This window comes from Aquimarina discodermiae (assembly GCF_040786235.1).
Lineage (GTDB): Bacteria > Bacteroidota > Bacteroidia > Flavobacteriales > Flavobacteriaceae > Aquimarina.
On record NZ_JBFMKP010000035.1, the window covers coordinates 1 to 50,406 of the forward strand.

Genomic DNA, 50,406 nt, shown 5'->3' on the forward strand with positions numbered 1-50,406 from the left:
AAAAATCAAAAATGATACAAATAGAATGGCTACAGTGGCTACTATTGCTTTTGCTTCAAATACAGTATGGAACGAATTTAAAAATATAGCGCTAAATCATATCCTTTTTAGAACTTAGCCATATTAAATTTTTAACTAGAGCGCTTTTGTGAACATATGAACTGGAATATATGTTTAAAAAACAAAATATGCTTGAGTACCGAAAAGTGAAATTCTAACAGTCTATTATTACTGTAATATTTATCTTCTTCAGATATCAATAATAACAAACTCAATTTAGGATATAAAGTAGTAAAAATAAATGGTGTTTTTTGAGAATAAATATAGATTATTAGCGTATCGAATCAATTTGATTTTATAAAGTGATTACCCAACTACTAATAATTCTAGAATCAATTTGATTTTTAGAGAATCTTAGTTTATTACAACAAAGCTGTATTTTTATTTAAGATATTCTTACATTAGTCTCTGAAAATACTAAGTTTATTTTATACCATTAAAATCATGAAAAAATCAATCCTACTTTTATTTGTTATTCTTTTTGGAAGCTGTGCAGAATTACAACAAGTTGTCAATAACTTGCCACAAACTACTGGTGGTTTTGGGATCAGTAATATTGATATTTCTAATGGTCTTAGAGAAGCTTTGGACAATGGAATTGATAAGCAAGTAACAAAACTTACTCAAAAAGATGGCTTCTATAAAAATCAACTTGTTAAAATTCTATTGCCTCAAGAATTGCAAAAAGTAGATAAAACCTTAAGGGATGTAGGACTGGGGAGCTTGGCAGACGAAGGATTAAAGGTACTTAATAGAGCTGCAGAAGATGCAGTAAAAGAAGCTACTCCTATTTTTGTTAGTGCTGTAAAACAAATGACATTTGCAGATGCCAAACAAATTTTATTAGGTAGTGACAATGCTGCTACGCAATATCTTACGAATAAAACTCAAAGTCAACTTTATCAAAAATTCAACCCTGTAATTAGTCGATCTTTTTCTAAAGTAGGTGCAGATAAAATTTGGACAAATATTATCACAAAGTATAATTCGATACCACTTACCAAAAACGTAAACCCTGATCTTACAGATTATGTTACAGGTCAAGCTCTTAAAGGAGTATATGCTATGATTGCAGTAGAAGAAAAAGACATAAGAACCAAATTAAGTTCTAGAACGACAGATTTGTTAAAAAGAGTATTTGCTCTTCAGGACTAATTAATATCCCCTAGGAATCAACTGAAAGTAAGACAATTACTACAAATTTTTTATCGCAACTTTAAGCGACGTTAACTCATCGTTAAGAATGCTCATATCTTTTAAGTACTATCTTTGTACCAGAAAACAAAGTAAAAGTAAAATAAAGGAATGTTTAACTGGTTAAAAAATAAAACCGAATTACAAAAATTACAATACAATTATTGTAAATTAATGAAAAGTGCTTATAAGTTAGCACTTACCAATAAAGAAAAAAGTGATCAACTTCACGAACAAGCTGATAAAATCTTAATTCAGATAAAAAAAATTGAAGGGCATACTCCTTGTCGATAGATAATTAGCATACAATTTATCACTTATTATTACTTCTACCTCTTTTAACTTTCAAGTTATATGGCACTATACTTAATCAGTGGTAAATTGTATTTTTCTTCCCACTTATGAGGTATTATTAATATGAATTCGATATAAGAAAATTTACGTCGGTCAGAGTAATTTAGGATAGAACATTATATCAAAGGCATGTAAATTTTCTAGCAAAAACCTTGTCATCTCGGACTTGTCGAAAGGTCAATACAATTTTTCTCCATGTCATCTCTAGCGTAGTCGAGAGATCACTATGAAAAACCACTCATTTTAATAACGGCTTTTTAAAACTAAATCATTAGGTCGAATTTACGCATTATTAATGAAGAGATCTAAAGTAGGTAAACGCTTCTACCATACGCGATCCATACCAAGAGAAATATTCTCCATCCACCAAGATCACATCTGCCTTAGGATAAAAAACTTTAACTTCTTCTATATGTCTTTCTGAAAAAGGGAACGGCTCTGAAGAAAGCATAATCACATCCAAATCATCCACCTTACTCATTTCATTTTTTTTGATTTCGGGATAACGAGTTTTATCCTCAAAGGCATTTATAAAACCATTTATTTTTAGCATCTCGTTTATAAATGTATGATTCCCTACCGACATCCAGGGATCTTTCCAAATAAAGTAGGCAACCTTTTTTGGTTTCTTTTTCGAAACAAATTTCTCAAATAACTCCTTTTCAATTTTTATTCTGGAAATTAGATCTAAAGCCTCTTCTTCTTTTGAAAAAATAGTTCCGTATTGCTTAATCATTTGCAAAGCATCTGATATTGAAATAATATCAGAAACATGCACTGGAAAACCTTCCTCAAGAAGGGTAATAATTTCTTTTGTATTTTCTTCTTTATTACAAAGAATGATATCAGGGTTCAGCTTTTTAATGGTTTCATGTTTGATCTTTTTTGTGCCTCCTACGATTGTCTTTTGCTTTTTTATAGAAGTTGGATGTACACAAAATTTTGTAATCCCTACGATACGATCAATTAATCCTAAAGAAACTAGTAATTCGGTTTGAGAAGGTACCAAAGAAATGATACGTTCTGGTCGTTTTGGTAATTTTATTTTTCTATTTAGTTGGTCAATGTACATCATTTCACGATGTATTGTTATTTAAGGTTGTTGATTTCTTAAAATATTCATAAATAACTAATTAACAGATTTTTACATTATGGTTTTAGGGAATATTTCCTTATATTAAGAATATTATTAATCCTTAAAACCAGACTATGGGGGCAACTTTACTTAACTTCGTCATTTTTGGCATCATGGCATTTTTTATTTTCTTTATTGTATATGGACTATTAGGATATGCAAAAGAAGTATTTAGAGCCAATAGACGATAATTGATGTTTACAAAGGAACAAAAATAGCCAAAGTATTTTTGTTCCTTTTTTTTGTTTTTACAACTGATATCTTTTCAAGATATACTATAGTTTTTTATCCAGAATCACTTGCATTTGTTGCTGAAGCTCTAATGCTTTATTGGATGCGGCCGAGGCATAATCGGCACCATTCGATGCATATATAATTCCTCGTGAGGAGTTAATTAACAACCCTATCTGTTCATTCAATCCGTATTTACACACTTCTTCTAAATTTCCTCCCTGTGCTCCTACTCCAGGAACAAGCAAGAAACTATCTGGGACGATTTTTCGAATTTCAGAAAAATAGTCAGCTTTGGTAGCTCCAACAACATACATTAGGTTTTCTGAATTACGATAAGATTTAGATACTGTTAATACTTCTTTATATAATGAGGTATCCTCTATATTTTTGGTCTGAAAATCAAAAGCTCCCTCATTAGAGGTTAGTGCTAATAGTATGGTATGTTTATTTTCAAATGCAAGAAACGGTTCTACAGAATCTTTACCCATATAAGGAGCTACGGTAACCGAATCAAATTTCATATCTTCAAAAAAAGCTTTGGCATACATTGTACTGGTATTACCAATATCTCCTCTTTTGGCATCTGCAATTGTAAAAACTTCTGGATACTTGCTATTTAAGTAGGTAATTGTCTTTTCTAGGGATTTCCAACCTTTAATACCATACGCTTCATAAAATGCAGTGTTGGGTTTATAGGCTACTGCCAAGTGATGTGTTGCATCGATAATGGCTTTATTAAATTCAAAAATCGGATCATCACTATCCAACAATTGTTTTGGTATCTTATTTATATCGACATCTAAACCGATACATAAAAATGATTTTTTCTTGTGTATTTGTGCAACAAGCTCTTGAGTTGTCATATTGTATTTATCGAATTGCTATACTATTTATTCTTTCCCATCTACATAATTCTGAAGATATGCAAACCTTGGAGTTAACTTACCATTTTTTGTCATTCTTGCTCTTTTTAGAACACCGCTTTTGTCACTATCAAAAAATGCTGGAATTACATGTTCTAAAAACATATCCCCAAATCCATTAGTGGCATCTTTTGGCAATTCACAAGGCAAATTATCAACTGCCATCACCACGATAGCATCTGGGTCTTTAAAATCGATTTCTGTTTCTGTTGTTGGATGATACCCATAAACAGGATTTGCAATGGTCGAAGATCTTATGGTAGTCGCTACCGGTCCATCGATATCACATGATATATCTGCCACCAGTTTAATATTAAAATCTTCAGATTTTGCGTCTTCTCTTGTAAAAATATAGGGGGCTCCGTCTCCATAAAAATGACCAGAAATATACATATCACTAACCTTTGCAAACCTCATAAAATCTCCCTCATATGCTGTTGGGTTATTAAAAAAGTCAAATTGATCCAATGTTTGTCCATCTTTCCTTTTATTATAATCCAAAACATCGATTTGCACATAAACAGGTTCATCAAAAGTTTTATTCAAATAATCTGCTACAGAAACTTCTTTGATTTTCATAGCATCGAGAATTTCTTTGGCTCCATTACCAACTTTTCCTGTACCGGTAAGTACAATCTTCATATTGGGTAATGGACACTTTGATAATTCTAATTCCAACGCTTTTTGATCCTCTAATGTTTCGGCCATAGGAAGGGAAAATGTCTCATATTTAAGCCCCCATGCTCTAAATCCATTATATGCCCCAACAATTCCGGCATATTTACCAAAACCAATAAGTCTAAACCCTTTGTCATTAACAATGGTTTCATGATCATAAAATTCTATGTTCTTTTCTAACATAGCCTTAAGCAACTTTCTATTATATGGTTGTTTTTTGATGGTATGAGAAAAGAAGAAATATTTTTTACCAGGAATCAGTGCTTCAAGAGGCACTTCTTTAACTCCCAATAAAACATCACAATCAGACATGTCATCAGAAACCGTAAATCCAGCTTCACTATATACCTTATCCTTAAAGGCTCTAATATCAGAGCTTTCTACAGTAAATGAAGCATTAGGAAATTTAGATAGTACCGTTTTAAGTCCTTTTGGTGAAAACACTGCACGACGATCTGGCGGGTTTTTTCGCTCTTTGATGACACCGAATTTAGTCATAAGAATTGGTATATTTTTTGTTTAATTAAAATAGCGGGTAAAGATATGACAATTATAGTTATATTTGCCGACCTTATAATTTTTAATCAATTTATGAAAAGTAGTTTATGATTCTTCATAAATGATAATCAAATTAAGGAAAAACACTATTGGGGTCGACTGGTTTTGACAGCGAGATTAATAGAGTGGTAAGCACGTCGAGCGCTGGGATATAGCTCGTAAATATCATATTTCAACTTTTTTAAACGGCGAGAATAACTACGCCCTAGCTGCATAATCCGAATCGTAGTAGGATAGTGCCTCGGTTCGCAAGGCGAACAAGCAGGATACCTCTCAAGAGCCTTGGTTTACGGCGATTGGTTATGAGGTATCGTAAAAGTAAACCTAGAGATTATAGGATCTTGATATAATTTCGAAATTTAATCGAGAATAAGCGATACGTTGGCGGTTTTTGGTCTTTCATATCGACGAAAATTAAACAAAAACTAAACGTGTAGAAAGCTGTTGTATTACTTGTTTGGACGAGGGTTCGAATCCCTCCGACTCCACAAATTTTTAAAAGCCTATAAATCAAAAAATATAGGCTTTTTTATTTTTAAAAATTATCATAACTTATTACTTTTCAAAAGAATACAAGTTTAAACTTCTTAAAACATCGCTACAATTAATTTTTAACAATAAGATTAATAGGTTTTCTTCAACTGCTCTAAAAGCATTTTATCCTCTCGCCAATACTTTAATAATTTTTCGTATTCTTTTTGTGTTTTGGTTATTTTTAAAGTATAAGGTCTTCCTTTTGTTATGGTTTGAGTTTTTAAATCAATCGTTACACTTTTAATTACATTTTCTACTTCCTGTCTTAGTTGTTGATTTGCTCTATATTCATAAACAGAATCTATAGGAGAACTTAAAAAAGGAGATAACATTTCCCAAACTCTAGAATTATGTTTTGAGTTAGGAACTTTTCTAGTCCAATTAATAGGAGGTTCCGGTTTTTCTTTGGTTTTATGTAATAATTCTTGCAGGCAAACCTCTTTGATGCTATAAAATAATGGAGTTTTGTTTTTTGAATTTAATAAAGCCTTTATTATAACCTTATTAAGATATTTTCTGGGTAAAGATTTAGTGATTTTCTTTGTTGTAATTTCGATCCAGGTAATATCTTTACTCTTAAAAGTACTCAGTTGCAAAATATCTTGTATCAGACGAATTGCAACTTCAATTCGTCCAATAGCATTATCTTTATAGTGCAAATAAGAATCTGTTATATTATGGATATCATCAGCACTAATATAGTTTGGAATATATTCTATTTGTTTTTTGAGTGCAGGACTAAATTCTCCTTTCTCTTCTGTCATCTTTCTCAAAATATGTATAAGATGCTCTATTTTATATAAGTTATTAGAATTTTTCACCGCTACAAAGACTTCTTTAAACAAAGTAAAGCTATACTGTTTTAGTAAAGAACACCAGCTTTCTGTGTTGATATTATCAAATATCTTACTTAGATTATTATTTAATTTATTTACTATTATTTTATCATCGATAAAACATATGGCTGTGGCAAGAATACTAAAATCTAAAGTATCACGTCGTCCAATATCAAAATTAGGTTCAGAAAACCCTAGTAGGAGTTCTCTTATGGCATGGATATATTCAGAATTAGGAACATGACTTTTCTTTATATAATAACCCAACCACTCCAATTTGTTTTCAACAGGTCTATTTTTAAGGATTGAAATATGTTTGCTTTTAGGCCATAAAACAATAGCTCCATAATGATACCAATATTCGATGGTCATTCCTGCATTGCCAGTAAAGCCTTCTTCTTCTTTTTCTGTTGGTTCTCCTTCCCCCAGATTGAGGTCAGCAATTACATCTTTCTTTTCTATACTTAAATTTCCCAACCCTGGATTGTTCCCATTCCAATGTTCTACATAAGTATATTCTTCATACACTTCCCCCATCGTTCCATCTCCTTCGGGTTCGTGATTATATCTGCGATAACTGTCGTAATAATCATAATCAGCTTCTAATTGACCATTTTGATAATACGTTACCAATGCCAATTGTGCATAATATCCGGCTTTTTCGGCGGCATGTAACAATGCTTCAGCTCTTGGTTTATCGTGGTTCTTTAAATTTGTTAACGAAAAATTGGCAGGTGTATATTCATGACCTAACAAAATGGCTTTTGGTAGCTCTTTAAATTCTTCCTTAGAGGAATGTAAGATATCCGATATTTTATTTTGTTGTAAACTAAACTTAGGACTTTTTATTTGTAAATTGGAATTAGTGTTTACTAAATTATACACAAGGCAGATTCTATAGCCTGATGTAACAGGTTTAATTTCGTGTTCGCAATCTGCAAAAAAAGCAGTGTAGGGCAATTTATAAGTAGTATAAGCTTCTGAAAAGTCGACTATTTGAGTCCTGTTGTCAAAGCTTACTTTCAATTCGCCTCCGATATGTTTGCTAGGCAATCCAATCACTAAGGTACCAAACATTCCCTTTTCTTTTTCAGAATCTTTATGAGGCAAGAAGAAACTGCCAGATTCATAGATTAGAAGCTTGTATAAATTAGTTTGTACAACATTTTGTTTTTCAAAACCAAGCCCTTTTTTTGCCTGATTTACTATTGTATTCAAAAAAGGAAACCATTCTGGATTATTAAAAGAAATGGAATCAGCATCTATTTCCCATACATTACGTACCGAATCATCATAGATAGTTTTACTACCTTTTCCAAAAGGAGCTTTATGAGATACATTGATTATTGATTCAATCTGGTTGACTTCTAAAGGGAAACTGACTTCTCCAAATCCATCTATTCGAAGACCGGGTACCATCAGATTCTTTGTTCCAGAAACTACAAACGTACCATTACCTTTAATGTCCTGTAATAAGCTTATTATATTTTCTAAATACTCTTGCATATCACAAACGTACTAGTTTTTATAAAATTATAATCACATATAATTGTAAGAATTCACTGAGTTGTTTTTTAATATTCTTATATCTAAACACATATAAAACAAGTTTAAAAATAAATTTTATATGTAAACACATATAATTTATTACATTTGTATAAATTATATTTAAAAACATATAATTATGAATTTAGCAACCTTTGTCAAAGTACGAAGAAAGTCAGTACACTTAACTCAGGAAGAATTTGCTGAACGTGCAGGTGTAGCTTTAACAGTAATAAGGAAAATTGAACAAGGTAAAACCAATTTGAACATGGAAAAGGTAAATCTTGTCTTAAAAATGTTTGGGCATGAGTTAGTTCCTGTTCCTAGTTCATCATTGAAAAAAAACATGGATTATGAGAAAAGCTAACATCTTTTACAATGATATATTGTCTGGTGTACTGACGGAAACGGATGATGGTGAATACCTCTTCCAATACGATCAGGAATATATAAAAGAATATTCAGATCAATTTATAACGTTTACCATGCCTGTGAGACAAGAAGTGTATCTAGATAAAAGATTATTTCCTTTTTTTGAAGGCTTAATACCAGAAGGATGGTTACTGGATATAGCCTCAAGAAATTGGAAGATAAACAGAAATGACAGAATGGGACTTTTGTTAGCTTGTTGCCAAAATTGCATCGGAGCAGTAAGTGTACAATCTATTAATTTAAGTAATGATGAATAAGTGCTTGTACTGTTATCAGGAATTGAAAGACACTAATGATTTTCATGAGGATTGTGCCATGGCATTTTTCAGAACAAAAGAAATACCTATACTTGATTACACCTTAGATCAAATGTCTCTATTGGCTAAGAATGTGGTGGAAAAAAGTATATCAGTACCTGGAGTACAGGCAAAACTATCTATGTCTTTAGTAAGCGAATTTACAAATGATCATCATAACAGACTTACTGTGGTCGGAGCATTGGGCGGAGATTATATTTTTAAGCCCCCCAACACCAATTACCCAGAGATGCCCGAAAATGAACATGTGACTATGCGAATAGCAGAAGCATTTGGTATAAATGTAGTGCCATCTACTTTAATTCGGTTAAAATCTGGTGAGTTATCATATCTAACCAAACGTATTGACAGAAAATTAGATGGAACAAAAATTCATATGCTTGATATGTTTCAAATCACAGAAGCATTTGATAAATACAGAAGCTCTATGGAGCGCATTGGTAAGGCTTTAGGTATGCATACTAGTAACACTTTATTAGATAAATTGTATTTTTTTGAAATCACATTTTTTTCTTTTTTGACTGGGAATAATGACATGCATTTAAAGAATTTTTCAATGATTAAAACTGCTATTGGCTGGTCTTTGACTCCTGCCTATGATTTATTAAATGTAACTATCGTCAATCCTGAAGATAGAGAAGAGTTGGCGCTAACTATCGCTGGTAAAAAGAAAAAATTCACCAAAAGTCATTTTGAAGAATTCGGGAAAGGTCTTGGACTGACACCTAAGCAGATTAACGGCGTATTTAAACGCTTCGAAAGAAGTAAAAAAAAAGCAGTCAATTGGATTGAAAATTCATTTTTGTCAGATAATATGAAATCACAATATTTGAAGGTTTTGGAAGAGCGTTATAACAGAATTTATGTAAATATATAATCGTGTTTATTGGTTTATAAATACTTTGATTTCGAAATAATCAACTCTACATCCTCAACCAAAAAGTTCGAACTCTTTCTCTTTAAGCCCACAAATTTTTAAAAGCCTATAAATCAAAAAAATATAGGCTTTTTTTATTTTCAAAAACCTACATAACCTTTTAATTTTCAACACTATACAGACCCTATCTTTTTAGAAGGTATATTTTTCCCCTCTAAAAGAAATTTTTCAATTTAAAGAATCTCAGTATTTTGGTCTAAAATAGATACAAAATACTGATAGGAACTTATGGCACAACAATTCGGTAAAACTTGGTGGGGGGAACAATTTTTAAAAGCTTTATCACAAATTGATTATTCCAACCGTTTACCACGAGGAAAAACCTATGCTCGAAAAGGCACGGTAAAGAATATTAAGATTACTAACAATATTATTGAAGCAAAAGTTAAAGGTAGTAGAGCTATACCCTATAATGTTAAGATTACTATTCCAGCGTTTAACTCTTCAGAGAAAAAGAAACTTATGGATGCAATTGTTAGTGATCCATTGTCGTTATCTCATTTATTAAATCGACAATTACCAGAAGAATTAAATGAAATTGCAAAACAAAATAGAATACAAGTTTTTCCCAGTCAATGGTCAGATTTTGAAATGCAATGTTCTTGCCCAGATTGGGCAGTGCCTTGTAAACATTTGGCAGCAGTTATTTATGTTTTCTCAGTAGAGATTGATCGAAATCCTTTTTTACTATTTCAATTACATGATTTTGATATTCTTGATGAGTTGGCAAAAGAAGGAATGCAATTAGATGGAAGTGTAAAAGTTTTAAATTTTAAAAAATTACTTCTCGATAAATCGGTTTCTATTGAATTTCCTAACAACTCTGATGAAGCTGTTTTTGACTTATCTAAAATTATTCCCCAAGCAGAAAATGTATTGTCTCTATTAGAAGACAAAGCTCTTTTTTATACAAAATCATTTATCCCAATACTTAAAAGGCATTATAAACTCGCTAGCTATTTTGTAAAAGACTTGTTTATAAAAGAAATCTTCGAATTAGAACCCAAAGCATTTGAAAAAATTGACAACATCGAAATTCAAATCGATAAAAAAGAAATAAGTTTCCAAGAGATAAAGTTCTTTTCTGGAGGAGAACCAATTGATACTTCAACTTTTAATAAAGACTTAACCTCATTAATTCATTTTTTAGAAAGAATTCCTAAAAAACATGAGAATCGACTTTCTCTTGATTTAAAATGTTTATACCGAGCTTATCATTTAAGTATTCATTTAATGCTCAATGGTGCTTATGTTCCTCAAATTTTAGAATTGGAAGAGGCACATTATAAAGTTCGTTGGATACCTACTACAGCTAGTGAGGAAGTAAATTATTTAGTTGAATCTTTAGAGAAAAATATTTCACAGAGGTTTGTTACTATAGATACTGGTTCTAAAAAGCAGCAGTATTTGACACCAAGAGATCAAATCATTTGTTTGTTGTCTACTTTTCTAACACATTATATGCTTAAAAAAGATTCATTTATTACTGGCACACAAACGCTTCTGGATTTTAAAATTGAAGAACTTTTTTTTAGAAATAAAAAGCAATCGTTTACCGACTTCGAAGAGCAACAGATTCCTGATTCTATAAACCAATATTTACAGCGATTACACATTAGTAGCCAGGTGTATGCTCCATTGATCAAAATAGAAGATAATCCTTCAGAAAATATTTTTGAAATACAATTATGGGTAGAAAATAAACAAAATGCTGTTCAAAGACCTGTTTCCTTAGAAGCCTTTATTAAAGAAAAAAAGTATACATCCTATAAAGCTTCTGTTTTTCAATCCTTATCGAGTTTATCGAAAGATTTTGTAGACATAAAACCATTGATTTCTTCTTTAGGTAAAGAACAACTCTTTTTGGATGGCAATGATTTTGCTACGGTTTTGCTCCAGGTATTACCTAGTATCAAATTACTAGGAATCCGAATACTATTACCCAATTCTTTAAAGCAATTAACGAAGCCCCAGGTTTCCATGAAATTAGACAGTAATGGTCCAAATGCAGACAGCAAAACCTATTTAAACCTGAATGAAATGTTAGATTTTCAATGGCAGGTAGCTATAGGAAATCAAACAGTATCTATTGCTGAATTTAAAAAGTTGGTTAAAAACACCTCTGGAGTGGTTAATATTAAGGGAGAATATGTGCTTATCGACCCCAAGCAAATCCAAACCTTATTAAACAATTTAGAAAAAGACAGAGAACTTTCTCATATTGAGATATTACAATCAGCGTTAACTGAAGAATACCAAGAAGCTAAAATATCCCTTTCGAACTCGGCTCGTGAGATTATAGAAAGCCTGCTAAGAAGTGAAGATAAACCAAGTCCAAAAAATTTAAAAGCTACTTTACGACCTTATCAAGAAAGAGGGTTTCAATGGTTATACAATAATAGTAAAGTAGGTTTTGGAAGTATTATTGCTGATGATATGGGGCTCGGTAAGACCCTTCAGGTAATTACCTTATTACTTCAATTTAAAGCCGAAGGAAGGTTAGATAAAAAGAAAGGACTAATTGTTGTACCAACTACACTTTTGACCAACTGGAAGAAAGAAATAGAAAAGTTTGCTCCAGACTTAAATACCCATATTTATCATGGTTCAAAACGTACTTTTGATAAAGAGGGTTTTGATCTTTTTATAACAACCTATGGCTTATTGCGTTCTGATCTATCAAAATTTCAAAAAATAAAATGGGAGACATTAGTTATCGATGAAGCTCAAGCTATCAAAAATGCAGGAACAGAACAAGCCAAGGCCATAAAGAAAATTAAAGCCACTGTAAAAATTGCGATGAGTGGTACACCTGTAGAAAACCGCTTAAATGAGTATTGGAGTTTATTTGATTTTGCAAACAAAGGGTACTTAGGGTCTATGAAATATTTTACGCAACATTTTTCTTCTCCTATTGAACGAAAGAATGATCAGCTAGCATTACATCGTTTCAAAAAAATTACAGATCCTTTTATATTACGTCGCTTAAAAACGGACAAATCTATTATTTCTGATCTCCCTGAAAAGATAGAGCAAGATTGCTTTATTACTTTAAGAAAGCAACAGACTGCATTATATCAAAATGTTGTGGACGAAATGATGAAAGCTCTAAATGGAGTTGAGGAAAAATCTATTGAACGAAAAGGATTAGTTCTTAAAATGATTACAGCTTTAAAGCAAGTTTGCAACCATCCATCTCAATTTTTGAAGAAAGAAGATTATCGTCCACAATTATCAGGAAAATCGGAACGGCTACTAGAGTTATTGAGTTCTATCTATGAGAATAATGAGAAAGTGTTGATATTCACCCAATATAAAGAAATGGGGCAGATCCTTTCTGAAATATTGTCCAAAGCTTTCGGAACAAAACCTTTATTTTTACATGGAGGGGTTTCTCGTAAAAAAAGAGATGAAATGGTAGAAGGTTTTCAAGAGAAAAAACATATCAAAACTTTTATTCTCTCTATAAAAGCAGGAGGGACTGGGTTGAACTTAACTGCTGCTAATCATGTAATCCATTATGACCTCTGGTGGAATCCTGCCGTTGAAGCCCAAGCTACTGATCGAGCTTTCCGTATCGGTCAACAAAAAAATGTATTAGTGCATCGTCTGATTTCTAAAGGAACTTTCGAAGAAAAAATCAATCAAATGTTACAAGACAAAAAAAAATTAGCTAATATGGCGGTTTCTACAGGTGAAAAATGGATTGGTGATTTGTCTAATAATGAATTGAAGGAATTAGTTTCTTAACTTTTTTCTTTTACAGTATACCGAGATGGCTTAAATCACTTACAAACGACTATATTAATTTATTGTATTAGCAGGTTTTTAATTTTGAGAACCAGCATCATATCCTCCAGCAAAAAGTTCGAACTCTTTCTCTTTAAGCCCACAAAAAACTCCCAAATCACTAATGATTCTGGGAGTTTTAATTTTCAGTCGACAATTTGGTCGACAATTTTTATTCAAAACTCAAGATCTTGTAATGTCGTAACATTTATTATTTAATCAATTTTAACTGTTTTGCAATGTCCTGCATCATTTTTGTCAAAGGTCTTTTTAACAAATCTTTTTGATTGGGATAGTTTCTAAGTAGGAAATGATAATATTCCTCTTCATTCTTGAATAAACCTTTAATACTTAGGTGTCCCTTTACTAATTCATTGGTATAAATAACAGCAAATCGTAAAAGATCTTCAGCTACATCGTTATGTCTATTATAAACCGATTCTATATGATATAACTCATTATGAACATTAACAATACCTAAAGGATCATTATGTTTATTGGAAAATTCGATTTCAAGATTCTGATTTTTAATATTTTTTATTGTTAACACCGAAGGAGTAGGCACATATTTCAATTTAAAATTTGCTAAATCCGCAAGATTCATTACATAAGGATGGTAATGTTTATCTAAACTAAGTCGTTTGGAACTCTTAGTAATATTACAATTAGCACAAGAAGGGATTAAATTATATAGTGAAATTGATAAGTAGGGATATTGACTTTTAGGAAAAAAATGATCAAACTGAAATTTAGCGATTTGATCTCCAAATTTTTTATTTGTTAAAATAGTATTTTGAGCATTGCAATAAGGGCAAGTTTTAATGTTTAGCTGTCTGGCTAACCAGATTCCTCTATCAACATTTGATCTAAACCTCCCTGAATAACCAAAAACATACATTAATTCTTCACCAAAAGAGGTGGTTCCATCATCATCATTATATATCTCAGCACTCCAATTATTATTATCAAAATGATCAATATAATTTTGTAGTTTTTTAGGTTTTGATTTTATGATATCAGGAAAATTATCATATAAATAATTTAAAATATCAATTTGAATAGCATTTGCTGTGAAACGTCTACTTTGACCTGTATTAATAAAATCTTGAAGCAAAGATTCAGGTTTAGTGTATTTCCGAAATTTACCTAGGTAGTCATTTTCTAAATCTGCTATTCTTTTATATTTAGATGGTGAATCTATTGGGAATATTTCATCAACTTTTATCATTACCGGATTTTTTAATTCTTTCTAATTCACTTTCTAACCATTTTTCATATAAATCCAAATTCTCAATTAAGTCGGTTTTAGTCATATAATAGCCATTATGCATATCCATTAGTCTATCTCTAATTAACTTATCATCAATTAGATTAATAAAATCTAATTCATTAGATTTATTTACTTCTTTAGTATTAGAATAGTTTTTATTGCTATATTTTTGAATTAGAAATTCTATTTTTTGCTTTACAAATTCACCGACAAAGCCATTTTCTAAAAAGAAACTTGAACCTAACAGTTCATGAATATTTGCTCCAAATGTTTTTTCTTCATCCTTTGAATTTCTTGGATAACCCTCATCTAAACGCAAAACATTATCATGGGGTATATCAGAAAGTATAAATGGTGAATGAGTTGAAAATAAAATATTAACCCCCTTAATAAATTCAATTTTCAAATTACCGATCCCATTTAAGATCTCATATACAAACCTTCTCTGGAACTCAGGATGGTAATAGAGTTCAATTTCATCAAACACCAAATTGATATTATTATATTTAATCTTATTTCTTTCAGAAAGAAAAACTGAATTTAAATTTATCATATGATAAAATACAGACTGTAAGGAATGTATAAAATGTTGTTCGCCTGAACTTAAGTTATTAAACTTAGAAGTGGAACTATCTTTATCATAATTCTTAATAAATAAGTTAGGTCTAAAACAAGCTGCTGGTATTAATTCAATTATTTCAAAACTCGGAAACTCTTGCTTAATTCGTTTAATCCTTCCAATAAAGCTATTTGTGTCTATCCTGAAGAAATGTTTTTTGATTTTATCAGGCTCTTTTTGATAGTCATCTGATTCTTCAATCCAATTAAAATCTTCCCCATTTCTTAGAGTATTAAATCTTATAGAATTAAGAATTTGTCTTAGTTTTAAAGTAATATGACTTTTATCCTTTCTTAAGCTTATCAGTCCTTTAAATATTTGAAGAAAACTTGGTATTATCGTATTGATATCACGCGTATCAAGCAAAAGATATTCTTCGTAGTTCGAATATATTTTTAGGATCTTTCTGTATACGTATTTAACAAGTATTTCTGAGTTATCAATATTTTCTAGATTTATTTTAATTCTAGTGCTACGATCAGTATATAAAGCGTTGTAGACTTTAGTTACAAAATCGGAATTACTTAAACCTAATTTTTTTTTTAATTTGTCATATACAATTTCAAAATCATAGACTCCAAATGTATTGTACTTATTGTAATCTAATTCAAAAATGACTTCTTCTACCTTCTTATCATTTACTATCCGTTTATCAATAAAATTATCATCTACTAGATTACTCAACAATCTAGATTGTGCCAAATGAAGTTCAGAATTAACATCTATATTTCCATCTTGTCTAAATGGGTTTATTACTAAAGGTGTTTGATATCCGTCATTTTTATGAAATAAATCGTTCAACCATGAATTATTGAACCTTGAATTTAAGCCATATAGAGAATAATTTATAGAAATAGTGTAAAAGAAGAATTCGTTAAATACATAATTAAATTTTTCATCTATCGATTCATTATATCTATACCCTCCGTATTCATTAAAACTATGATGTTGGAACCCTTCACTTAAGGCTCTATGAGAAATTTCTTGCTGGCTATTGTACCAAATTGAAAAATATTTACCATCTATCTCATAGTACACCTCAACCATTAAATCTGAATATACATCTTGTATATCATTGATTTTTCCAAATAGTTTATTGTGATCAATATCTTTATTATTAATAAGCTTACCCAGCTTAGAGTGATCGGGTATTATCCCTTTCTTTAACGCAATGATATAACATACGCCGTAAAGCAATTCTAATAAAGTACTTTTTCCAGATCCGTTTTTACCGACCAAAGCCGATACCTGAACATCTATTTCATGACCATCCGATGTAGTAACACCATAAATATCATCTAGAACTTCTTTGTTTTTACGTATAAAATAAACATCATTATCTATAAGGTTTCCCTGTGAGTCTTTAATTACAAAACTCTCTTCATTTAACACTTTCTTCTCTTTATCTAAGAAATCATAGTTTTGATAAAACTTGTAGATAACACCTTTCTTTAGATTTTTGCTAAACCTAGCATCACAATTCAAAAAAGGTCTGATTGCCAATAATTTAAACCCACTCATTATATAACTACATATTTAATTATTTCAAACCCAAAAGACTAACCTTTTGAAGTTTTTTGCTTTCTATTTTATGCAAATACCGATTACACTTTTATTTGCTTATAGAAAACCACCGTCTTTGACGGTGGTTTTCTATAAGCAAATAAAAGACACCCTACAACTAGAAAAGCCTACAGAAATTGTTGAGCAAAATGATTGTGGTCATCGAAGGGTAGAAAAGCGAACCTGCAAAATTTATACAAATTTAAGCCATCTTGAAAACGCTCAAGAGTGGAAAGATTTGAAGTCATTTATAGTGATTGAAAAAGAGGTTTATCATAAATCATCACACAAAACAACTAATGAAACTCGTTTCTATATCTCAAATTTTACAACAGATGCTACTGTTATAAATAATGCTATCAGAAAGCATTGGTCAATAGAGAATCAATTACACGGGTTACTTGATGTGGTATTTAATCTGGATACAGCTAGAAAGAGAGTACAGAACTCTGTAGAAAACTTCAATATCATCTTAAAAGCAGCTTTAACCTTATAAACAAAGAAACTACTCTTAAAAAAAGTAAGAATAATAAGAGGTTTAAAGCATTGATTGATAAAGAATATAGAGAAAAGGTACTATGTTTTTAAATGCTCTTGCCCTAGTAAATAATTGAATAAGGGATGGTTATTGATATGGATTCAACTTTTCCAATAATCTATTTAGGAAAGATAACTACGAAATTATCGGTATCTTATCCGTAATGGTCAATACTTAATCTGACAATTTTAGTAATTTAGTTTAAACCAATTTTAATATTTGTCAGATGAACACAGAAGAAAAAATCATCAAACCAACATTAGGACTATTAGAGTTAGCAAAACAATTAGGTAACGTTTCTCAGGCTTGTAAAGTTATGGGCTATAGCAGAGATAGTTTTTACCGTTTTAAAGAGTTCTATGAGCAAGGTGGAGAATTAGCGCTTCAAAAGATATCTAGGAAAAAGCCGGTTATTAAAAATAGGGTAAGTCCTAAAGTGGAACAAAGTGTTGTTGAGTTTGCTATTGAGCAACCCGCTTAGGGCCTAATTACGAGTTTCAAACGAACTTAAAAAAGCGAGGTGTTTTTGTGGCTCCGGGAGGTGTCCGTAGTATTTGGCTCCGACATGATTTAGAAACCATGAAAAAGCGTCTAAAAGCACTAGAGACTAAAGTAGCACAAGATGGTAATATTGACAGAAGGTCAAATTCAAGCATTAGAACGTGCTAAAGACGAAAAGCAAGCTCATGGTGAGATAGAAACTCATCATCTAGGCTATTTAGGATCTCAAGACCCCTATTATGTCGGAACAACTAAAGGTATTGGTCGTATTTATGCACAGGCTTCTGTAGATACTTATTCTAAAGTAGCATTTGTAAAGCTATATGATCGTAAAATGCTATTGTAGCTGTAGATATACTTAATGATAAAGTACTTCCATTTTTTCAGCAATATGAATTACCCCTACTAAGGATACTAACCGGATAGAGGCACCGAATTCTGCGGTAAAAGAGAGCATCACGAGTATCAACTTTATTTGACCATTGAAGATATATCCCACACTAGGGCAAAGGCTAAAAGTCAACAAACCAATGGAATATGCGAACGCTTCCACAAAACTTTACAACAAGAATTTTTCTGGGTGGATTTTAGAAAGAAAATTTACAAATCTATTGAAGAGTTACAAACTGATTTAGACACGTGAATAGAAATCTACAATAAAGAAAGAACTGATCAGAGAAAATTTTGCTTTAGAAAAACTCCTTTTCAAACATTTTTGGATTCCATATCTTTAGCAAAAGAAAAGATAATCCTGTAAGGAGAAAATTTATTTCTTTCACAAGCTGCCTCCATAAATCAAGAGGTAGTTGAGAAATAAATAAATTTAGCGCAAAGGCATCGCGTCGGATAAGTAACAACTGTCAGATCAAGTGGTGGCTACAACTTATATTTTGCAAAACCTCTTTATCAATCATCAATTCTTTTATAACATACATCAAAACACGGCTTTTTTTTGCTATTCATTCATAAATCTTATTTTTTAAGTTTTTTTAAAACTATCAATAAAAGTAAAACTGCATTAGGCATGTTAAACGTAGTATTCTTGATTAGCCATAGAAGTTCACCGACTTGAAGCTACTTTATTAAAGTAGAGATTCTAGTTATGAGTCTTTAAATTGTTGTTATTTTGCGAAGTGACTTCTCTTACCTTCAATCAGCACAAACGCTTTATTAAAATTAATGCGTTTTAAGGTTCTAATACCGAAAAAAACCTTTAAGACAAGTCTGTTTATTTATTTGACAAGTACACTATTGACCTTATATATTCTTCGCTTCCTCCCAAAAAACATCCATTTCGGCAAGTGTCATATCATTCAAAGATTTATTCTTCTCTTTTGCTTTAGACTCGAGGTATTGAAAGCGTTTTACAAATTTTTTATTGGTACGCTCTAATGCATCTTCGGGATTTACTTTTAAAAAACGAGCATAGTTAATCATGGAAAAAAGAACATCCCCAAATTCGGCTTCTATTTTATCCTGTTGCTGTTCTTTTACTTCGTATTGCAATTCTTCCAGCTCTTCTTTGAGTTTTTCGAATACTTGATGGGGTTCTTCCCAATCAAAACCTACACCAGCGACTTTATCTTGTATTCTAATGGCTTTTACCATTGCCGGTAATGATTTAGGTACTCCTTCAAGTACGCTTTTCTTACCTTCTTTGAGTTTAAGGTTTTCCCAGTTACGTTTTACATCTTCTTCATTCTCTACCGTTACATCACCATAAATATGGGGGTGTCTGTGAATAAGTTTTTCACAAATCTCATTGGCTACGTCTGCAATATCAAAGTCTTTCGTTTCACTACCTATTTTTGCGTAAAAAATAATATGAAGTAATAAATCACCAAGTTCTTTTTTAACTTCTATCAAGTTATTATCAAGAATTGCATCACCAAGTTCATAAGTCTCTTCTATAGTCAGATGCCTTAAGGATTGTAGTGTTTGTTTTTTGTCCCACGGACATTGCTCTCTAAGCTCATCCATTATAGTTAATAACCTGTCTAGAGCTTTAAGCTGATCTTTTCTAGAATTCATATCCAATAATTATAAAGATATTTGTTTCATATGATCTTTGGCTTCATTAAATTCTAAAATCATATCATCAATAATTTTTTTAGCAGGTTTAATATCATTAATCAAGCCTGAAACCTGTCCTATTTCTAATTCTCCTTCAATAAGATCTCCTTCGAACATTCCTCTTTTTGCTCTTGCCCTACCCAATAATGCCTTTAGTTTATCAACAGAAGCTCCTTTTTTATAAAGCTCTTGTACATCTTTATAAAACTTATTTTTTAACAATCGAACTGGTGCCAATTCTTTAAGAGTTAGATGTGTATCTCCTTCTTTTGCATTTACTACCATTTTCTTAAAGTCTATATGCGAAGACGCTTCATCACTAGCTACAAAGCGACTTCCCACCTGTACACCATCTGCTCCTAATGCCATTACCGCATACATTGCACTACCTGTAGCAATTCCTCCTGCAGCAATCAAAGGTATTTGTAGTTTCTCTCTCACCATAGGAATCAATGTAAGCGTAGTCGTTTCATCTCTACCATTATGCCCCCCCGCTTCAAAACCTTCTACCACTATCGCGTCGACTCCAGCTTCCTGGGCTTTTAAAGCAAACTTAACACTACTTACCACGTGCACTACGGTAATTCCTTTTTCTTTAAGATATGAAGTATACGTTTTTGGGTTACCGGCAGAGGTAAATACAATAGTTACTTTTTCTTTAATAATAATATCTATGATTTCATCCATATTGGGGTATAACATAGGAATATTAACTCCAAAAGGTTTTTGAGTAGCACTTTTACATTTTACAATATGTTCTTTTAGCACATCAGGATACATAGATCCTGATCCTATAAGTCCTACTCCCCCTGCGTTACTCACTGCACTAGCTAATCGCCAGCCACTTGCCCAAACCATCCCTCCTTGAACAATAGGGTATTTTATCCTAAAAAGTTCTTTAACTTTATTCACTATGTATTTTGGAAGTTTTCCTTAAACAAAGATTCTCTTTCGTAAAAATACTAGGTAATTCGACAAAAACTATACGTTTTACTTTTTTTTATAAAATAATTTTGACCGCAACTATAAAAATAAAACCAACATCATTTTGATTTATAGTGTATTAAAACGATGTTGGTTTTGACCTAAGTGACGTAAGTTTTATTTACTATTTCTTCAAAACCATATTAGTTTGTCTTTTGTTACCAGATATTATATCCAAAATATACAACCCTTTGGGTAATTCTTTTACAGAGATACTGTTCGAATTTTTCAAATTTTTAGATTTTATCAGTTTTCGTTCTGCATTATAAATGGATACTTGGGTAGGTAATTTATAATCTGGCAAGTCAAAAAACAATTCATCAACAACTGGATTAGGATAAGTTCTTATCTCTGCCGAAATACTTCCGCCTTCTTTATTTATTTTTTGATAGTAGTCATCCCATCCATAACCAAACCAACGTAGTATTTTCTCAAAATCAGGGATACCATAACCCATTTCGTCATTAGGGTTAGTATACTGACTTGCAGATTCTCGAATGAGTTGCATAATATCTTCATTGTTACAAAAAGGTAATGCTTGCCATAAACAAGCCGCCGCTCCTGCTATAATTGGAGAAGCATAAGAAGTGCCTGAACTTGTTTCTCTAATACCACCATCAGACAATACTGTAGACATCTTATAACCAGCAGCCATAACATCTGGCTTTATCCTTCCATCTGGAGTTGGTCCCGTCGAACTAAAAAAAGCATACTCACCGCTTTTATCAACTGCCCCCACACTTAACACGCCAGGTGCATCAGCAGGAGAAGAAGAAATAATTTTCCAATCCAAATGTCCATCATTACCTACTGCTGCAACTACCAATATACCTTTTTCGTTAGCAATATTAGCTCCTCTTGCAATAAATGTAGTTTTTCCATCCATATCGGCTGAGGTATATTGATATGCTGGATTATCATATGGAAAACTAGGCCCTCCATACCCTGTAGAAGCATTTATAATATCTACTCCCAGGCTATCTGCACGTTCTGCTGCTTCTACCCAAAGTGCTTCTTCTAAAGGACCTTCTGTATCAGGATCATCTGTAATAAAAAGATGATAAGATGCATCGGGTGCAGTACCTATAATACTATCTGTCAAATTACTTGCCATAGTACTCAATACTCTGGTTCCATGTTGATCCCGCGTAAAGATATTGTCTGTTTTCCTAACAAAATCATATCCATTCAATAAACGTCCTTCGTTTCTAAGCTTTTGAAAAGCTGGAGCAGTATCAACTCCCTGAAAACCGACATCAATAACCGCAATGGTCATTCCTTTACCTGTAAAACTTTGCCTATGTAAAAAATCACCGTTAATCTGTTGTATTTGTTGGGTTCCTTTTCCATAATCAAAATTCACTAGTCTTTCGAATTTGCTTTGACCTTTTCGAGTCGTACTTTTTTGATATTTTGCAGAAACCTTAGCGCCTCCATTATCCAAACTGTTATCAGCAAAATCGACACGATCAACAAAATCTAAAGCTGTCAAATCTCTTATATTTTCTATACCCCCCTCTACAAATACACAATTAAACCATTTAGATTTTGCCAATACTTTAACTCCAGGAGATTCTTTTATTTGTTTAATAAAACCCTCAGATACGGGTACATCTCGTTCATCTATATAGACATAATTCTTGTATTTTCTTTTGATTGCCTTAGGAGTTAAAATAGTTCGTGGGTTGTAGATAGATTCATACACTTTTTCTTTTTTATTGAAAAAAACCCATGCTTGCTCACTTTGTGAATGCACAAATGATGTGCCCACAAATAAAATTAACGTAAATAGAATTAATTTTTTCATGTTTCATTTAATTTAAGTTGAGGTATAAACTTAACATCAACAAATCTTAAAAAAACACTAAAATGTATAAACTCCCTATATGAATGTACTAAATGTTGTTTTTTAAGGATAAAGTGTTTTAAAAGCTTCTTATATAAAAAACTAAATCCAATTTTTGTTTTAATTATAATTAAAAACAAAAATTGGATTCTTTTGAGGAAACAAACTATTAAGACTATTTTTTCAAGATCATATTGGTTTGTCTTTTATTATCCGAAATCATATCTACAATATACAATCCATTGGATAAACCATTTAAAGATATCTTATTTTTTGTGTTTTCTAAAGTTGCAGATTTCACCATTTTTCGTTCAGTTGTATATATTTTAACTTCTACCGATGATTTATCTATCAAATCAAAATATAACTCATTAACTACAGGATTAGGATACGTTCTTATCTCTGAAACAATATTACCATCTTTATTAACAGGATAACGATCCCATCCATATCCAAACCATCGTAAGATTTTTTCAAAATCCGGAATACCATATCCCATCTCATTATTTGGCTTTTTATAATGGCTTGCAGATTCTCTTACCAGTTGCATAATTTCTTTATTTGTTAAATACGGTAGTGATTGCCATAAACAGGTTACCGCTCCTGCCATTATGGGAGAACTAAAAGAAGTCCCAAAAGAAAATTCGTTGACACTACCATCACTTCTAATAACTGTAGCTGCAAAACCTTTGGCCATAACATCAGGCTTCACCCTTCCATCGGCAGTAGGTCCCGTTGAGCTAAAAAAAGCATAATCATCATTCAAATCGACCGCACCAACGGTAAAAACGCCAGGAGCATCTGCTGGCGCTGAAATAATTTTCCATTCAACATCTCCAGAATTTCCAGCAGCAACTACTACTAACATTCCTTTCTCAAAAGCAATATTTGCCCCTCTTGAGATAAACGTAGTTTTACCATCCATATCTGAAGTTGAATACGCATAGGCTGGATTATCATAAGGAATTCCGCCATATCCCAAAGAAGTATTTATAACGTCTACTCCCAAACTATCTGCTCTTTCGACTGCTTCTACCCACAGCGCTTCTTCCAACGGTTCTTCAATATCCAAAATCTCTGAAGAAAAAAGATAATAAGATGCATCTGGAGCAGTACCTATAAGTTGATCTTCTATATTACTGGCCATAGCACTTAAGACCCGTGTCCCATGGCTACCACCATTAGTAAAAACACTATCTTCTGCTCTATTCGTAAAATCATACACTCCCAATAAACGCTTTTCTGCTCTTAGCTTTTCAAAAGCCATAATGGTATCACTTCCTTGAAAACCGGAATCGATTACTGCTATAGTCATACCTTTTCCGGTGAAATTTTGTTCATGCAAAAAATCAGCATTAATCTGTCGTATTTGCTGTGTTCCTTTTCCATAATCAAAATCCATCATTGGTTCAATTTTATTTTTGCTTTTTCTTGTGGCCTTTTTTTGATAGCCAGCTTTCGATTTCTTTCCACCATTGTCAAGGCTGTTATCGGCAAAATCGACACGATCAACAAAATCCAAAGAGGTCAAATCTCTTATATTTTCTATACCTCCCTCTACAAATACACAATTAAACCATTTAGATTTTGCCAATACCGTAATACCCGGAGATTCTTTTATTTGTTTAATAAAACTCTCAGATACGGGTACATCTCGTTTATCTATATAGACATAATTCTTGTATTTCCTTTTGATTGCCTTAGGAGTTAAAATAGTTCTTGGATTGTAGATAGATTCATACACTTTCTCTTTTTTATTGAAAAAAACCCATGCTTGCTCACTTTGTGAATGCACAAATGATATGCCCACAAATAAAATTAACGTAAATAGAATTAATTTTTTCATGTTTCATTTAATTTAAGTTGAGGTATAAACTTAACATCAACAAATCTTAAAAAAACACTAAAATGTATAAACGACATATAGGCCTGTATAAAGTGTAGATCTCTTTACATAAAAAGCTATTGTTATACAGATATAGTTAAAATTAAATCCAATTACTATTTTAAACAAGCATAAACCAACAACTGGGTTATTTTCAATTAAAGAAATGTTAAATTTACTTTTTTAGAACCATATTGGTTTCGTTACAAAATTCAAGAAATCACGCCAGAACCAATCAATTCTTCATCAACATACCAAGCTACAAATTGCCCTTCGGTAATGGCACTTTGATTATTTTCAAAAACTATATACATACCTGCATCAACTTGATAAATCATTGCCTTTTCTAATGGCTGTCTATATCTTATACGTGCCGTTACTTGCATCACTTGATCCACCTCAAGTGCAAGATCTTTTCTGATCCAATGTACTTCATCTTTTGCAATAAATAAAGCACGTCTATATAAACCTGGATGTTTTTTTCCTTGTCCTGTATAAATGGTATTGGTTTCTACATCGGTTTCTATTACAAAAAGCGGTTCTGGAGTTCCTCCAACTGCTAATCCCTTGCGCTGACCTTTGGTATAATAATGCGCTCCTTGATGAGTACCTACTATTTTACCTTCAGTATTATTGTATTTGTACTTGGCAGATAAAAACTCTAACTCTTCAATTTTTGAAGTAAATTGTGGTATGGTCTGATGATATTTTTCTTCTGAAGAAGGAATTTCAATAATATTTCCTTCTTTTGGTTGTAATTTTTGTTGAAGAAATTCTGGCAAACGTACTTTACCAATAAAACACAATCCTTGCGAATCTTTTTTATCTGCGGTGATTAAATCTTGATTTTTTGCAATTTCTCTAACTTCTGGTTTCAACAGTTCTCCCACAGGAAAAAGCGTTTTAGCCAATTGTTCTTGTGACAATTGACAAAGAAAATAAGATTGATCTTTATTAGGATCTTTACCTTCTAATAGACGGTACACTTCTTTTCCATCTTTTATGATAGTATCTTTTCTACAGTAATGACCTGTTGCTACATAATCTGCTCCTAATGATAATGCTATTTTAAGAAAAACGTCAAATTTAATTTCTCGATTACATAATACATCTGGGTTTGGCGTACGTCCTTTTTCATATTCATTAAACATATAGTCAACGATACGTTCTTTATACTGTTCACTAAGATCTACTGTTTGAAACGGGATACCTAACTTTTCTGCTACTAGTAACGCATCATTACTATCATCTAGCCAAGGGCATTCATCAGAAATTGTAACCGAATCATCATGCCAGTTTTTCATAAATAATCCAATTACCTCATACCCTTGCTCTTTCAGTAAATAAGCTGCTACACTAGAATCAACTCCTCCTGACAAACCAACAATTACTCTCTTCATCAAAAATATTTATACTATTTCTTAATCTTTATGCAAAAATACTAAATAATAAAAGCAATGCCAGAGCATTGCTTTATACTTTTATCTATGGTTGTATACTTATATTTTATGGTATTTTTTAATACCCTCTTTTTTGAACAGGAAATAGTTTTTGTTCAGACAATTTCCCATTTTTATAGTAGTTCCAAATACCATCTTTACGGTCTTTTTTATAGTTTCCTTCAATTATTAAAGTACCGTTGGTGTCATAATACTTGGTGATTCCATTTAATTTATCATTTTCATAAGTAAACTCTTTTAGCGCTACTCCTGTATCAGAATATATAGTTCGCTTACCATTGCGCTTACCATTAACATAGGAAACTTTTTCTGTTAGCTGACCGTTTTCAAAATAAGTTAGTTGTTCTCCGTGTAATTTTCCAGATACATATTGTTCAGTCATCATAATTTTGTCTGATTTATTATGATAATAAGTCCAAATACCTTCACGATTCTTACCGATCATAGCTCCTTGACTTATTACTTTACCTCTTTGCGTAAAATACCTCACTTTCACAGAATCATTGTCCTTTAAGAAAGTTTTGATAGCAGTCGGAGATGTGCCACCCATTGGCTTGTAAAATTTAAACTCCCCTATCTCTTTTCCATGATCAAATGTTCCTTCATACCTTAATTGATCGGTATTATCATACTTTTTTTGCCATTTACCATGTCGTTTTCCATTTGCATCATACGCGTTATACTCCTGTCCAAAAACAGAGGTAATAATACTTACAAAAACACAACATAAAAATGTACTTCGCATAATTTTAATTTAATTTGATGTTTTTATATCATTCAAATATAAAAATTCATTTGGTTTCAAGTCTTTTTATTCAACGAATGTAGCTTTCAAAAATTATACCAATAGTAGTAAATGAATTTCAAATAATTTCAAAATAGCTTGATGCAACCTTTACTATAAAAGATATACTTTCTGTTTTACATTGAATAGGTTTTAGCAACTAAGCTATAATAACAAATGTACCTTAAAAAGACAAAAGCCTCTTAAAAGAGGCTCTTGTTATATATTTGAGTAGTAATTACTACTATTTTTTTTGTTTTTGTTGCTGTTCTGCTTGTTCCATCAACTCTTTCATTTTTTTCTGAAACTTACCTTGCTTTTTAGGTTTCTTTTTATTCTCCTGAATTTTAGAATGGATTTTATCTTCGTCAATAATTACATTTTTAATAACTAACATGATTCCGATAGTAATCAGGTTAGAAATAAAGTAATACAATGATAAACCACTCGCATAGTTATTAAAGAAAAATAACATCATCAACGGTGACAAATACATGATAAACTTCATATTTGGCATTCCTGGCTGTTGTGTTTGCATTGTTTGCCCTGTAGTCATCATCATATAGATAAATATTGCAACAGACGCCAAGATCGGAAATAAACTTACGTGATCTCCATAGAATGGAATCTCAAATGGTAATTGCGCTATGTTATCATAACTTGATAAATCATCTGCCCACAAAAAGCTTTTTTGTCGTAACTGAAATGCGCTAGGAAAGAAATTAAACAACGCATAAAAAACAGGTATTTGCATTAATGCTGGTAAACAACCACTCATTGGGTTGACACCTGCCTTACCATAAAGAGCCATTGTTTCTTGCTGTCTCTTCATTGCATTGTCCTTGAACTTTTCATTGATTTCTGTAATCTCGGGACGTAAAACCTTCATTTTTGCTTGCGACAAATATGACTTATACGTTACAGGAGACAATATAATTCTAACGATGATTGTCATTACAATGATAGATATCCCATAAGGAAGAAAACCACTTAAAAACCCAAAAAACGGGATAAAAAGATATCTATTAATAAACCCAAATATCCCCCACCCTAAAGGCACAATTTCATCTAGGTTACGATCGTATTTACTTAAAATTTTATAATCTGTTGGACCATAATACCAATCCATCGAATAGTTTAATTCTCCTCCTTGCAATTCTAATGGCATGGATGCGGTAAACTCTTTAGTAACTTTTATATCTTTATCATCTAAATCACTGGAGTTAGCTACATTTTTTGAAGTAAATGCCGCTTTCTTAAAAGAAGTGTCTGTCAAAAGTACAGAAGTAAAGAAATGTTGCTTAAATGCTATCCAACTTACATCTTCTTCTTCATCATCTGCAAATTCACCTTGCCCAAGATAATCATCTTTATCTCCATCATACTCATATAAAACTTCTGTATATCTATTTTCATAAGATGCACTCTTAGCGTGCCTTATTCCTTGAAGTTTCCAATCTAAATTTATATTTTGACTACTATTTATAACTTTTTGCAATCCTTGAGATCGTATGGTAAAATCAACCATATAATCATTTGGTTTTAACTCGTATCGATATTCTAAGAACTGAGACTCAGAAACTTTAAGTTTCATAGAAAGAATTGTATGCTCTCCATTTTTTGTAACCGAAGGTGTAAAAAACAAATCTTTGGTGTTTAAGATTCTATTATCGGTAGTACCAAAATTGATATTAAAGGATGCATTTTTACCATCTTTTATAAGGTATACAGGAACCGAATCATAGGTTTTAAAGTTTTTTAACAATGCATCAGAAATGTACCCCCCTCTATTATTAATTTTTAGGCTTAATACTTCATTTTCGATTTTTGTAAAATCATCTTTTGCAGAAGGCAAACTTGCCGAATATGCAAATGCTCCTAATTGACCTTTTGCTTGTACTAACCCTAATGAATCTGAAGGATTAACTGTAATAGCAGTTTCATTTCTTACAAATTCTGTGGTAGTTATCTTTGTATCTTCAGTATTTTTATCGGCTTCTACTTGTTCTTGCTTCGCTTTTTCAGCTTCAATTTCTTCTGGAGTAGGTTGATTTAAATAGAACATCCAGACGATGATTCCGAAAATAAGTGCAAATCCAATGATCGAATTAAGATCAAATTTCTTTTCTTCCATGTATTGATGTATAAAAAGCCTTTATCTGATGACTCAGAAAGGCTTTTGAAATTATATTTAATTATTCTGTAATGTCAATTATCCCGCCAATTACTATCCTTGTGACACTTTGGCACTTTTATCTTTTTTTGAATACACAACAGCCGCTTTTATAAATGCTATAAACAACGGATGTGGAGTAGCTACAGTACTTTTATATTCTGGATGATACTGTACTCCAACAAACCATGGGTGGTCAGGAATTTCTATGATTTCTACCAATCCAGTTTTTGGGTTTATTCCGGTTGTTTTAAGTCCAGATTTTTCTAACTGCTCTTTGTATGCGTTGTTATATTCATAACGATGTCTATGTCGCTCTGATATTAGTGTTTTGTCATAAGCTTCAAAAACCTTACTACCTTCTATTAGCTCACAGTCCCAAGCTCCCAGACGCATTGTTCCTCCCATATCAGTAATGCTTTTTTGCTCTTCCATTAAGTTAATAACTGGATTTTGGGTATTCTTATCTACTTCTACAGAGCATGCATCTTTTAATCCTAATACATTACGAGAGTACTCAATTACTGCCATTTGCATTCCTAAACAAATTCCAAAAAATGGCAAATTATTTTCTCTTGCATATTGTACTGCTTGTATTTTACCTTCTATACCTCTTTCACCAAATCCAGGGGCTACTAAAATACCATCTAAATGTGCTATTTTTTCTTTAATTGTTTTTTCGTCAATATACTCTGAATGTATACTTTCTACATTTACTTTGACTTCATTTTCTGCCCCTGCATGGATAAAAGCTTCCAATATAGATTTATACGAATCTTGCAATTCGACATATTTACCAATAAGCCCTATCGTAACTTCGCATTTTGGGTTTTTGTGTCTCTTTAAAAAATTATTCCAATTCTCTAAGTTAGGCAAATCATCATCTTGAAGTACCAATTGTCTTAGCACAACCCTATCTAATCCCTCTTCCAACATCAGATTAGGCACATCATAAATAGTTGATGCATCGATAGACTGTATAACAGCTTCCTTTTTCACATTACAAAACAATGCCAATTTCTTTCTTAAATCATCTGACAATTCATGTTCTGTACGACAAACAAGAATATCTGCCTTAATACCACTTTCCATCAATGTTTTTACACTATGCTGAGTTGGTTTTGTTTTTAATTCTCCTGCTGCAGAAAGGTATGGGATTAATGTTAAATGTATTACCAAAGCATTGGTATCACCCAATTCCCATTTTAATTGTCGAACAGCCTCTATATATGGTAAGGATTCAATATCACCTACTGTCCCTCCAATTTCTGTAATAACGATATCATAGGCTCCGCTTTTTCCAAGAATCTGAATTCGCTCTTTTATTTCATTGGTAATATGCGGAACTACCTGAACTGTTTTTCCTAAAAACTCTCCACGACGTTCTTTTTCTATAACACTTTGATAAATTCTACCCGTTGTTACATTATTTGCTTGAGAGGTTGAGGTATTTAAAAAACGTTCATAGTGCCCTAAATCTAAATCGGTTTCTGCTCCATCATCCGTTACATAGCATTCACCATGTTCATAAGGGTTCAACGTTCCCGGATCCACATTTATATATGGATCTAGTTTTTGTATTGTAACCCTGTATCCTCTTGCTTGTAAAAGTTTTGCCAGAGAAGCCGCTATAATTCCTTTTCCTAATGAGGAAGACACACCTCCGGTTACAAAAACATATTTGGTATTAGCCATGTACACTAAAAATTAGTAAAGTTGTATTTCAATTTTGCGCAAAAGTACAAAGAAGTGACGAGATCAAGTGTCGAAAAATGAATCAATATTGCACAACTTATTCATATTCCTTCTTCTACTAGTATTAAGAATTAATCAATAAAAATCTTAAAAAAACAAAATCCCGTCTTGTGACAGGATTTTATACACTAAATATTTTTTTCTATTCCTCTTCTTGCAAGGCCTTATCTGTCTCTGGCTCAGAAAAATCTGTCATCCCTTTGGACTGTAAAATATTATACCATTGGATTACTTTTTTCATATCGCTAGCATACACTCTATCTTCATCATAATCAGGTAAGATCTCACTAAAATAAGATTCTAACTTATTTTTAGACTCTTTATGATTAATTGCTTGTCCTCCTTCTTCTTTATCATAAATCTTTTGAAATATCTCTCGAAGAGGTACTTCTTCTGCAAACGTATATATAGCAATTTCACTAAGTATACTTACATTATGACGTATACTTACAGATAATCTTTTTCCGTCTATTAAAGATTCTGCTAAAAATCCACTTCGGGTTTGTGTTTTTAACTCATATAAACCCGGTTTTCCTGAAATTGCTAATATTTTATCTAAACTCATAATTTTTTATTCAAAGCTGGCAAATATCTATAGTTCGATTTAAAAAATCAAACATTCGACCATAATAAATACTTAAAAGTAATATGTTCTTACAAAATTATCTTCCTTTTTTCATTAGAGGAAAACGCATTCTATATTCGGACTTTACTTTTCCTTTGGAAATATTGGTTAATTTCCCCTTGATTAATCTTTTCTTAAGATTTGACAGTTTATCTGTAAACAGAATTCCTTCTACATGATCATATTCATGCTGAATAACTCGAGCCGCCAATCCATCATATGTCTCTACATGTTCTTTAAAGTTTTCATCAAAGTAGGATATTTTAATCGTATCATGACGAAATACATCTTCTCTAACATCTGGGATACTCAAACAACCTTCAGAAAAAGCCCATTCATCACCAGTTTCTTCTATAATGGTTGGGTTTATAAATACTTTTTTAAAATCTTTTAGTTGATTCGCTTGTTCTTCAGAAAGTTCTTCATCTTCAGAAAAAGGAGATGCATCCACCACAAAAATCCGTATTGAAAGTCCTATTTGAGGTGCTGCCAATCCCACTCCATAAGCATTATACATGGTTTCAAACATGTTTTCGATAAGCTCGGAAAGATTTGGATAGTCTTTTTCTATCTCTTTTGCTTTTCTTTTTAATACCGGATCTCCGTATGCTACTATTGGAAATATCATCTAAATTATATATTTTTTAATGGATAATTAATAATCCAAAATCATTAATTTTAATACTACTATATATTTTTCGAAGCCGTAATTCTGCTTGAAATAAAAATAGCAGTCAGTTCTTTCGCTTCTTTTAAAACATCATTTACTTGAGTACCGTTTTTTAAATTTTCTTCTTTTAAGAATTCAATCCAAAAAATACTTTCATCTGCTTCTTCAATTACAATACTAAGCTTTGATATAAATCCTTTTTTAGTTTGCGCCAGACAAGCTGCTCTATAATTTGCTGCTACAGAAGTTGCACTTCTAATCAACTGTAATTCTATATGGCTACCTAATTTCGTATTAGGAAGTTCTGTTGCTAGCTTTACACATGAATGAGCAAACTTTTTTGAACGTATTTTTAAATCCATTCCTACAGCTACTTCTTAAGTTATACATTTTTCATTATTCATTTCAAATTATATAAATAATCTTGTAATATAATGGTTGCGCTAATTTGATCTACCAATGCCTTATCTCTTCTTTTCTTTTTAGATATACCACTAGCGATCATCGTATTAAATGCAATTTTAGAAGTAAAACGCTCATCGATCCTTTTTACAGGAATATCGGGAAGCAGCCTATTTAGTTTTTCTAAAAATGGTTGAATTAACTTTTCACTTTCAGAAGCTTCTCCATGTAATCGCTTAGGCTCACCAACTATAAAAAGTTCTACTTCTTCTTTAGATACATACTCCTTTAACCAACCTAACAACTCTTTGGTCGCTACAGTAGTTAATCCAGAAGCAATGATCTGTGACTCATCGGTTACCGCAATACCACATCGCTTACCTCCATAATCTATTGCCAAAATGCGAGCCATACTTTTTTTGTGCAAAAGTATAATATTATTACAAAAACACCCTATTGATCTCTTTTGAACTTTTATTTTACCGATAAATTCTAAATATTTTGCATCTACACCTACTTTAATCACAAGCATTTCTACTTTTTTAGATTATTATGTTTTCAATTTTTAATAAAAAACTAAGCGAGTATTACTTACAAAATATACAAATGAGTTTAATAATTAACGGTTTCTCAAAATACTAGAATATCCTTATTTCTTTTTAAACGGAAGCTATTATATTTACCAAAAATTTTCATTCGATGAATCAGTTAAAAGAAATCATAGAACAAGCCTGGGAAAACAGGGAGCTATTAAAAGAATCAAAAACACAAGATGCCATTAGAGAAGTTGTTAATCTATTGGATGCGGGAGAACTAAGAGTAGCAGAACCTATTGAAGGGGGTTGGCAAGTAAATGAATGGGTAAAAAAAGGAGTAGTCTTATATTTTCCTATTCAAAAAATGGAAACTCTGGAAGCAGGGATTTTTGAATATCATGACAAAATTCCTTTAAAAAGAGGTTATGAAGCTAAAGGAATACGTGTTGTTCCTAATGCGGTTGCACGTCATGGTGCCTATATATCACCTGGAACAATTTTGATGCCTAGTTATGTAAATATTGGTGCCTATGTAGATGAAGGTACAATGGTAGATACTTGGGCTACTGTGGGTAGTTGTGCACAAATAGGAAAAAACGTTCACCTTAGTGGTGGTGTTGGTATTGGTGGAGTATTAGAACCATTACAAGCAGCTCCTGTTGTAATCGAAGATAATGCTTTTATTGGATCCAGATGTATTGTTGTAGAAGGTGTACGTGTAGAAAGAGAAGCAGTATTAGGTGCAAATGTAGTTTTAACTGCATCAACCAAAATTATTGATGTTACCGGAGACACACCTGTAGAAAGAAAAGGTTTAGTTCCTGCTGGGTCTGTAGTGATACCAGGTAGTTATACCAAAAAATTTGCTGCCGGAGAATACAATGTTCCTTGTGCCTTGATTATAGGAAAACGTAAAGAAAGTACAGACAAAAAGACTTCTCTTAATGATGCTCTTCGTGAATATGACGTGGCTGTATAAAAAAATCTAAATATAAGCTTAAGCTTAGATGATACAAATGTCATCTAAGCTTTTCTTTTTCTTCTTCTTATCTTTTTACTATTTATTTTTTTCTGAAATTTTCTACTGTGATACATCATTCGCTGATAAATCTCATCATATGACTTTTGATGTAACTCAGCATATCTTTTTGATATAATTTTCATCATGGTTTTAGACAACCACAATCTTCTGAAATTATGCATACGCTTCTCGAAACTCATAGTTTCAAAACGCATTCTATTTAAATCTATCAGAAAAAAATCATAAATACCTTTATCCTTTTTTACAATTAATGTATTGCCAGGTGAATGATCCAGGAAATTTACATTACACTCATGTAACTTATAAGTAAAATCGGTAAACTGTTTTAGAATTTCTGTCCTTTCCGGAAATTTTGGTTGATGAATCAAAACACGAAAGTCAAAATCATAATCTAAATGCTTACTCACATAATAACTCTCTCTAAGTCCTACAGAAAAAAATTCACAATATGCGACTGGAAGTGGCGTATTAATTTCATTAGAAACCAGTTTTTTTGCGTATTCAAAAGATCGCTTTGCCTTTGATTTGCGTAAATATCGATAAACCAGAGACTGTAACAAACCTGGAGTTTTGAACTTTTTAATGTTATAGACCTCATTATTAACCGCGACCTTTTTTATCACATTACGCTTACCCTCAACTACATAAATACCTTCTGAAGCAAAGTGTTCAAAGATTTTTTCTAATTGTGGTCTCGCCGTTTCGAAACCAGAAAATACTTCTAAATTTTTTCGCATTATACTATTAATAGTTTCAAAAAAAAGAATATTTTGCGAAGGTAATCTTTATGAAGAAAATACTCGTAATACAAAACAAAAGAATTGGCGATGTACTAATTAGTTCTGTCATTGCTAATAATATAAAAAAGGTCTTTCCTACTAGTTCGGTAACTTATTTTGTCTATGATTATACTGTTGGGGTTTTAAAAAACAACCCAAATATTGATCATGTCATACAAGTCAATGATAAAGAGTTAAAAAAGGTCCCTAACCTCATAAAAGTAATCAGAAAGATACGTAAGGAGAAGTACGATATTATCTTTGATCCTTATGCCAAGTTTCAAAGCAGAATGATTTGTTTATTTTCTGGAGCAAATTATCGTATTGGTTTAAAACGAAAGCACAAAAAATTAAAGCTACCGTTTTACACTCACCCGATTGATTTACTTGATCATAAAACTCAAAATTGTGGAAAAGCAATTGAAGATAGAATCAATATGATCTCATCTGTATTCCCAGAATTACAGCATCCTGATTACGAACCTAAAATATCACTTACATCTACCGAACAAGACTATGATACAATTAAAAAATTAAAAAGACCTGTTGTGATGATAGGCGTTTTAGGCAGTACAGCAAAAAAATCTATGCCTTATGAATATATCGCAAAAGTGGTAGATTTCATGACCCATAATTATGATGCTACTATCCTATTTAATTATGCTCCGCATCAAAAAAGTGAAGCCGAAAAAATATACCAACTTTGCAAACATAAAGAGCTGATAGACCTTAGCATCTATGAAGATTCTATTAGGGGGTTTATTACATTAATGGCACAATGCGACCTTTTAATTGCCAATGAAGGAGGTAGTGTACATATTACAAAGGCATTACACAAACCGACTTTCACTATTTATTCTCCTTATATAAATAAGGAACATTGGTGTAGTTTTGAGGACGGAAAAACTCATGAATCTATTCATCTTCTAGAAGAAAAACCTGATTTGTTTAATAGTTTTACTTTTGAAAAACGTAAAAAAATTGAAGAAAATCCAGATATTTTGTACCAAAAACTTACTCCAGAGATGATTCTTGGCAAACTACAACCTTTTTTAAATCATCATCTTACTACCAAAAGTAATATCGAACTAGAGTAGTATTTAGAATTAAAGTTTTTTGGTGGTATCAACCTCTTTTACAATCCCATTCTTTGTCCAAACCAATTTATTCTTTTTGGTATTCTTTCTTATTGCCTTGTTTTTGGTAATCATTTCTTCTGTAACATAGCCTCTTGCATGATCCAAATGTATTGTAATAGCGCTATAGCGTATTTGTAATGGTTTTATCCCGTAATTAACCAATCGCTCTCCTAATTCACGGTCTTCACCTCCATACTGCATACATTCATTAAATCCATTTACTGCCATGATATCTTTTCTCCATCCAGAAGCATTATTACCATCCCAAGTGGCGCTTGTTGGGGTAAAACGATTTAATAATTTTTCTTTAACCCCATGAGAGGTCAGTTTATTATTCTTGAATGTTTTTTTCAAACCTCTATTCATCAACCATTGTACATCAAAACAATGTTGATTTATAATATCTTCTTGAGTTATTGCTTTTGAAATATTCATAGGCAACTTAAAATATCCTGCCGACAAAAAACACCCTTCTTTTCTATGCTTTAAATGTTTTTCGACAAAATCTTTTCTTGGAATACAATCACCATCTGTAAGAATCAGATATTCTCCCTTAGAAAAAACAATGGCTTTATTAAGTATTTTTGTTTTCTGAAAACCATGATCTTCTTGCCATACATGATGTATTTGCAAAAGTGATTTTTCCTGAAAGCTTTCAATCAACTTTATTGTTTCTTCTGTAGAACCATCATCAGCAATGATAATCTCAAAATCTTTTTGGGTTTGTTGTTCATAACCCCAAAGTACTTTCTGAAGCCACTCTGGCTGATTGTAGGTACTGATAATAATAGAAACTGAAGGCATAGATTACTTTTTTTTAACTATTCCGTAGGGGGTCCATGCTTTTTTACGTTCTCTTGTTTCCTTTCGAATCGCTTTATTCTTGTCTATTGAATCTTGATTTTTATACCCTCTTGGGTGATCTAAATGGATACAAATGGCATTATAACGAATCTGTTTGCTTTTTATTCCTAAGTTAAACAATCTTTCTCCTAATTCTCTATCTTGCCCACCGTACTGCATGCGTTCATCAAATCCATTTACGTCTACAATATCCTTCTTCCATCCTGATGCGTTATGGCCATTCCAACTTGCATTAGTGGGTGTTATTGCGTTTAGAAAAGTTGCCTTTAATGTATCAGCCGTAAGCTTATTATTCTTAAAAGAAGATTTCAAACCATTCCTTTTAAGCCATTTAATATCAAAGCAGTTTTCTGTATAAATATCTTCTTTAGAAATTTTTAACGATATATCCATCGGCAACATAAAATATCCTCCAGATAAAAAATATCCTTCTTCTCTGTACTTAACATGCTGTTCTACAAAATCTTTTCTAGGAATACAATCCCCATCGCTCATAATAATATATGGAGTTGTACATTGCTCAACAGCTTTATTTAATATTTGCGATTTCTGAAAACCATTATCTTCATGCCACACATGAACAATAGGATAAAAGACTTCTTCTTTAACTTTATTTATTAGCGATGCTGTTTCTTCTGTAGAGCCATCATCGGCTATAACGACTTCAAACATCCTATATGTTTGATTATTATAACCATATAGCACTTTTTCTAACCAATCGGTAGCGTTATAAGTACTTATTACTATAGAAACATCAATTGCTGTCATGCCCGCAAAGATAAAATTATTTTCATAATTTTGCCGTCATGCCAACACTTTCGGTCATTATACCTACCTACAACGAGGCTTCTTATATCAAAGACGCATTGCTATCTGTTTCGTTTGCCAACGAAATCATCGTTATTGACTCTTTTAGCACCGACAACACCGTTGATATTGCAGAACCTTATGCGTCAAAAATACTTAAACGAAGTTTTGATAATTTCTCTAATCAAAAAAATCATGCGCTAGAGCACGCAACGGGAGATTGGGTTCTTTTTGTAGATGCAGACGAACGTGTTACCAATTCTTTAAGGGCAGAAATTGTTACTACTATTAATCAAACCAAACATACAGGATACAAAATCAATTTCCCGCATTTTTACATGAATCGATTTCTCTATCACCATAGTAATGATGTGCTTAGGTTGGTAAAGAGAGACGGAGCAAAATTAACAGGTTTGGTTCATGAAAAACTACATTGTAATGGTAGCATAGGCAAGCTCAAAAACCATATGCTACATTATACCTATAAAGGATTACATCCTTACATACAAAAAAAGGAGTCCTATGCATGGTTTCAGGCAGATCAATTATTCAAAAAAAACAAAAAAGTGACTTGGTTTCACTTATTTTTCAAACCTTCTTATAGATTCTTTAGTTCTTTAATCATAAAAGGAGGCTATAGAGATGGGGTCCCTGGTCTTACTGTAGCCGCTGTTAATGCTTATGGCGTATTTTCTCGTTATGCAAAATTAATATTGCTTCAAAAAGGAATTAAATAGCTCAAAGATTCTAAATACAATTAACCAAAAAGTTTTCCGAATCTTAATTTTCGTTTGAATGTTCTCAAAGAATAATTCCCTTTTACATCGATTCTCTGAATTTCAAAAGGGTTTTTAAAAGGAAATTTATTTACCCGGTTACCTATACGCAAGCCATATACAAAACCATGCTTTTGTAATTGTTTAAAAAAAGTTATTTTTCTATCCTTATCTCTTGGGTATTTACCGTAAGGATAAGCCACAACTGGTGACATTTCCAAGCTGTTTTCAGACACAAATTTCTTACACAACCTCGTGTCTTCTTCAATATCTTCAAAAGTAAGTTCGTGATACTTTTTATGGTAAAATGAATGAAATCCTAACTCTATGATTGATGAATCCATAGAGCGCAACTGTGCCACCGTCATAATCTCTAATGTACCAGTATTCCAACTATCTTTTTTACCAATAAAAGATAAGGGTGCAAAAAAAGTAGCTTTTAATCCATATTTCTTCAATAAAGGATAGGCTAATTCTAATTGACTTACATACACATCGTCAAATGTAATGACTACATTTTTTTTTGATTTGAGTTTTTTTCTGTTATATAAATCTTTTAGGTGATGTGTCTTATACCCACGTGATGCCAAATGTGCTAACTGTTGTTCTATGCATTCTAAAGAAATAGTTAGCCCTTCACTCTTATCGGCACTAATATGGTGATACATTAAAACAGTTAATTTTGACATCTATATTCTTATTACAAATCAGATGTAAAATTATTACTTTTGTGCAAATTATCACCGGGATTGGAAAATACTTTACACATCAGCGTTCTCATTACTACTTTAAATGCAGCTAATACTATAGAACGTGTTATTGAAAGTCTCAAGTTTGCAAAAGAAATAATTATTATAGATTCTTTTAGCAGCGATGACACCATAAAACTGTTGTCTAAATATGATAATGTGACAACTTACCAAAAGGAGTTCACAAGTTTTACATCACAACAACAATATGCTATCTCTAAAGCTTCATGTGATTGGATTCTTTTTTTAAATCAAAATGAAGAATTTCCAGAAAACGTATCTCAAGAAATTTTAGAAACCAAGTATATTTCTGATGATATTATTTTTGTCATAAAAAAGGACTCTTGTTTTATGGGGCGAAAAATGAAAGGAAATTTACCCTATGAAAACAATGATGCCCTGTTATTTAATAAAAACAAATACAACAGTATAAAAAATGCTTTAGATTTTATTGATGATTCAAAACATACAATTATCTTAAACAATTTACTTCCTTTTTACACCACATTAGATGACTACACGGGTAAAATGCATCATCAAAGTACGCTAGAAGCAAAAACATTGTATTACAAAAAAAAGAAACCATCTTTTATTCATTTTTTTGTGCTTCCTTTTTTTGAATTTTGGAAACAGTATCTTTTTCGTTTGCTTCTTTTGGATGGAAAAGAAGGCTTTATCTTATCGTATATAACTGCTTTTACTGTATTCAAAAAACATATTAATTTGTGGCTCATGTATCGTAAAATAAGGTAGCTTTAAACCAAGGTTAAAAACAATATATTTCTTTCTTCAACCAATCAATTACTTCAAAAATTAGCTATTTTTGGCAAAAATAAATTATACTAATGGTAAAACTCTCTGGGGTCATTATAACCTATAATGAAGAAAAAAAGATTGAACGATGCTTACAGTCTCTTATAAATGTAACGGATGAAATCGTAGTAGTTGATTCTTTTTCTACTGACAAAACAGAAGAGATTTGCAAAAAATATAATGTAAAGTTCGTTTCGCAAAAATTTCTTGGTTACGTAGAACAAAAGAATTTTGCAATTACGCAAGCTAGTCATGATTATATTGTTTCTTTAGATGGTGACGAAGCGTTATCTCCTGAATTACAAAAATCATTACTAAAGTTAAAATCCAATTGGACTCTTGATGGTTATTCTGCAAATCGTTTCAATAATTTTTGCGGTCAATGGATCAAACATTCTGACTGGTATCCAGACAGAAAAATGCGTTTTTTCAAAAAGGGAAAAGGCGAATGGAAAGGAATTAATCCTCATGATTCATTCAAATTATACAATCCAAAATCTTCTGCAAAACTAAAAGGAGATATTTTACACTGGAATTATGCTACCTATCAAGAATTTAATTTAAAAACTGATAAGTTTTCTTCAATTTCTGCTCAATCTTATTATGAACTTGGTAAAAAAGCTCCTGTTTGGAAAATTCTTTTAAACCCTACCTGGGCATTTTTAAAATCATACATTCTAAGACTAGGTTTTCTGGATGGTTTAAATGGATTCGTAATTTGTGTACAAACTGCCAATATTACTTTTTTGAAATATACTAAACTTAGGGAAATAATTCTCAAAAACAAGACCTCTTAAAACTATCGTTTTCTCCAAAAAAGTATTCTTTTTTTTAAGCGATCTTTTCTATAATATCTGTTCTGAAACTCTTGAGTATACTTCCACATGAGGTTTGAAATATCATCTTCATCCTCTCCTGTACATTTTGCATATTCATTACTCATAGTTTCGACCATTGATTTATGAATAGTTAGTTTGGCAAAATTTTTTATTCGGGTTTCAAAATCCATATCTTCAAATTTCATTCTGTTAAGATCTACCAAATAAAAATCATAACCATCTTTTTTTCTTTTTATCAATGTATTCCCTGGTGAGTGATCCAAAAAATTCACCTTGTTTTTATGTAAAAGATACGTGAATCTGGTAAATGCTCTTAAAATTTCCTCATAATCAGGAATATCAAAATCAAATGTCAAATCTCTGTAGGTAAGATCACAATTTACTAGTTCACTCACATAAAAACTCTTTTTAAATAAAAAAAAGGTTGTTTCTATTTTGTAAGCAATAGGTACAGGAGTTTTAATTTTTAAAGCCAATAATTTATTAGCATACATGTAAGAACGTTCTGCTTTTGATTTTCTAACAAAACGATAAGCTATTTGATTTATAAGGTTAGGGATTTTAAAAGATTTAATTGTATAAAAACGATCATATAGAGATACTATTTTTATCACATTACGTTCTGCATCTCCTAAAATTTTTGGATGATTTTTAAAATTGTCTATCACATCATCAACATCTTCCTTCATAGACAAATAATCCTGACGTATTACAGTTTTTCTCTGCATCTTGTTAAAATAATTGAGTGGTAAAGGTAACTATTTGCAATGGGTAAAATCAAGTCTTTCTAAATATTTCATATATCCAATTACCTAAAAAGAAATCAGAATATCATGTCATAGCTTTTGCATCTTTAAAACCCATTATAGAAAAACCATTTCTATCATAAAAAAACAATTTTTCTTCTTAAAAATTAGCCAAAAATTTGTCTTTTCAATAATGCCACAAATAAAATATATATTAGCGCAATTTTATTTACTTTGCAAAAAAGAACTTCATGTATAAAGTATTTTTAGAAACACATAATATTGGTAAAATGCATACAGGTTTTGGCCAATTCAATTATCACTTATTAAAAGGCCTAAAAGAAGTTAACGATCCAGAATTAAAATACACCGTTCATGTAAGACCAGCTAACCTCTTAAAACCAGATTTTGGAAATTTCTTTAAATACAAGCATTACTTTGGTGCCCGTAGATACAAATTAACCAGTGTTCGAAAAAAATATGATGTATGGCACTCCTTAAACCAAAATACAAAAATAGAACCTTATTCTGACTTACCTTATGTATTGACTATACATGATGTTAATTTCATTCAGGAGATTTCTGATGACTTAACTCATGAAAGAAACCTAAGGTTTATAGAAAAACTGAAAAGGGCTGATGCAATTACTTATATTTCAGAATATGCCAAACAATCAACTCATCAATACTTTGAAGTTCCTAACGTACCAGAATATGTAATTTATAACGGTAACCCATTGGTTAGTTTTGAAAACCTGGAAGGTTTTTCTACATCTGTTGATATCCAAAAAAAATACATTTATGCGATTGGTGATTTTTTAGAACGTAAGAATTTCCATGTCCTTGTAGCAATGATGCAACATTTACCTGATTACAACTTAATCATTTCTGGGAATAATACACATGATTATGGCGAAAGGGTTGCTAATACTATAACATCATTGGGTTTAGAAAATCAGGTAACCTTAACAGGACGTGTATCTGAAAAAGAAAAGCAATATTACATAAAAAACTGTAGTGCTTTTGCACTGCCCTCTGTTCGTGAAGGTTTTGGACTACCAGCCATAGAAGCCATGAGGTTTGGAGTACCTATATTCTTGGCAAATACAACCTCACTTCCAGAAATAGGAGGAGAACATGCTTTTTATTGGGATGATTTCAATCCTAAAAACATGGCCGATATTCTTCAAAAAAAACTAATTCTTTTTAAAGAGAATGAAAAAGAATACAGCGATAAGCTTAAAGAAAGAGCTGATTCGTTTTCTTGGAAAAAGGCCGCGCAACAGTATATCGATGTCTATAAAAATGTTATTAAAAATAAATAAAACACTCGCACATTTAATCATATCAAAATGACACTACAAATTATTATTATTGCCTTAATCGTTTTAATTGCAATCATTATTCTTGCAAAAAAACTATCAAAACATAAATCGTTGTTTCCTCTTATGCCATTTAAGTACAACTTTAATCTAAGGCGAGATACTTTTAAAGAGACTTTACAACTTCTTGAAAAAAGAAATGGTAAAATGATTTTAGAAACAGGCACATCTAGAGACGGGCTTAAAAATACTGCAGGCGATGGTGCAGCAACCATTGTTTTTGGAAAATGGGCAAAAATACATAAAGGAGAAGTTATCTCTGTTGATATTAGTAATGACTCTATAAAAGGGGCACAACAAGGACTTCATGAAGAGAATCTAAATGATGTGGTAACATTACACTTATCTGATTCTGTCGCTTTTTTAGAAAAGTTTAATAGACCTATTGACTTACTCTATTTAGATAGCTATGACTATTCTTTACATGATACAGAAATTCAGGTAAAAAGCCAAGAGCACCATTTAAAAGAATTTGTAGCGGCAGAAAAAAACCTTCATAAAAACTCTATTATTCTTATTGATGATTGTGATTTACCTGGTGGGGGTAAAGGGAAAATTGTGGTTGACCACCTGCTAAAAAAGGATTGGGTCATTATAACCAATGCCTATCAAATTTTATTAGTAAAAAAGGAAAGTATCTCATAAACATTATCTCTCCTTTCTTTTCAATTTAATTAAAAAACCCTATTCAAATTGACTTTCAGTTTATAAAAAACCCCGATACTATTTATTGATAGTATCGGGGTTTGTAAAAATATTATTGTTTTTATTTTTCAGCTTCAGTTTCAGAAGCTTTTTCATGATCTTCTTTGATCATTTGTTGATCTTCTTTTGTAACGCGTTCGTGTTCTTCGGCGATACGTTGATGCTCACTCTTCATATTATCATGCTCAGTTTTCATCGATTCGTGTTCTGTAGTCATTTGCTCAAGTGAAATTTCTCCAGAACCATGCTTTGCTTCCAACTCTGCATGTTTTTCGATCATCGCTTTATGCGCTTCAATAAGCTCGCTATGTTTGGCTAATAATGACAAGTGATTTTTTTCTGTCACTAAATGCAAAGAGTCATTTTCAATATCTTTATGAGAATCAACCATTTGTTGATGATCATCTTTCATATCACTATGCTCTTTAGCCATAACTTTATGATCTGCTTCCATTTCCTGATGTTTTGCAACCATTGCCTTATGCTCAGGGGTTTCTGCTGGGTTTTGCTTGCAAGAAACAAAAATAGATACTACTGCTAAAAATAATAATTTACTAAATGTTTTCATAATTTTAATATGTCAGTTAATAACTCAAATGTAGTTAAAATTTGTTTTTTATAGTACTTTCTCTTCAAAATTATAACACACACAATAGAATATGTATTTTTGAATTCTGTTATAAATTGCTTTGTTAAAAAAGGTGAATTACCTAAAAAAATTCTTAAACATTATCTTTTACTTAATAAATAGTTATCTACTAAAACATAAGATTACAGCTTCTTTTGTATTTTTGCCTTTAATAAATTAACCTTTCTCAATGCCAGATCAATACATAGAATTAGAAAAAGCGGTTATAACTTTAAAAAAAGGCGGAATCATCCTTTATCCAACAGATACAATTTGGGGAATCGGCTGTGATGCTACCAATGCAGAAGCAATTGACAAAATATACGCCTTAAAAAAAAGAGAAGAAAGCAAATCAATGATTTGCCTGGTTAGTGACTTTAAAATGTTGCAACAATATGTTGAAGAAGTACCAGAAGTTGCTTATGACATTTTAAAATATGCCACAAAAGCAACTACCATAATTTATGATCGACCTTTGCGAGTTGCAGAAAATGTAATCGCAAAAGATAATACATTAGGTATCCGAGTAGTTCGGGACCCTTTTTGTAGTAAGTTGATTCGAAAACTAAAAAGACCCATCATATCCACTTCTGCAAATATTAGTGGGGCTCCTTCGCCAAAAAACTTAAAAGAAATTTCTAATGCTATTTTGGAAGGCGTAGACTATGTTGTAAATTTGCCATTGCAAAATAAAGGTGTTAAACCTTCTTCTATTATCAAAATTGGAGGGGATAGTACTGTAAAAATTATCAGGAAGTAAATTGATTCATGTCGGAAGCCAAAAATTATAAAGAAGCCTTACAACACCCTATCTTTAAGATAATCAATAAAGCAGCTGCCAATTTAAAGCTTGAAAGCTACGTGATTGGCGGATTTGTAAGAGATCATTTGTTACAAAGAGGAACTGCAAAAGATATTGACATTGTTACAGTTGGGAGTGGGATTACGTTAGCAAAAGAGGTTTCTAAGCTTTTACCAAACCGTCCTAAAGTACAAATATTTAAAACCTATGGCACCGCAATGCTAAGGGCAAACGATATTGAAATTGAATTTGTAGGTGCTCGTAAAGAATCGTATACAGAAAATAGCCGTAATCCTACGGTAGAAAATGGAACGCTTGAAGACGACCAAAACAGAAGGGATTTCACCATTAATGCGCTGGCATTATCACTTGCTACTTCAACTTTTGGAAACATATCAGATCCATTTAATGGGTTGACAGATTTAGAATCCAAAATTATTCGCACACCGCTAGATCCGGATATCACCTATTCTGATGATCCACTTCGTATGATGAGAGCTATTCGGTTTGCAACACAACTTAATTTTGTGATTGAACCCGAATCTCTAAAAGCAATTACAAGAAATAAAGATCGAATAAAGATTATCACCAAAGAGCGTATTGTTGATGAATTACATAAAATTCTATTAAGTGACAAACCATCGATTGGGTTTATCCTATTAGAAAAAACCGGGTTATTACCCTATATTTTACCTGAGCTGACAGCTTTAAAAGGTATTGATGAAGTCGAAGGTCAAAAACATAAAGATAATTTTTATCATACCTTGGAAGTCGTTGATAATATTTCTGAGAATACAGATAATCTTTGGTTACGATGGGCTGCGTTATTGCATGATATAGGAAAAGCACCAACTAAAAGGTTTAACAAAAAAATAGGATGGACATTTCACGGTCATGAATTTGTAGGATCTAAAATGGTTTTCAAGCTTTTTAAACGCTTAAAAATGCCATTAAATGATAAGATGAAATTTGTCCAAAAAATGGTATTAATGAGCTCGAGACCTATCGTTATTGCTTCTGAAGTAACCGACTCGGCGGTAAGAAGATTAATTTTTGATGCGGGAGAGTTTATTGAAGAATTAATGACCCTATGTGAGGCCGATATTACTACCAAAAATCCTAAACGTTTCAAAAAATACCATAACAACTTTAAAATTGTTAGACAAAAAATGGTCGAAGTAGAAGAACGTGATCATATTCGTAATTTTCAACCTCCTGTTACAGGAGAAAAAATTATGGAAACGTTTAATATAAAACCATCCAGAGAAATCGGAATCATCAAAGAAGCAATCAAAGAGGCCATTCTCGAAGGTGAAATACCCAATGATTATGACGCAGCTTATGAATTTATGATCAAAAAAGGGGAAGAACTAGGGTTGACAAGTTGCTAAAGAATTTAAGGTGTATAAGGTTTATAAACATGAAAAAGGACAATAAAAAAGTTATCTACTGGTTACTTACCGGATGTATTTTAATCTTTATAATGGTTATTGTTGGCGGGATTACAAGACTCACTCACTCTGGGTTATCTATCTCTAATTATAAATTAATTTCTGGTACCATCCCTCCTACCAATGAAGCAGAGTGGACAGCTGCATTTGATCTTTATAAACAATATCCAGAATATCAAAAAATCAATCATCAATTCACCCTTCAAGATTTTAAAGACATTTATTTTTGGGAGTGGCTACATAGAGTTATAGGCCGATTTATAGGAGTGGTTTTTATACTTCCTTTTATTTATTTTCTTATCAGAAAACAACTATCAAAACCCACTATAAAAAAATCTTTGGTGCTTATGTTTTTAGGTGGGTTTCAAGGTTTTTTGGGCTGGTTTATGGTAAAAAGCGGTCTTATAGACAGACCCGATGTAAGTCATTATCGACTTGCTATGCATCTTACAGCTGCTTTTATAACTTTTGCTTATACTTTTTGGGTGGCCCTGGATCTTATATATCCTAAAAAGAAAAAAATAGATCCTAAATTTAGAAACCTCATCCGATGGGGATTAGGATTACTGCTACTTCAAATCGTATATGGCGCATTTGTAGCAGGACTCGATGCAGGATTCCTACATAACCATTGGCCACTCATGAATGATGGGCAATTGATTCATGAATCAGTTTATATCGAGCAATCACCCATGATTCGTAATTTTATAGAAGGAAAAAGTGGCGTTCAGTTTGTCCATAGATATTTAGCATATTTTGTAGTGGGCATCATCCTGCTTATATGGTATCGTGGTAAAAAAATTCAAAAAGACAACATACAGCACACTTCGTTAAATATTATACTGGCACTGGTCTTTCTTCAGTTTCTTTTAGGTATTTTCACCCTGCTTTTTAGAGTTCCTATTACATTGGGTATTTTACATCAAATTGTTGCTTTTATACTACTTGGGGCAATGACTTTTTCATTACATCGTTTTAGTAAATAACAATGTAATTATAGTATCTTTGCATTTTTCAAATTTTAGTTATAATGATTTACCGTTTCAGAATTATTCTTGATACAGAAGAAGATGTTTTTAGAGACATTGAAATAGAACAAGACGCAACACTAGAGCAATTTCATAATGTGATCACGCAATCTTTTGGATTTGACGGAACAGAAATGGCTTCTTTTTATAGTAGTGATGACCAATGGAACCAAGGAGAAGAAATATCATTGTTTGACATGAGTGATGGCTCTCAACCTGTTAAATTAATGAATGAAACCTTTTTGGAAGATGTTGCTACAGAAACTTCTCCCAAATTAATATATGTCTACGATTTTTTAAATATGTGGACTTTTTTGGTTGAATTGGCCGAAATTGCAGAATATGAAAACGGAAGAACATACCCTAATGTGATGTATACACATGGGCAGCTACCTGACGAAGCTCCTGATAAGGAATTTAAGGCTGATGATCTTAATGATTTCGACGAAGGTCAAAACGAAGGACATATGGATCTTGATGAATACGAAGATCTGGGGTTCGATGAAAACTGGAACTAAAACAAAGTAGCAAGGCAGTAGGGCAAGAAATCCAAATAATAAGCTTGGCAACTTAAAGATGATGCAACTTTTAAATTAAAAAATTATGATTAATCTGTACAGCACTCAAATTGAATCATTATCAGTTCATAGAATTGGTAACAAAAGTAGAAACGAAAACATTTTTTTATCTGATTCGCCGTACAATCTTAATGACGAATTGACTTCGATTCTAAAGGAATATTTTTTCAAACCCTTTAGAGAAAAAGAAGAGAATTATTTCCAATTTACTAATGAAGTAGATGTAGAGTTTAATCCATTATTTAAAATTGTTACAGAAATTTTTGAAAGCCCTTCATCGGCTCATGAAAAATCAAAAAGAATAGCTTCTTTATTATATGAACAATCTCAACACCCTCATATTAAAAGCGGTGAATTATATGTCACCTACTTGGACAACGTAACAATTGACAACGAAAAAGTAAGTGCTTTAGGAATATTTAAATCAGAATTAAAACATGATTTTCTTCAGTTTGAAGAGAGTAATGCCAATATAGAATTGCTAATCCAACAAGGTGTAAATCTTAATAAATTAGACAAAGGGTGTCTAATTTTTAACCATAAAAAAGAAGAGGGATATAAAATACTTTCTATCGACTCTAATAGATATGACACCAAATATTGGCTTGAGCATTTCTTGGGCGTACAGGCATTTGCAGATGAAAATTTCTACACTAAGAAATACATGAAATTCTGTCAAGACTTTGCAAAAGAGGTTGTACTGCCAGCAGAAGACAAAAAAGAAGAAGTCATGTTTATGAATCGAGCAGTTAATCATTTTGCAAAAAATGATGAGTTTGAAGAATCTGCTTTTTTAGATGAAGTTATCGATAATCCCGATCTGATTCCAGAATTTAAACATTACAAGGTAGAAAAAGCTCCAAAATATCAAATTGAGGACCTTACCTCTTTTCCTATTGCCAATAATGCAGTTACGGCAGCTAGAAAGAAAATGAAAAACGTTATTGATCTTGACACTAATGTACAGATCAAAATGGATTTTATCAATCCAGAGTCGGCAGAAAAATTTGTAGAAAAAGGGTGGGATGAAGAAAAGCAAATGTATTACTATCTGGTGTATTTTAACAAAGAACAGAAAAGCTAGAAAACAATTCTAAATCATTTTTTATAAGTGCTAAAAACTAAAATAGGCACATGATATGATATAAATTTTAAACAGAACAGAAGGTTATATTTATGGAGTATATTCTGGTTGGTATCGTAGCTTTGCTTGGATCTGGATTAACCTTTTTTTCTGGCTTTGGATTAGGCACATTATTACTACCTGTATTTGCATTGTTTTTTCCTATAGATATAGCAATAGCTCTTACAGCCATTGTACACCTTCTCAATAACGTATTTAAATTTACATTGGTTGGTAAAAAAACCGATGTAAAAACAGTAGTTCGTTTTGGGTTACCAGCAATTATTTTTGCTTTTGCCGGCGCTTATATTTTAGGATTACTAACAGATGTCGCTCCTATATACAGTTATCATATTGCCAGTAAAACATATCAAATTACTATTGTAAAAATATGTATTGCTTCATTACTTATTTTCTTTTCTCTTTTTGATTTAATTCCTAAACTAAAACGTTTAGAATTTGACACAAAATACCTTCCTGTCGGAGGCGCTTTAAGTGGTTTTTTTGGTGGATTATCAGGGCATCAAGGAGCTTTAAGAACTGCTTTTTTAATACGTGCAGGTCTTAATAAAGAGGCTTTTATAGCAACCGGCGTAGTAATTGCTTGTTTTATAGACATTTCTAGAATCGTGGTATATACAAAAGACATACTACAACTACGTGATCAACTAGACTACCCAATGCTAACTACGGCAACTATGATGGCATTTGCAGGTGCCTGTATTGGGCGCAAGTTTCTTACCAAAATCACTATAGACACCATTCAATTAGTGGTTGGGATTTTATTAATCGTTTTTGCTCTTCTTCTAGGAATTGGTGTATTATAACTAAACCACCCTGCACTGGAAGTGCAGGGGTTTGTTTTACTAGGGACTAAAGTCCCTAAGCCTATTCTAATATAAAATTAGAATTATCATTCTTATCATGTCGATGATGTTCTAAATA

At 31.8% G+C, this 50,406-nt stretch carries 45 protein-coding genes, 1 other RNA gene and 1 pseudogene; 22 read left to right on the forward strand and 25 right to left on the reverse strand.

Annotated elements, in window-relative coordinates; translation table 11 throughout:
• Nucleotides 1-504: 504 nt before the first annotated feature.
• Both ABW636_RS19255 and ABW636_RS19260 read left to right on the forward strand, forming a co-directional pair.
• Nucleotides 505-1,215: a DUF4197 domain-containing protein gene (locus tag ABW636_RS19255; protein WP_367591710.1), complete on the forward strand. Its 711-nt coding sequence runs from the start codon at nt 505-507 to the stop codon at nt 1,213-1,215.
• Between the two features lie 150 nt (nt 1,216-1,365).
• Nucleotides 1,366-1,548: a Lacal_2735 family protein gene (locus ABW636_RS19260; protein ID WP_367591711.1), complete on the forward strand. Its 183-nt coding sequence runs from the start codon at nt 1,366-1,368 to the stop codon at nt 1,546-1,548.
• 352 nt (nt 1,549-1,900) lie between these two features.
• On the opposite strand, the gene ABW636_RS19265 is transcribed toward ABW636_RS19260, so the two are convergent.
• From ABW636_RS19265 to ABW636_RS19275, 3 genes are all read right to left on the reverse strand, one after another.
• On the reverse strand, nt 1,901-2,683 hold the full coding sequence (locus tag ABW636_RS19265) for an ABC transporter substrate-binding protein (protein ID WP_367591712.1): 783 nt from the start codon (nt 2,681-2,683) through the stop codon (nt 1,901-1,903).
• Between the two features lie 335 nt (nt 2,684-3,018).
• Nucleotides 3,019-3,840 carry an orotidine-5'-phosphate decarboxylase gene (pyrF, locus tag ABW636_RS19270; RefSeq protein WP_367591713.1) on the reverse strand — a complete coding sequence of 274 codons (822 nt, stop codon included), beginning with the start codon at nt 3,838-3,840 and terminating at the stop codon, nt 3,019-3,021.
• A gap of 27 nt (nt 3,841-3,867) precedes the next feature.
• Entirely contained in the window at nt 3,868-5,076 is a 1,209-nt protein-coding gene (locus ABW636_RS19275) for an NAD(P)-dependent oxidoreductase (protein WP_367591714.1), read from the reverse strand.
• Between the two features lie 151 nt (nt 5,077-5,227).
• On the opposite strand from ABW636_RS19275, the gene ssrA reads away from it, so the two are divergent.
• Nucleotides 5,228-5,627, forward strand: a transfer-messenger RNA (tmRNA) gene (ssrA, locus tag ABW636_RS19280).
• Between the two features lie 132 nt (nt 5,628-5,759).
• On the opposite strand, the gene ABW636_RS19285 is transcribed toward ssrA, so the two are convergent.
• A complete protein-coding gene (locus tag ABW636_RS19285; protein WP_367591715.1) occupies nt 5,760-8,012 on the reverse strand; it encodes a 2OG-Fe(II) oxygenase in 2,253 nt (750 codons plus the stop codon).
• A 175-nt stretch (nt 8,013-8,187) separates the two neighbouring features.
• Here ABW636_RS19285 and ABW636_RS19290 point away from each other — a divergent pair, with 175 nt between their 5' ends.
• From ABW636_RS19290 to ABW636_RS19305, 4 genes are all read left to right on the forward strand, one after another.
• Nucleotides 8,188-8,418 carry a helix-turn-helix domain-containing protein gene (locus ABW636_RS19290; RefSeq protein ID WP_367591753.1) on the forward strand — a complete coding sequence of 77 codons (231 nt, stop codon included), beginning with the start codon at nt 8,188-8,190 and terminating at the stop codon, nt 8,416-8,418.
• The gene (locus tag ABW636_RS19295; RefSeq protein ID WP_367591716.1) at nt 8,405-8,740 is read left to right on the forward strand and encodes a HipA N-terminal domain-containing protein; all 336 of its coding nucleotides are present in this window, start codon (nt 8,405-8,407) and stop codon (nt 8,738-8,740) included. The genes ABW636_RS19290 and ABW636_RS19295 overlap by 14 nt, the downstream gene beginning before the upstream one ends.
• Nucleotides 8,730-9,677, forward strand: a complete 948-nt coding sequence (locus tag ABW636_RS19300; protein ID WP_367591717.1) for a HipA domain-containing protein — start codon at nt 8,730-8,732, stop codon at nt 9,675-9,677. Before ABW636_RS19295 ends, ABW636_RS19300 begins: the two co-directional genes overlap by 11 nt.
• A 288-nt stretch (nt 9,678-9,965) precedes the next feature.
• Nucleotides 9,966-13,487, forward strand: a complete 3,522-nt coding sequence (locus tag ABW636_RS19305; protein ID WP_367591718.1) for an SNF2-related protein — start codon at nt 9,966-9,968, stop codon at nt 13,485-13,487.
• Nucleotides 13,488-13,565: 78 nt separating this feature from the next.
• On the opposite strand, the gene ABW636_RS19310 is transcribed toward ABW636_RS19305, so the two are convergent.
• Genes ABW636_RS19310 through ABW636_RS19320 form a run of 3 tightly spaced genes read right to left on the reverse strand, consistent with a single transcriptional unit; the run spans nt 13,566 to nt 16,936 of the window.
• A complete protein-coding gene (locus tag ABW636_RS19310) occupies nt 13,566-13,706 on the reverse strand; it encodes a hypothetical protein (protein ID WP_367591719.1) in 141 nt (46 codons plus the stop codon).
• 31 nt (nt 13,707-13,737) lie between these two features.
• Nucleotides 13,738-14,754: a hypothetical protein gene (locus ABW636_RS19315; protein ID WP_367591720.1), complete on the reverse strand. Its 1,017-nt coding sequence runs from the start codon at nt 14,752-14,754 to the stop codon at nt 13,738-13,740.
• Nucleotides 14,741-16,936 carry an AAA family ATPase gene (locus ABW636_RS19320; RefSeq protein WP_367591721.1) on the reverse strand — a complete coding sequence of 732 codons (2,196 nt, stop codon included), beginning with the start codon at nt 16,934-16,936 and terminating at the stop codon, nt 14,741-14,743. Before ABW636_RS19320 ends, ABW636_RS19315 begins: the two co-directional genes overlap by 14 nt.
• A gap of 46 nt (nt 16,937-16,982) precedes the next feature.
• On the opposite strand from ABW636_RS19320, the gene ABW636_RS19325 reads away from it, so the two are divergent.
• Both ABW636_RS19325 and ABW636_RS19330 read left to right on the forward strand, forming a co-directional pair.
• Complete coding sequence (locus ABW636_RS19325; protein WP_367591722.1) at nt 16,983-17,474, forward strand: ISAs1 family transposase; 492 nt, start codon at nt 16,983-16,985, stop codon at nt 17,472-17,474.
• A gap of 268 nt (nt 17,475-17,742) precedes the next feature.
• A pseudogene (locus ABW636_RS19330) lies at nt 17,743-18,774 on the forward strand (IS481 family transposase).
• Nucleotides 18,775-19,274: 500 nt separating this feature from the next.
• On the opposite strand, the gene mazG reads toward ABW636_RS19330, so the two are convergent.
• The 12 genes from mazG to ruvX all read right to left on the reverse strand — a co-directional run bounded on the left by mazG (nt 19,275) and on the right by ruvX (nt 33,086).
• A complete protein-coding gene (mazG, locus tag ABW636_RS19335; RefSeq protein WP_367591723.1) occupies nt 19,275-20,048 on the reverse strand; it encodes a nucleoside triphosphate pyrophosphohydrolase in 774 nt (257 codons plus the stop codon).
• A 9-nt stretch (nt 20,049-20,057) separates the two neighbouring features.
• Nucleotides 20,058-21,005, reverse strand: coding sequence for an NAD(P)H-dependent flavin oxidoreductase (locus ABW636_RS19340; RefSeq protein ID WP_367591754.1), 948 nt, complete (start codon nt 21,003-21,005; stop codon nt 20,058-20,060).
• Nucleotides 21,006-21,198: 193 nt separating this feature from the next.
• A complete protein-coding gene (locus tag ABW636_RS19345; protein WP_367591724.1) occupies nt 21,199-22,881 on the reverse strand; it encodes a S8 family serine peptidase in 1,683 nt (560 codons plus the stop codon).
• Nucleotides 22,882-23,095: 214 nt separating this feature from the next.
• Nucleotides 23,096-24,766, reverse strand: coding sequence for a S8 family serine peptidase (locus ABW636_RS19350; protein WP_367591725.1), 1,671 nt, complete (start codon nt 24,764-24,766; stop codon nt 23,096-23,098).
• A gap of 251 nt (nt 24,767-25,017) precedes the next feature.
• Nucleotides 25,018-26,205, reverse strand: coding sequence for a tRNA 2-thiouridine(34) synthase MnmA (gene mnmA / locus ABW636_RS19355; protein WP_367591726.1), 1,188 nt, complete (start codon nt 26,203-26,205; stop codon nt 25,018-25,020).
• A 118-nt stretch (nt 26,206-26,323) separates the two neighbouring features.
• Nucleotides 26,324-27,010 carry a toxin-antitoxin system YwqK family antitoxin gene (locus tag ABW636_RS19360; protein ID WP_367591727.1) on the reverse strand — a complete coding sequence of 229 codons (687 nt, stop codon included), beginning with the start codon at nt 27,008-27,010 and terminating at the stop codon, nt 26,324-26,326.
• Nucleotides 27,011-27,293: 283 nt separating this feature from the next.
• Nucleotides 27,294-29,183 (reverse strand): membrane protein insertase YidC, encoded by a 1,890-nt coding sequence (gene yidC / locus ABW636_RS19365; protein WP_367591728.1) that lies wholly within the window; start codon nt 29,181-29,183, stop codon nt 27,294-27,296.
• A 93-nt stretch (nt 29,184-29,276) separates the two neighbouring features.
• The gene (gene pyrG / locus ABW636_RS19370) at nt 29,277-30,917 is read right to left on the reverse strand and encodes a CTP synthase (RefSeq protein ID WP_367591729.1); all 1,641 of its coding nucleotides are present in this window, start codon (nt 30,915-30,917) and stop codon (nt 29,277-29,279) included.
• Nucleotides 30,918-31,119: 202 nt separating this feature from the next.
• Complete coding sequence (locus ABW636_RS19375; protein WP_367591730.1) at nt 31,120-31,542, reverse strand: DUF5606 family protein; 423 nt, start codon at nt 31,540-31,542, stop codon at nt 31,120-31,122.
• Between the two features lie 97 nt (nt 31,543-31,639).
• Nucleotides 31,640-32,230: a peptide deformylase gene (def, locus tag ABW636_RS19380; protein ID WP_367591731.1), complete on the reverse strand. Its 591-nt coding sequence runs from the start codon at nt 32,228-32,230 to the stop codon at nt 31,640-31,642.
• A gap of 59 nt (nt 32,231-32,289) precedes the next feature.
• Nucleotides 32,290-32,634 (reverse strand): four helix bundle protein, encoded by a 345-nt coding sequence (locus ABW636_RS19385; protein WP_367591732.1) that lies wholly within the window; start codon nt 32,632-32,634, stop codon nt 32,290-32,292.
• A 38-nt stretch (nt 32,635-32,672) separates the two neighbouring features.
• On the reverse strand, nt 32,673-33,086 hold the full coding sequence (gene ruvX, locus ABW636_RS19390) for a Holliday junction resolvase RuvX (RefSeq protein WP_367591733.1): 414 nt from the start codon (nt 33,084-33,086) through the stop codon (nt 32,673-32,675).
• A gap of 287 nt (nt 33,087-33,373) precedes the next feature.
• Here ruvX and ABW636_RS19395 point away from each other — a divergent pair, with 287 nt between their 5' ends.
• Nucleotides 33,374-34,189: a 2,3,4,5-tetrahydropyridine-2,6-dicarboxylate N-succinyltransferase gene (locus ABW636_RS19395; protein ID WP_367591734.1), complete on the forward strand. Its 816-nt coding sequence runs from the start codon at nt 33,374-33,376 to the stop codon at nt 34,187-34,189.
• A gap of 44 nt (nt 34,190-34,233) precedes the next feature.
• Here the strand turns inward: ABW636_RS19395 and ABW636_RS19400 are convergent, their stop codons facing one another.
• Complete coding sequence (locus ABW636_RS19400; RefSeq protein ID WP_367591735.1) at nt 34,234-34,989, reverse strand: lipopolysaccharide kinase InaA family protein; 756 nt, start codon at nt 34,987-34,989, stop codon at nt 34,234-34,236.
• Between the two features lie 50 nt (nt 34,990-35,039).
• Here ABW636_RS19400 and ABW636_RS19405 point away from each other — a divergent pair, with 50 nt between their 5' ends.
• Nucleotides 35,040-36,128, forward strand: a complete 1,089-nt coding sequence (locus ABW636_RS19405; protein WP_367591736.1) for a glycosyltransferase family 9 protein — start codon at nt 35,040-35,042, stop codon at nt 36,126-36,128.
• Between the two features lie 9 nt (nt 36,129-36,137).
• Here the strand turns inward: ABW636_RS19405 and ABW636_RS19410 are convergent, their stop codons facing one another.
• Both ABW636_RS19410 and ABW636_RS19415 read right to left on the reverse strand, forming a co-directional pair.
• Nucleotides 36,138-36,974, reverse strand: a complete 837-nt coding sequence (locus ABW636_RS19410; protein WP_367591737.1) for a glycosyltransferase family 2 protein — start codon at nt 36,972-36,974, stop codon at nt 36,138-36,140.
• A 3-nt stretch (nt 36,975-36,977) separates the two neighbouring features.
• Nucleotides 36,978-37,802: a glycosyltransferase family 2 protein gene (locus ABW636_RS19415; protein ID WP_367591738.1), complete on the reverse strand. Its 825-nt coding sequence runs from the start codon at nt 37,800-37,802 to the stop codon at nt 36,978-36,980.
• Nucleotides 37,803-37,840: 38 nt separating this feature from the next.
• On the opposite strand from ABW636_RS19415, the gene ABW636_RS19420 reads away from it, so the two are divergent.
• A complete protein-coding gene (locus tag ABW636_RS19420; RefSeq protein WP_367591739.1) occupies nt 37,841-38,578 on the forward strand; it encodes a glycosyltransferase family 2 protein in 738 nt (245 codons plus the stop codon).
• Between the two features lie 20 nt (nt 38,579-38,598).
• Here ABW636_RS19420 and ABW636_RS19425 read toward each other — a convergent pair whose 3' ends face one another.
• Nucleotides 38,599-39,306, reverse strand: a complete 708-nt coding sequence (locus tag ABW636_RS19425) for a polysaccharide deacetylase family protein (protein ID WP_367591740.1) — start codon at nt 39,304-39,306, stop codon at nt 38,599-38,601.
• 39 nt (nt 39,307-39,345) lie between these two features.
• On the opposite strand from ABW636_RS19425, the gene ABW636_RS19430 reads away from it, so the two are divergent.
• Both ABW636_RS19430 and ABW636_RS19435 read left to right on the forward strand, forming a co-directional pair.
• Nucleotides 39,346-40,119, forward strand: a complete 774-nt coding sequence (locus ABW636_RS19430; protein WP_367591741.1) for a glycosyltransferase family 2 protein — start codon at nt 39,346-39,348, stop codon at nt 40,117-40,119.
• Between the two features lie 92 nt (nt 40,120-40,211).
• Entirely contained in the window at nt 40,212-40,976 is a 765-nt protein-coding gene (locus ABW636_RS19435; RefSeq protein WP_367591742.1) for a glycosyltransferase family 2 protein, read from the forward strand.
• 2 nt (nt 40,977-40,978) lie between these two features.
• Here ABW636_RS19435 and ABW636_RS19440 read toward each other — a convergent pair whose 3' ends face one another.
• Nucleotides 40,979-41,746, reverse strand: coding sequence for a Kdo domain containing protein (locus ABW636_RS19440; protein ID WP_367591743.1), 768 nt, complete (start codon nt 41,744-41,746; stop codon nt 40,979-40,981).
• Between the two features lie 269 nt (nt 41,747-42,015).
• On the opposite strand from ABW636_RS19440, the gene ABW636_RS19445 reads away from it, so the two are divergent.
• Nucleotides 42,016-43,089, forward strand: coding sequence for a glycosyltransferase family 4 protein (locus ABW636_RS19445; protein ID WP_367591744.1), 1,074 nt, complete (start codon nt 42,016-42,018; stop codon nt 43,087-43,089).
• 27 nt (nt 43,090-43,116) lie between these two features.
• A complete protein-coding gene (locus ABW636_RS19450) occupies nt 43,117-43,791 on the forward strand; it encodes a class I SAM-dependent methyltransferase (protein WP_367591745.1) in 675 nt (224 codons plus the stop codon).
• 121 nt (nt 43,792-43,912) lie between these two features.
• Here the strand turns inward: ABW636_RS19450 and ABW636_RS19455 are convergent, their stop codons facing one another.
• Nucleotides 43,913-44,419: a hypothetical protein gene (locus ABW636_RS19455; RefSeq protein ID WP_367591746.1), complete on the reverse strand. Its 507-nt coding sequence runs from the start codon at nt 44,417-44,419 to the stop codon at nt 43,913-43,915.
• A 250-nt stretch (nt 44,420-44,669) separates the two neighbouring features.
• Here ABW636_RS19455 and ABW636_RS19460 point away from each other — a divergent pair, with 250 nt between their 5' ends.
• The 6 genes from ABW636_RS19460 (at nt 44,670) to ABW636_RS19485 (ending at nt 50,288) form a co-directional block, all read left to right on the forward strand.
• Nucleotides 44,670-45,239 (forward strand): L-threonylcarbamoyladenylate synthase, encoded by a 570-nt coding sequence (locus ABW636_RS19460; RefSeq protein WP_367591747.1) that lies wholly within the window; start codon nt 44,670-44,672, stop codon nt 45,237-45,239.
• A gap of 8 nt (nt 45,240-45,247) precedes the next feature.
• Nucleotides 45,248-46,672, forward strand: coding sequence for a CCA tRNA nucleotidyltransferase (locus ABW636_RS19465; protein ID WP_367591748.1), 1,425 nt, complete (start codon nt 45,248-45,250; stop codon nt 46,670-46,672).
• 29 nt (nt 46,673-46,701) lie between these two features.
• The gene (locus ABW636_RS19470) at nt 46,702-47,718 is read left to right on the forward strand and encodes a COX15/CtaA family protein (RefSeq protein ID WP_367591749.1); all 1,017 of its coding nucleotides are present in this window, start codon (nt 46,702-46,704) and stop codon (nt 47,716-47,718) included.
• Between the two features lie 44 nt (nt 47,719-47,762).
• Nucleotides 47,763-48,278 carry an IS1096 element passenger TnpR family protein gene (locus ABW636_RS19475; protein ID WP_367591750.1) on the forward strand — a complete coding sequence of 172 codons (516 nt, stop codon included), beginning with the start codon at nt 47,763-47,765 and terminating at the stop codon, nt 48,276-48,278.
• Between the two features lie 85 nt (nt 48,279-48,363).
• A complete protein-coding gene (locus ABW636_RS19480) occupies nt 48,364-49,422 on the forward strand; it encodes a nucleoid-associated protein (protein ID WP_367591751.1) in 1,059 nt (352 codons plus the stop codon).
• A gap of 92 nt (nt 49,423-49,514) precedes the next feature.
• The gene (locus ABW636_RS19485; protein WP_367591752.1) at nt 49,515-50,288 is read left to right on the forward strand and encodes a TSUP family transporter; all 774 of its coding nucleotides are present in this window, start codon (nt 49,515-49,517) and stop codon (nt 50,286-50,288) included.
• The last annotated feature ends 118 nt before the right edge of the window (nt 50,289-50,406 follow it).

Bases quoted from the DNA above. Each gene is read 5' to 3' on its own strand.
- ABW636_RS19255 (WP_367591710.1), top strand. From the start codon at position 505: ATGAAAAAATCAATCCTACTTTTATTTGTTATTCTTTTTGGAAGCTGT.
- ABW636_RS19260 (WP_367591711.1), top strand. From the start codon at position 1,366: ATGTTTAACTGGTTAAAAAATAAAACCGAATTACAAAAATTACAATAC.
- ABW636_RS19265 (WP_367591712.1), bottom strand. From the start codon at position 2,683: ATGATGTACATTGACCAACTAAATAGAAAAATAAAATTACCAAAACGA.
- pyrF (WP_367591713.1), bottom strand. From the start codon at position 3,840: ATGACAACTCAAGAGCTTGTTGCACAAATACACAAGAAAAAATCATTT.
- ABW636_RS19275 (WP_367591714.1), bottom strand. From the start codon at position 5,076: ATGACTAAATTCGGTGTCATCAAAGAGCGAAAAAACCCGCCAGATCGT.
- ABW636_RS19285 (WP_367591715.1), bottom strand. From the start codon at position 8,012: ATGCAAGAGTATTTAGAAAATATAATAAGCTTATTACAGGACATTAAA.
- ABW636_RS19295 (WP_367591716.1), top strand. From the start codon at position 8,405: ATGAGAAAAGCTAACATCTTTTACAATGATATATTGTCTGGTGTACTG.
- ABW636_RS19300 (WP_367591717.1), top strand. From the start codon at position 8,730: ATGATGAATAAGTGCTTGTACTGTTATCAGGAATTGAAAGACACTAAT.
- ABW636_RS19305 (WP_367591718.1), top strand. From the start codon at position 9,966: ATGGCACAACAATTCGGTAAAACTTGGTGGGGGGAACAATTTTTAAAA.
- ABW636_RS19315 (WP_367591720.1), bottom strand. From the start codon at position 14,754: ATGATAAAAGTTGATGAAATATTCCCAATAGATTCACCATCTAAATAT.
- ABW636_RS19320 (WP_367591721.1), bottom strand. From the start codon at position 16,936: ATGAGTGGGTTTAAATTATTGGCAATCAGACCTTTTTTGAATTGTGAT.
- mazG (WP_367591723.1), bottom strand. From the start codon at position 20,048: ATGAATTCTAGAAAAGATCAGCTTAAAGCTCTAGACAGGTTATTAACT.
- ABW636_RS19345 (WP_367591724.1), bottom strand. From the start codon at position 22,881: ATGAAAAAATTAATTCTATTTACGTTAATTTTATTTGTGGGCACATCA.
- ABW636_RS19350 (WP_367591725.1), bottom strand. From the start codon at position 24,766: ATGAAAAAATTAATTCTATTTACGTTAATTTTATTTGTGGGCATATCA.
- mnmA (WP_367591726.1), bottom strand. From the start codon at position 26,205: ATGAAGAGAGTAATTGTTGGTTTGTCAGGAGGAGTTGATTCTAGTGTA.
- ABW636_RS19360 (WP_367591727.1), bottom strand. From the start codon at position 27,010: ATGCGAAGTACATTTTTATGTTGTGTTTTTGTAAGTATTATTACCTCT.
- yidC (WP_367591728.1), bottom strand. From the start codon at position 29,183: ATGGAAGAAAAGAAATTTGATCTTAATTCGATCATTGGATTTGCACTT.
- pyrG (WP_367591729.1), bottom strand. From the start codon at position 30,917: ATGGCTAATACCAAATATGTTTTTGTAACCGGAGGTGTGTCTTCCTCA.
- ABW636_RS19375 (WP_367591730.1), bottom strand. From the start codon at position 31,542: ATGAGTTTAGATAAAATATTAGCAATTTCAGGAAAACCGGGTTTATAT.
- def (WP_367591731.1), bottom strand. From the start codon at position 32,230: ATGATATTTCCAATAGTAGCATACGGAGATCCGGTATTAAAAAGAAAA.
- ABW636_RS19385 (WP_367591732.1), bottom strand. From the start codon at position 32,634: ATGGATTTAAAAATACGTTCAAAAAAGTTTGCTCATTCATGTGTAAAG.
- ruvX (WP_367591733.1), bottom strand. From the start codon at position 33,086: ATGGCTCGCATTTTGGCAATAGATTATGGAGGTAAGCGATGTGGTATT.
- ABW636_RS19395 (WP_367591734.1), top strand. From the start codon at position 33,374: ATGAATCAGTTAAAAGAAATCATAGAACAAGCCTGGGAAAACAGGGAG.
- ABW636_RS19400 (WP_367591735.1), bottom strand. From the start codon at position 34,989: ATGCGAAAAAATTTAGAAGTATTTTCTGGTTTCGAAACGGCGAGACCA.
- ABW636_RS19405 (WP_367591736.1), top strand. From the start codon at position 35,040: ATGAAGAAAATACTCGTAATACAAAACAAAAGAATTGGCGATGTACTA.
- ABW636_RS19410 (WP_367591737.1), bottom strand. From the start codon at position 36,974: ATGCCTTCAGTTTCTATTATTATCAGTACCTACAATCAGCCAGAGTGG.
- ABW636_RS19415 (WP_367591738.1), bottom strand. From the start codon at position 37,802: ATGACAGCAATTGATGTTTCTATAGTAATAAGTACTTATAACGCTACC.
- ABW636_RS19420 (WP_367591739.1), top strand. From the start codon at position 37,841: ATGCCAACACTTTCGGTCATTATACCTACCTACAACGAGGCTTCTTAT.
- ABW636_RS19425 (WP_367591740.1), bottom strand. From the start codon at position 39,306: ATGTCAAAATTAACTGTTTTAATGTATCACCATATTAGTGCCGATAAG.
- ABW636_RS19435 (WP_367591742.1), top strand. From the start codon at position 40,212: ATGGTAAAACTCTCTGGGGTCATTATAACCTATAATGAAGAAAAAAAG.
- ABW636_RS19440 (WP_367591743.1), bottom strand. From the start codon at position 41,746: ATGCAGAGAAAAACTGTAATACGTCAGGATTATTTGTCTATGAAGGAA.
- ABW636_RS19445 (WP_367591744.1), top strand. From the start codon at position 42,016: ATGTATAAAGTATTTTTAGAAACACATAATATTGGTAAAATGCATACA.
- ABW636_RS19450 (WP_367591745.1), top strand. From the start codon at position 43,117: ATGACACTACAAATTATTATTATTGCCTTAATCGTTTTAATTGCAATC.
- ABW636_RS19455 (WP_367591746.1), bottom strand. From the start codon at position 44,419: ATGAAAACATTTAGTAAATTATTATTTTTAGCAGTAGTATCTATTTTT.
- ABW636_RS19460 (WP_367591747.1), top strand. From the start codon at position 44,670: ATGCCAGATCAATACATAGAATTAGAAAAAGCGGTTATAACTTTAAAA.
- ABW636_RS19465 (WP_367591748.1), top strand. From the start codon at position 45,248: ATGTCGGAAGCCAAAAATTATAAAGAAGCCTTACAACACCCTATCTTT.
- ABW636_RS19470 (WP_367591749.1), top strand. From the start codon at position 46,702: ATGAAAAAGGACAATAAAAAAGTTATCTACTGGTTACTTACCGGATGT.
- ABW636_RS19475 (WP_367591750.1), top strand. From the start codon at position 47,763: ATGATTTACCGTTTCAGAATTATTCTTGATACAGAAGAAGATGTTTTT.
- ABW636_RS19480 (WP_367591751.1), top strand. From the start codon at position 48,364: ATGATTAATCTGTACAGCACTCAAATTGAATCATTATCAGTTCATAGA.
- ABW636_RS19485 (WP_367591752.1), top strand. From the start codon at position 49,515: ATGGAGTATATTCTGGTTGGTATCGTAGCTTTGCTTGGATCTGGATTA.